The organism is Halorubrum orientale, assembly GCF_059623105.1.
The window spans coordinates 334,526-389,182 of the sequence record NZ_JBSPSR010000001.1 but is presented as its reverse complement, the minus strand read 5'-3'; the positions used below and the strand labels follow the sequence as shown (position 1 = coordinate 389,182).

Here is a 54,657-nt window from a genome sequence, read left to right as displayed (position 1 = left end):
GCTGGGTTCGACCCGATTGGAGAGTACGACTCGACCCCTAGCGCAGATGTCGAATTTACCGGAAGATTCGACGGAGATGGCCACGTGATTTCTGGGCTGTACATCGATCGGATCACAGAGAATTACGTTGGGCTCTTCGGAGTGGTCGAGGGAAGTGACGCAGTCATCGAAGACGTGGGCCTCGAAAATGCCGATGTTCGGGGGAGTTTGTACGTTGGTGGGCTGGTCGGTGTGAATGAGGGTGCAACGGTACGAAAGTCGTACGCCACCGGGAGTCTTGAGGGAGCAGATTCTAAAATTGGAGGGCTGGTGGGAGGTATTACCAACGGCGGCAGTATCGTCCGTTCGTACGCTACTAGTCGTGTTCTCGCAGAGGCTGAAGGAAATAAAGACGTTGGTGGATTAGTCGGTGACAATTTACGGGGAGATATTCACACGTCGTTCGCGACAGGTACCGTCATCGGGATTAACAATGTCGGTGGATTAGCTGGGAAGAACGAAGAAGGAAACATAACCAATTCATATGCCACCGGCAGTGCTGCTGGCAGTCGAAATATTGGGGGGGTTAGTTGGTGATCATAATGGTGGGAAGATCAACAACTCGTACGCCGCTACAGAGGTTAGTGGGACCACAAATAGCGGTGGATTAGTTGGTAAACAGCTCGGTGGCTTCGTGTCGAGGTCCTATTGGGACACAGACCGAAGTGGAGAATCGACGTCGAGTAACGGAACAGGACTGTCGACTGCGCAGATGCAAGGCGGGTTCTCGGCAGGGAATATGACTGGCTTCGATTTTGCCACCACGTGGACGACAGTCGCAGGAGACTACCCAGACCTCAAAGCTACTCCGCGCCAGACGTCAACACCGCACTTTGTTGCGCCAGATGACACAGAACAGGCACAGATTCTTGCCGACATGCAGCAACGCGACGGGGCGTATCTTATCACCAGCGACAAAGCACTTCAGGCGATCACACGGAATGAGACGACGCTCGGCCGAGACTACCGAATAGCGCTCGATATCGACGCGAGTGGAACAAATGAGTGGGATACACAAAGTGGTACGGCACGGGGCTTCGACCCAATCGCGAACGGGTCGGCGTTCACCGGTTCGTTCGACGGCGCTGGCTACTCCATCGCGAACCTGACGATCGATCGCCCCACTAGCTCGTCGGTTGGTCTGTTCAGCGAAGTCGGGCAGTCCGCGGGTATCAACCATCTCACTCTCTTCAACGTGGATGTCACAGGCAAAAACAAAGCTGGGGGAGTAGCTGGACGGAACAAGGGCGCAATTCGCAACACCACCGTAAGTGGGACTGTCACTGGAACACAACAAAACGATTTCACCAATGTCGGCGCGTTAGTCGGGAGACACGACGCCGCTGGGGAACTCGTGGACGTGAACGCGAGTGGGAGCGTCACCGGGCACGGACGTGTTGGTGGAATCGTAGGTATCAGTCGCGGGACTATCACTCGCGCTCACACCACCGTCGACGTCACCGCGAGTGGACAGTACGCAGGAGGAGTCGTCGGGTACGCTGAGCAAGACTCTGTAATCAATCGCTCGAATGCGACCGGGACAGTCTCCGGTGAGAACAGCGTCGGCGGCCTCGTCGGGTACCTGGTTGGCGAGGTCACAGCGTCGAGTGCATCGGGAAACACCTCGGCCACGTCGTCTGAGGTGGCCGGTGGACTCGTTGGGTTCGCTGACCAAGACTCTGTAATCAATTCCTCGAATGCGTCGGGAACCGTCTCGGGAGAAGGCTACGTTGGCGGCCTCGTCGGGTTCACCAACGGCACGGTCACAGCGTCGACCGCGTCGGGAGCTGTCTCGGGAGATAGAAGCGTCGGTGGACTCGTTGGATTCGCCGGCCAGTCCTCTATGATCAGCCGCTCGAGCGCGGTGGGAAACGTTTCAGCGGGAGAGAGCTCTGCTGGCGGCCTCGTCGGATACCTGAACAGTGCCGTCGAGCGGTCGACCGCCTCGGGTGATATCGAGGCAACCGAAACCGATGTCGGTGGGCTCGTTGGGCTCGCTAGCCCGCAATCTTCGATAACTCGGTCGAATGCGACCGGGACAGCCTCCGGCGAGACGAGGGTCGGGGGACTGGTCGGATGGAACAGAGGGGCGGTCAGTACATCGTACGCAACCGGAGGCGTCACCGGAGTCAAGAAGGTCGGGGGGCTCATCGGCGTTGTCGGCGGTACGGTCGACGACACCTATGCGGCACCGACAGCGGCGATCCGTGGCGAGAGACGCGTCGGCGGACTCGTTGGCTACATCGGAGACGATGGACGAGTCAACCGGTCGTTCGCGACAGGTCTCGTCAACGTCACCGGGAGCAAGTCTGGGGGTATTAGATTCGACTCACCGGGATCCGTCAGCGACAGCTACTGGAACGTCGAGACAACGAACCAGTCGTCCTCAGACGGCGGTACAGCACTCACCACGGCACAGATGACCGGCAGCGACGCGCTCGATCCGGGTAACATGGACGCGCTCAGCAACAGCGTATGGGCGACAAACCCGAATACCGACAGCGTCCGGTTCTACCCAACGCTCATCGTGAACCCGCAGACGCCAGCACCGAACGAACTACTGTATGCTGGTGGGAACGGCACTGAAACGGCTCCGTACGAGATCAAAACGTGGAACCACCTCGATGCGACACGAGAGAATCTCGGGGCGAATTTCACACTCGCGGCGGATCTCAGTCAGTCGACGCGAGGATATGAGACAGTGGTGACAAGCGCGAATGGATTCAAACCGATCGGCAACAGAAGTGCTCCGTTCAACGGCTCGTTCGACGGCGCAGATCGCGTCATCTCGAACCTGACGATCGACCGGCCGAAAGAGAGCTTCGTCGGGCTGTTCGGAGCCCTTGGAGAGAACGGATCGCTTGTCGAGGGATCGGTAACCGATCTGACTCTAGCTGCCGTCAACATCACAGGAAGTCAAGATGTTGGCGGACTCGCCGGGAAAGCATACTTTGGAAGTCAGGTGTCGAACGTCACGGTGACTGGGAGAGTCAATGCGATACGATACGTTGGCGGGAGCGTCGGGCACAATATTGGTACGTTGACGAACCTGACTGCGAACGTGACCGTAACTGCGACGGGTGACGACTTGGGGGGCACACGTGCGGGTGGACTGGCAGGCATCAACAGCGGAACAATCAACCGCGCAATTGCGACAGGAGCAGTTTCCGGGTCTACCCAGACAGGTGGCCTAGTCGGTGTGACCGACGACGGGACCGTCACCACCGCCTACGCGACCGGCAACGTCACCGGAAGCGACGAAGTCGGCGGGTTGATCGGGCACGGGAGTGGCTCGAAAGCGTCCGTAACCCAGTCGTACGCCACGGGATCGGTCACCGCGAACGACACTACTAGGGGTGTCTCCGGGGGGCTCGTCGGCAACGCGAGCGATGGGGTGAGCGTTGCTCAGTCGTACGCCGCAGGCGAGGTACGATCGACCGCAGGGAAGGCTGGAGGACTCATCGGTGTCAGCGATGGCGCCACCGTGGACACCGCGACCACGTACTGGGACGCGAACCGAACGACGCAGTCGTCGTCGGCTGGTGGGACCGCTCTCTCGACCGAAGCGATGATCGGAGGCAACGCACTCGAGTCGATGTCCGGGCTCGACAACAGGATATGGTCGACTGTCGACGTATCGACCATAGGCGCGAGTGATGACGGGTATCCTGTACTTGCGGCGCTTCCGTTGGACCCACAGATCCTCGTTCCGGCGCGTGAGACCAGCGCAGACGACCCGAGCGCGACTGAGCCGGATCCCGAAAGCGGTGGCGGTGAGAACGACTCCAACGACGAAGGCGGCACCAGCGATGCGAGTAACTCCGACGACGGAGGCGACTCCACTGACGAAGGCGACTCCAGTGATGCGAGTGGCTCCGACGACGGAGACGACTCCAGTGATGCGAGTAGCTCCAGCGGCGGGGGCGACTCCACTGACGAAGGCGACTCCAGTGATGCGAGTGGCTCCGACGACGGAGGCGACTCCAGTGATGCGAGTGGCTCCGACGACGGAGACGACTCCAGTGATGCGAGTAGCTCCAGCGGCGGGGGCAACTCCACTGACGAAGGCGACTCCAGTGATGCGAGTAGCTCCAGCGGCGGGGGCGACTCCACTGACGAAGGCGACTCCAGTGATGCGAGTAGCTCCAGCGGCGGGGGCGGTGGCGGCAGTGGCGGGAGTGGTAGCGGCACCTTCCTGCTCGGGGAGAGGGTCCACACACAGACGCTTGACCACTCGACCCTGAAGCAAATCACGATCGATTTCGCCGAGCCCGTTGATGGATTGATTCGGGTTGCGGTCGTCGAGACGCCAGACCGACCAACGATCGAGTCATCGGCAACCGTTGTCGGCGCCGTTTCGATCACCCCACCGCGGGAGTCGACCGAGACGAACGCAACGCTGGCGTTTTCACTCAACGCGACCGCCTTGGAGGCAAGCGAGATCGACCCCGCAGACATTGCCGTCTACCGCATCGATACAGCCGGGACGGTCCACGAGCCGGTCACCGTCAGTGTTACCGCAGAGACGAACCATATGGTCACCGTCGCTGCAGAGACACCCGGCTTTTCGACGTTCGTGCTTGCGACCACACAGCCGGAGGTCGAAACTGAACCGGAAGCGGTGCAGGGCGCATCGGTGCAGGGCGAATCAGTGACTGAGACCACCGACGGGTCGCTCGCCGAGGAATCACGCGATGAATCCGAGTCCACGACGGAGGACACCCCGGTGACGACCGAAGCGAGCAACGTTGCCACGCCCGGATTTGGGCCGCTAGGCGCGCTCGTTGCACTCGTGATGCTCGTACTTGTCGCGGTCGGGCGCAACTGGGACCACCCGTGATCGGAGGCCTCAACCCGAGCCACGGGTGACACGCGGTCGGCAGCGATCGAGCCCGGTTGATGCACTCACGGGGCTGGTGTGCCCAAAGGTATCGCGCTCAGGCGAACCGGTCGTCCGATCGCGTCGACTCGGGCGAGTTCGACGACGCCGCCACCCAGCCCCCGCTCGTCGATGCGGGCACGTCGAAGGCCGGAACGAACGGCTTGATGTCGAGCACCGGCGTGCCATCGACGATGTCGACGCCGCGGACGACGACCTCGGCGTCGCGGACCGTCTCGATCGCGACCACCGAGAGACCGATCGAGTTGGGTCGTCGCGGCGCTCGGGTCGCGAACAGTCCGCGCTCGCGGTCGTCGAGGAACGGCTCGACCGACAGCGGAGCCGACCCCTCGGCGGCGTGAAAGTGATACAGCACGTAGCAGTGTGAGAATCCCCCGAGGTCAGCGAGTGCGGGCGCGTACGTCTCCTCAAGCTCGACGACCCCTTCCGCGTCGGCCGCACCGACCGGTTGTATCGGCATTCCCTCCGGGTCGTCGAACGGCGACCTGACGACGCCGATCGGCTCGTACGTGACCGACTCCATCGTCGGAGCGTCCTCGCGCATGGGTTGGCTGGGAGTGTCGATAATAAAGACCCGTCGGGAGTGGTCCAGGCTTAAAAGTCCTCGATCGAGGCCTGTCCGTCCGTGGCCCGTGCTTCGGGTGGGACGTTCGTCGCGACGATCTCGTCGACGGTCCCGCGGGCGGTCTCGTCGCTGTTAATAGCGCGCGTGGCCGGTACCGTCTCGACGAAGAAGCCGGCGTCGTCGTACAAGTCGTACGTGACGCCGCTGTTGCTGAGGACGACGTGCACGCCCGCGTCGTCGAGGGTTTGGACGGTCTCGAGCAGTCGATGCTGGTCTTCTCGGTCGAAGCCCTCCGCGCTGTACTCGGCGAAATTCGCCGTCGCGCTCATCGGCTGGTACGGGGGGTCGGCGTAGACGAGGTCGCCGGGGTCTGCGGCGTCGGTGACGTACGCGAAATCCTCACCGTGGACGGTCGCTCCCTCGAGGACGCTGCTCGCGGCGCGGATGCGGTCGGCCATGACCCAGTCGGGGTCGGCGTACCGTCCGATCGGGACGTTGAACCCGCCGCGGCTGTTCTCGCGGTAGAGCCCGTTGTAACAGGTTCGGTTGAGATAGAGGAGGAGTGCCGCCTCCTCGATGCGGTCCTGTTCGGTCCGCGGCCACGGCTCGTCGGCGTACGGTCGGCGGTTGAACCGAGCGCGCTGCTGGTAGAAGTACTGGTCGACGGCCGTTCCGTTCCACGTCTCTTCGGTGAACGCTTGGGTGTCGTCGGGGCCGGCCGTCGGGTCGTCGAACGCGCGGAGGCGATCGATCAGTGCGTCCGGGTGGTCCCGAACCACCTCGTAGAAGGTGACGAGCCGCGGGTTCGTGTCGTTGATCGTGGCGTCGGCCGGTTCGAGGTCGAAAAAAACGGCACCGCCGCCAAAGAAGGGCTCGTGATAGCGGTCATACGTGGCGGGGAAGCGCGCGTATATCGCGTCTAGGAGCTGTCGCTTCCCGCCCACCCACTTGAGCACCGGGTCAGCCATCCACTCGCTCGTGGTTCGTGCGGTCATATAAGTACCTCGCCACGCGTGATGCGGATTGTCGAGGATTTGGTATGTGTGTGACGGTGATCGTGTGACACCTGGGCGCGAGTCGTGCCACATACCCCTCGGTTGATTCCGTATGTGTGTAGTGGCCATGTCAAGCTCCGTGGCATCCGCCTTGTTCTCTGTGAACCACATGACCGCACGACACCTAGACACTACTTCGCCACACCCTCCCCAGCCGATTCTGTACGGTTGTTGTAGTAGCTCTGTGACGAACACGACCGCGCGACACCCGAACACTACTTCGCCACACCCTCCCCAGCCGATTCACTCGTCGCCCACGGGCGACTCGTTCATCCCTCGCACGTGCTCGCGAGCACGCCGTCGGCGCGCTCACGATGCGCGCGCCACCGCTTGATGTGGGTGTCGTGAGGCGAGAAGTACGGTGTGAACGCGCTCGTATGCGGGGGAAGGGATTCGAACCCTCGAACCTCTACAGGAGCGGATCTTAAGTCCGCCGCTTTTGGCCAGGCTCAGCCACCCCCGCGCATCTGCTGGTTCCCCCGGCGCCATAAAACCCCTTTCGGATACGTTTCACCAATCAACCGAGAGCGTTCCGTCACCGTGTGGGTTGGGTGCGATCTCCTCGTCCGTTCGCCGGTCGATAACGTGGATCACACCGCGTTCTTTTTTCGCCGGACACACTTCGGCCGCCCGCACGTTTTCGGCGAGCTCGTCCTCGCCGATGTAGTACGTCTTCGGCTTTGCGATCCCGCTTATGACGTCCATCTCCCAGTTCTCGGCGACCTCCGCGCACTTGCCCGCGCCGAAGCACTTGTTGGCCTCAAAGATGATCTTGTACGGCTTCTCGTCAACCGGCGGCCCCGAGCCGCCGATATCGCTCGCCGTCAGCACCTCGTCGCTCATACCTCTCGATGCGTGGCCACGTGACTTTCGTCTGTCGGTCTCACGAGGCTGTCAGTCAGTAGTAAAGGGTTCCGTCATGCTTGACCGCCAGCAACTGGAAGCGACTGCCAGCGACCGCAAGGATCACCACACACCGCGAATCGGTCGCGCTCGGCCGTGAGAGCGGCTCGGCCGGAGTCGAACGGTTCAAGTATTCGCTGGGCGCTTGTACGCACATGAAAGACCAAGGACGCTCGACGCGCAAGCGAACAGGCGGTCGATTGAAACACGCCGCGAACAAGAAGCGCCACCAGCTCGGCCGCGAGCCGGCCGAGACGACCGTCGGTGAGACCCGAGTCCGCTACATCGACTCCCGCGGCACCGAACAGAAGGTCCGCGCGCTGTCGACGAACCTCGCCCAAGTCGCCGACGGCGGTGAGGTCGTCGAAGCCGAGATCGAAGACGTCGTCGAGAACCCTTCGAACGTCAACTACGTCCGCCGAAACATCGTGACGAAGGGCGCCATCGTCGAGACCAGCGAGGGCCGCGCTCGCGTCACCTCTCGACCGGGACAGACCGGCCACGTCAACGCCGTTCTCCTCAAGTAAACAACCACTCCCGTCCACGTCCGATACCCCACGTTTCTTGACGCGCCGTGTCCCACACACCCACCAACCAGCACGCGTACGTCGGGGTCGACGAAGCCGGTAAGGGACCGGTAATTGGGCCGATGGTCGTCGCGGCGGTACGCACCGAGCCGGCTCGGCTTCCAGCCGACGTTGACGACTCGAAACGGCTCACACCCGAGCGACGCACCGAGATCTCAGCCGCCCTCCGCGACGACGACGCCGTGACGCTCGCAGTCATCACCATCGACCCACCCGTGATCGACGCGCCAGCGTCGGACATGAACACGCTCACCGTTCAGGGTCACGCACGGGCCGTCGGTGGGGTCGTCTGTTCGGGCGACCGCGTCGTCGCCGATGCGGGCGACACCTCCGAGTCGCGGTTCGCGACACGACTTGCGTCGAATATGGACGACAGTGGTATCGCCGACTCGATCACCGTGGATGCGGCCCACGGCGCAGACGAGACCGACCCGGTCGTCGGCGCGGCCAGTATCGTCGCGAAGGTCGCCCGCGACGCACGGGTCACGGCGATCGACCGCACGTATCCGGCGTATGAGAGGATCGGCAGCGGCTACCCGAGTGACCCGACGACGCGCGCGTTCCTCCGGGCGTACGTCGGCGACCACGGCGACGTGCCGCCGCACGCCCGCCGGTCGTGGGCGACGTGTGCAGACGTGCTTGCGGCCGCCGAACAGTCAGCACTCGACGAGTTTTGAGTCGATAGCGGCGCTCGCTTCACACCGCGTCAAGTGCCAGCGTCGCCAACAGCGCCTCGAGTTGCACCTGCTCATTCGCGCCCTCGGCGATCCGGTAGTCCGCCTCGCCGATTCGTTCGAGGAGGCGGACGGCTTCGCGCTCTTCGAGGTCGAACGCCCAGACCGAGCGGTGGAGCTGGTCGATGATGTCACCGCCAGCCATCCCGACGTCGGTCAACAGCGTATCGAGTGTCGACCGCGCCCGAGTGAAATCGCCCGCAAGCGCGTCGGTAACCATCGACTCGATCTCTTCTGGGCGGGCCGTCGCGGTGATCGCGTACACCGTCTCCTCGTCGACGACCTCGCCGGTCGTCGCAGCTGCCTGCAGTGAGTTGATCGCGCGGCGCATATCCCCGTCGGCGGCGTACACAATCGCGTCGACGCCGTCGTCTGTCACTTCGATCGACTCTGTAGCGGCGATCTCACGAACTTGTGCGGCGACCGCCTCGTCACCGAGCGGCGAAAATCGGAACACCGCACACCGCGACTGGATCGGGTCGATGATCTTCGAGGAGTAGTTGCACGAGAGAATAAAGCGGGTGTTATCGGAGAACTGCTCCATCGTCCGGCGGAGCGCTGCCTGGGCCGCATCGGTGAGTGAGTCGGCCTCGTCGAGAAACACGATCCGGAAATCGCCACCGAACGAGGACCGCGCGAACCCCTTGATCCGATCTCGAACCACGTCGATACCGCGTTGATCGGAGGCGTTGAGCTCGAGGAAGTTACCGCGCCAATTGTCACCGTACACCTCGCGTGCGATTGCGGTGGCGGTGGTAGTCTTTCCAACACCGGCTGGTCCAGAAAACAAGAGGTGCGGCACGTCGTCTTGGTCGATGTAGCTCTGGATCCGCTCGACGATGGCCTCCTGGCCGTGGATGTCGTCGAGTCCTTGTGGGCGGTACTTTTCGATCCAGATCTCTCGGCCGGTTGCGGTCGCCGCCGGCTGCTCGTCGGCCTCACTCATTATTTCGTGTAACGACCGGCGGGGTCATAAACGACCCGAGAACGCGGTGAAACGCGTCCGGGGGACGGGCGCGGAGGAGTGCCACAGACAGGACCCCAGCCTCAGCGACGATCGATCGCTCGGGCGGCCGCAACCATCTGGTCGTGGAGGTGGCCGTTAGAGGCGACGAGCCCGGTGGCGTCGTGTCGCCACCGCTCGCCGTCAAGATCGGTTACCCGCCCGCCTGCCTGCCGAATCATGAAGACGCCGGCGACGGAGTCCCAGGGGTTCGCCCGGAGGTTCGAGACGACACCCTCCAGCCCGCCCGACGCGACGGTGGGGAGCGCGACCTGGGCGGCACCGAGACGCCGCATGTCGGCGAATCGCTCGACGATCGCCGCACAGGCGTTCGCGTACTCGTCGCGGGTCGAGTGGTCCCACCAGAGTGTCGGATTGACCGCTGCCCGGCGCGGCTCGGTGACGTCACTGACGTGCATCTCCTCGCCGTTTCGATACGCATCCGCAGCATCGGCGGTGTACGCGTCGCCGAGGGCGGGACACACCGTCGCTGCTGCGACCGGCTCGGCGTCGACGACGGCTGCCACCGCAGTTCCCCACGTACGCATCCCCCTGACGTAGTTGTGGGTCCCGTCGATCGGGTCGACAATCCACGCGGGGCCGTCCGCCGGGACGCGTTTGCTGACGTCGGCTTCCTCGCCGACAACCGCGTCGTCCGGGAATGAATCGCGGATTGTCTCGATGACCGTCCGTTGTGCGGCCCGGTCCGCCTCGGTCACCACGTCGTCTTCGCCTTTTGCCTCAACCGGGATGTCCGTCCGAAAGGCGTCGGCAGCGACACGAGCACCGGCTTGAGCCGCCCGTTCAGCGAGCGCAGCGCGCTCGGCGGTGTCACTCATATACGTGGTTTAGCCACGGAGGCGCGTATAGACGTCGATCCACAGACCGCACGTGTCGACTCACTAGTCCGGTTCCCTGACGTCGACGGACGATTGACCGCCACGTCAACACAGAATTAACTCAATTGTGAATTCGAGTAGCTTTAACAATGTGTAGACGTTGGACTATAGTATGCGCCCCCAAGAAGCGGTCCGTCAGCTGCAAAATGCCATCGACGCGTCACTCGACGAGGAAGGGTACCGAACCGCCGCCGGCTACCGGCCGACGTTCGAGCGTGTCGACGACCGAGCCGGCGGCCGAGCCGTCTACGCGCTCGCGGGTGAGCTCACCGAGACGGTCTTCTGTGGCGATTGCCCGACGCCAGCAGACGCAAACGAGACCGCAGAGCGCGTGATCGACGAGCGGCTCTACACCGACGGCGGCGAGTGACGCGCGAGACCGGTCAGCAACACACGCCTGGATCCCTTTTGTCGGTCGGTTGTTGAGTCAGCGGTGGTCGACGGCGAGTGTGTCGCTACACCGATACGACACACATCACGCCACAGTATCGACTCACACAGACACCGTCGCACCGAGCGTCGGCGCGCTCGCGTCGAGACCGGCTGCACGAAGCGACTCGGCAAAGCGCTTACAGCGGTCCCCATGGGTGACGAGCACCCTTGCATCCCGATAGTCCTCGAGGAATCCAAGTAGTCCGTCGCGGTCGGCGTGCGCCGAGAAGTCGTACTGTTCGACCTGGGCGCTGACTGACATCGGTCGTCCGTCGATCGTTGCGGTGCCGGTCTCGAGGAGCTGCCGTCCAGGCGTCCCCTCGACCTGGTAGCCGGTCATGGCCACCTTGTTCACCGGGTTGCCACGAACAGCCGGGATGTACGTCATCGCGGGGCCCCCAGACAGCATCCCGCTTGTGGTGATGACGACCGTCGGCTGGTCGGTGATCCGCCGACGCTGCCCGTCGCGTCCGGTGACAACGCGGGCGTGACCCGCCGCACGACGGAGCGCCTCAGCGTCACGGACGAACTCGGGCTGGTGTCGGAGCATCGTGGTCACCTGCGTTCCCATACCGTCGACATAACAGGGGAGATCGTGTGCCGCACAAACCAGCATCAGCTCCTGTGTCCGACCGATGGCAAACGCGGGAACGATAACCGTACCGCCCTCCAAGAGCGTCTCCTCGACGCTCGCGACGAACCCACGTTCGACGTCGCCGCGGTCGTCGTGAGCCACGTCGCTGTACGTGCTCTCACAGATCACCACGTCGGCGGTGGGACGCGCAGTCGTTCCCGCGACGAGCCGCTGGTTGTCGGTGTGAAAGTCACCGGTGTACAGCAGCCGTGTCTCACCGTCGTCGACGAGGACGTGTGCCGAGCCGGGAATGTGGCCCGCATCGAAGAGGGTCACCTCGTAGGTCGTCCCACCAGCCTCGATGACAACCGGCTCCTCGTATCCGTGTCGGTGTGCTACCTCACCGAGTCGCGCCACGTGCTCGTCGGTAAACGGACACCGTGGGCTGCCGCCGTAGAGTTTCAGCGTGTCGCTCGCGAGGATCCGGGTGAGCTCGCCGGTCGGAGGCGTCCAGTGGACATCCGGTCGGCGCTGCCCTTTTAAAAGCGCCGGCACAGCGCCAGCGTGATCCAGGTGGCCGTGAGAAATTACGACGGCGTCCGGGTCGGGAGTCTGCACGGGGTACTGTGGCGGGTCGCTCGCGAGCACGCCGTAATCGAGCAATAGCGAGTCGTCGACGAGCACCGCGCTCCGACCGACCTCTCCGGCTCCACCCAGGAACGACACCTCCATGACGCGGGACGATGGGTCGAAGACAGGAGAGGTCGTCGGTCTGTGAGTGTGTGAGGACGGCGGCTCATCCAATCTGCGTCAGGGTCACTCGATTCGTTCTGCGGCGTCGCGCTCGACGAGTGGCGTCGCGTTCGCCGCCGGGAGCGTGACGACGTCATCGCTTGCGAGCTCGTACTCACGATCGTCGACCCCGAGGATCGATCCCACATCGCGGGTGATCCGAACCGTCTCGCGGTCGGGATGGGTGTCGCGATCGGTGGTCGTGCTATCGTCGCCTGCAGACGCCACCGTCGCGCCCCCGTCTGTCTGGGTCGCACTTGGCTTCGGTGTCGACCCGTCAGTGTGATCTTCGGTAGCCGGGTCGCTTGCGGGCCGTGTCTCAGGCGTCGACGGCGATGTCGACGCCTCAGCATCCGCAGCACGTGAGGACGCTAGGTCGGGGTTGGGGTCGAGATCAGGGTCAGAGTCGAGATCGGGGTCGGGTGAGGTGGGGTCCTCGACAGAGGTGGTGGCTTCAGCAGCGTCCGACGGAGGATCGCTTGTAGCGGGTGCGTCCGAGGCGGCGGTTCCCATTGCTCCAGCGAGCAGGTCCAAACCGTCTTCTGTCGACGACGATGCCGTGCTTTGGTCCGACGACGTGGCCGCTGCGTCGGCGGAATTTGGCGTGTCTGAGCGGCTCGACTCGATCGTGTCGGCCGGTTCGTCCGTCTGCCCCGTCGTCGGTTCTGGGGGGTGAGTCGGCGCTGTCGCGTCGGGCACCTCGGCTGTGTCCGTCCCACCCGTATCCGACTCGTCTGCCGTGCCAGGCGGTGCGTCCCCAGCGAGGGTCGCGAGGACCGTCGACTTGTTCACCCGGATGCGCGAAACGAGGTCGTCGAACAACGCCCGCTCCTCGGACGTCATCCCGTCGGTGTCAACAGACATGTCCGCAGCCGCAAACGAGGCCAGTTTCACCACTTTCCCGACTCGTCGTTCGTAGAGTGCTTTTGCGACCTCCTCTGTGGTCTCGAGTTCATCTGACAGTCGCCGGACGTCGTCATCCGCGAACGGGTTCTCGACCTGTTCGGCCCGCCGGTCACGCGCGGCACGCAGGTCGGCCACATACGCTGCCACGTCGTCATAAAACGCGTCGCGCAGGTGCTGGAGACTGTCCTTTCGGCGCTCTTTCGCCTGGGCGGATCGAAGCTCGTCAAGATTCATCGTTCGGGTGCCTTCTGCGCCGCGCCGCGGGCCATCAAGAAGACGCCCACGAACTCGGGAACGGAATTGGTTCCAGGTCGAACACTCACACTCGTTCCGCTTAACTCTACCGTCGACGACTGCTCACACTCGATGCGGATATCACGCCCGACGAAGCGGTCCGGAACCGCATCACGGAGCGGGTCGAACTCGTCGAGCTCGTCGCGGTCGATCGGTGTGACGACGAGGCCGGTCCCGCCATGGAGCGTGCCAGGCAGCCTGATGAGGCGTCTAGTGTCTGTGGTCACGGGCTCGTCGATCGGTGCCGTCTCGGTGGCCGTCACCCGCGAGACGAGCGCGGCGACGAGTCGGCGGACACCCGGTCCCCCTGCCTCAACGTTACCCTCGCGCACCGCATCGGGATTTCGCTCGAACGCACCGAGAATCGTCTCGGCCCGGCCCTCACCAATCCCGTCGAGCTCCATCAGCTGATCTCGTGCCGCCGACTCGTCCATCGCACGGAGGTCGCGGGCGTACTCGACAAGCGCCTCGTGGACACGAACCCCCCACCCGCCTTCTGTCTGGAGGACCCGCTTTGTCGTGCCGCGGTCGGCGACCGTGCGTATCAGTCCGTCTACATCGAGGTCGATCGCCCGCACGTAGTCGACGACCTCACGGCGCGCCGTGCTGTCCAGTGTGTGCACGTCCTCGTCTCGCACGTGGACGTGATACCCGCGCCCCCCAGAGAAAACCACAGTGAGATCGTCGAAGCCGAAGTCGTCCTCGAGAAACGAGAGCAGCCGGACGAGTGCGTCTTTACACGCCGCAAGCATCTCCGCGTAGCTCGCCTCTGTAGGGTCGACCGACGGCAGGTGATCCGCGTCGAGATCGAAAACGAGGTCGGCTGATCGCCACCCTTTTTTCGACATCGTCGACGCTCCTGGGTCATCGTATCGGGCAGCAGAGAAGTAGGCGTGTCGAGGTGCCGTGTCGGCGAAGAACGTGTCGATGTCGCCGAGGTCGTACAGCGACCGGTGACGGACCATCGTCGTCCCCGACCCGGGCGTCCAGGGGATGTGACCCCACTCGCGGAGGTGTGCGTCCGGCGGCGGCGACAGCGAGACACCCCGGTAGTAGTCGCTGAACCGGCCGGAGAGGTACTCGCGCGTCCGTTCGTCCATCGTCTCTTGTAGTAGCGACGGTCGAAGTATAGGCGTGTCGTTCGTCGGCGGAAACACGGCCGTCTCCTTTCTCGACCGATGTCCACACGTGAGTCAGGTATCGAAATCGGCTGCCCTCGATGGGTTTATTTACCACATTGCTGTACACTATTACGACGCTTCGTCTGGAGGGCCGAAGCGTCAGCGGGGACCACAGTCGACGCGAGCCGCACGCGGCTTTTTTCCGCGTTCGGCTCGGGTCGTTCTCGACTCTATACCGACAACCTGAAGCGATATCTCAGGCTATCGAAGGAATCATCTCACACCGCCTTCGGCACTGACAGCATCAAGATAGCCACCAGCCGCACGTAACACGCTGACTACCGGCATTTCATAACACATATACCGATATATTTATGTGTCTCTATCAGATATGTCTAAATACACTCATGTACGATTTGACTGGATTCCAGCGGGATCTCCTCTACGTGATCGGCGGACTTGATGAACCGCACGGCTTGGCGGTCAAAGACGAGCTCGAAGAGTACTACGAGACGGAGATCCACCACGGTCGGCTCTATCCGAACCTCGACACACTCGTTGAGAAGGGACTCGTTGAGAAGGGACAGCTGGACCGGCGAACGAACTACTACACGCTCACTCGCCGAGGTCGCCGTGAAATAGACGCCCGGACTAACTGGGAGACGCAGTACGTCGACCGCTGAACCGGGCCACCGGGGTAGCTGAACTGAGGCGGTGAGCGACTGGGGTAGTTCACTGAATTCACCAGATCATCACTGATAAGCCGCACTCGCTCGGATTACTGTCATGACCGACGCAGACGAGGGCGTCTCTGATGGGCTCACCGGCACGGTGGTCACCGCTGACGCATCGGCGTCCTCGGCGGAGTTAGGAGCCGTCCGCGAAGCGCTCATCTCCTGGTACGAACGCGATCATCGGTCGTTTCCCTGGCGTGAGACGGACGACCCGTACGCAATCCTCGTGAGTGAGGTGATGAGCCAACAAACCCAAATCGACCGCGTCGTCTCAGCGTGGGAGTCGTTTCTCGACCGATGGCCGACTGTCGACGACTTAGCGGCCGCTGAGCGGAGCGACGTGGTCGCCTTCTGGTCGACGCACGCGCTCGGGTACAACAACCGGGCAACATACCTCCACGAGGCAGCGACACAGATCGTGGAAGCGTACGACGGTGTCTTTCCAAAGACGCCCGACGAGCTCCAATCGCTCATGGGCGTTGGTCCGTACACCGCCAACGCGGTGGCCTCGTTCGCGTTCAACAACGGCAACGCCGTCGTCGACACTAACGTGAAGCGCGTGCTCTACCGCGCGTTCGACGTCACGGACGGGGCCTATGAGCCGACTGCCGGAGCACTCATACCGGACGACGACTCCCGAACCTGGAATAACGCGATCATGGAACTCGGTGGGGTGGCTTGCGGAAAAAAACCACGGTGTGACGAGGCTGGCTGCCCGTGGCGCGAGTGGTGTCAGGCGTACCAGACCGGCGACTTTACCGCACCCGACGTACCCACACAGCCGAGCTTCGAGGGGAGTCGCCGGCAGTTCCGTGGGCGGATCGTCCGGCTCCTCGGCGACCACGATGAGATGGAGCTGGACGCGCTCGGCCATCGAATTCGTGTAGACTACACGCCCGACGGAGAGTACGGCCGCGAGTGGCTTCGAGATCTCCTCTCAGACCTCGCTGAAGACGGACTCGTCCAGATCGAAACCCGAGACGGCCAGATAACAGCTCGTCTCCAGTAGTCCGATTCAGGTGGACGACGTTATTGTGACGCAGCAACCGTGTTCCGGAGCGTGCCGATGTCCTCATACGTGATTTCGATCTCATCACCAGGCTCGATCAGGCCCGGGTTCGCCGGGCTTCCAAATGCGATGACGTCGTCCGGCTGGAGAGTGAACCGGGCAGAGAGAAACGAGATCACTTCGCGTGGTGAAAATAACATCAGCTCGGTATTGGAGTGTTGCCGCTGCTCACCGTTGATGATCGTCTGCATGTCTAGTCCCACCGGGTCCACGTCCGTCTCAATCCACGGGCCGAGCGGACCCGACCCGTCGAATGCTTTTCGTGCCGTCCGGCCGGGCTGGTCGAGCGCATCCAGGTCGTTCATGATCGTGTATCCTTTCAGCACCTCGTCGACGTCGTCTACGGCGACGTTCTCACACCGATCGCCGACGACTGCCGCGAGTTCACCAGCGTACGTGAGCTCGTCCGTGAACGATGGGTACGGAATCGGCGTGTCTGGTGGATGCGTCGAGACAGGGGGTTTGATAAAGAAGTCGGGCTCAGTTGGGCGCTCGTACTCCATTTGGTCGAGCGTCGTGGCATAGTTTCGACCGACACAGTACATCGTCGTCGGACAGACAGGAGCGAGAAGATCACCGTCAACGTCGTAGACGCCCGTCTCTGTGGTGAGGACGCCGTCTTCGTACCTGCCACTGACGATTCCTTGAGACGTCTGCGCACGAGCAAGTCGCATGCTCGCATCCACTGAACAGATCCTAAGAAGACTTCCCATCGAAGCGGAACGACGCCTGTTCACGAAAAACAGGTGAGTACCAGCTACGGCCATCGTCAACTCGGCACGAACGAGTTCGTTCACCAGTCTATCGTCGCTATCGTCCGGCATCGGGGACGGTTCCCGGAGAAGGCCGACCAACCGACCGCACGTAAATCGTCATCCGTTTAGCGGTAGAGCCGTTGCATCTCGTATGAGCGAGACCCTCGACTCGGACCTCTACGAGCGCACAAAGGCGCTGTTAGAGCCCGGCGACATCGACCTCGCCGGCTGTATCGTCCACACGACGTTGAGCGGGCGTGAAGACCTCGAGATGCACGAACTCACCGTCGCAGCGAACGACGTGATCGCCGAACACGCCGAGGCGGGCGAGACGTACATCGAGGCGGGGAACGACGACACCAACTTCGCCTCAAACCAGTTCCAAGGGCTCACACTCGACGACGAGTCGTTCGTCTGGGAGTGTCAACAGCTCCTGCGCGAGGGCACCTTCGACGTGGTGTTTTATTATGAAGCTGACGTCAAACAAGAAGTGCTGACCGACGCACTCGCCAATCTTGAGGACGTTGACCGAGTGACGCCGGTTCCGTGAGACACCCACCGTCTCTACAGCCGTGAGCGACACCGTTGTGATCCCCGGCGGTCGTGACGTTCGTGCGACGCGAGACGTCGCGAACAGAACGGATCCGTCCGAGACACTCGTCGTCGCCTGCCCGCCACACCCGCTGCAGGGCGGGTCGCGCCACGATCGGCGCCTGCAAGCGATCGCCGAGACGCTGACCGAGGTTGGCGTCGACTGTCTCAGACTCGACTACGGCGCCTACGACGCCGGCCGCGGAGAGTGCGTCGACGTCGAGCAGGCTGTTGAGTGGGCGAACGAGCGTGCCGAGTGCGTCGGACTCGTCGGGTACTCATTCGGCGCCGCGGTCGCACTCTGTGTGGCGGGCCGTGGCGTCGCCGACGATCCGGCCGTAGATGGAGTGGTCGCACTCGCACCACCGTCCCAACTCCCGATCGCAGGCGATGAGGAGCGCACTCTTGAGCGTAAGAGCCCGTCGACACTGGGAGCCAACAGCCATGGGATCGACCGCGAGAACACCGATTGGAGCGTCGTGGCGGCGCTCTCGGCGCTTGCTGGCTCGGACTGCGCCGTCGACATCGTGTACGGTACCCGCGACTCGACCGTCGAGACGAGTCCCGTCGTCGAAGCGGCACGAGCCGCCGGGGGTGCGGTCGTCGACGTCGACGCGGACCACGGCTTCACCGGTCGTCTCGATGAGGTGGCTGACGTCGTCGTCGACGCGGTCGGCCGGTGGCGGTGAGGAGACGAACGCAGACCGGCGAGGTGACGGGCGCAGGCGACCGAGGCGGTCAGTCGAGGGCATCGAGCAGTCGGCGGATCCGACGCTCTCCTTCGGCGGGGTCGTATCCGTCCATGCGGAGGTGTGCGAGCGGTGCCACGTACGGGTTGCGCTCCCAGTGGGCCCACACCTCGGTGGTGCCATCCGGGGCGGGGAAGAGCCGAACGTGGAGCTGTCCGTCCCCGAGGAGGCCGTCCGGGCGCCGGACGAAGCTACCGACCTCGTGGACGGTCTCGCCGTCTCGCTCGTACGCGTGGAAGTACGCCCGCACGAGCTCCTCGAAGCCGGCGCGCGGGAGATGCCGTCGGCGTACCGTCGCGGGCGACGCCCGGATCGTCCCGACGTACTCGTCTTGCGGCGGCGGCAGCACACGGACGTGTGTCGGCGCACGCTCCGGGAGCCTAGCGAGCAGGCGTCCGGCAGCGAGTCGCAGCCGCCACACGCCGAGCGGTCGGGAGCGCGAGAACAGCGCGGCAGCAAACCCGACGAGGACGACGATCCACATCGAGCGCTGACCCCCCCGACTTCTTTCGCGGCGCCAGCCCATGCAATTAGCGGGCCCCACAGAGGGTCGACCGGAGCCGTTCGATGCGGTCGCCCTCGGTCGGTTCACCCTGGTGTCTCTGTCCGCTCACAACGTATGACAGGACGAGCAGACACAAAACGATTGGCGGTGGCGTCGGCGGGTCGGCACGTGTGGCGTGGTTCGAAGTTCGAGCTCAGAGCCGAACTGCATATAGTGGCCGGTGGCGTACACCAACGCGCCGACGCGACAGCACCTCGACACACCTATGGACCTCAGATCGTCGCTCGGAACCGTTGCGACCGTTCTTGTGATCGGCTTCGTCGCTGCGATGCTCATCGGCCAGCAGCTCGGCCAGCCGATATTGCTCGGGTTCGTGCTCACTGGGAGTATGAACGCCGAGCCGGCCAATATGGCGCCGGGCGATGGGTTCGTTGCGATTCCGCCCGGGCTCGCCGGCGAGGTCGAGTCGGGAGACGTGGTGACGTTCAATGCACGCGAACTCCAGGGGGGAGGGTTAACCACACACCGCGTGGTCGGTGAGACGGACGAGGGCTACATCACGCGCGGTGACGCCAACCCGTTCACCGACCAAGACGGTCCAGAGCCACCCGTGCGGGAGGCGCAGATCGTCGCGGTCGCGTTCCAGCCCGGCGGAGACGTGCTCGTGATCCCCCGGATCGGACTCGCGGTGTTCGCGATGCAGGGCGCCTTCGAGGCGCTCGTTCCGGTGCTCGGGTCGCTGCCCGGACTCGGCGGACTCGCCGACGGCGACGCCGGCTCGATCATGACGGGCGCGGGGATCCTCCTGCTCGTGTACAGCGTCGTTCAGGAGGTGCGCGCGGGAGGCCGGCGCACCGGCTCCGAGGGACGTTCGCGCGACCGCCGCGGCAAGACGAGCGCCGTGCTCGTCCTCGGTGTGATCCTGTTGTTGATCCTCGTGCCGGCGACGGCAAGCATGGTGATCCCCTCCGAGACGACGGAGCTCACCATCGTGAGCTCACAGTCGCCGAGCGAGAGTCCGACCGTGATCGAACGCGGCGGGAGCGTCACCTACGACTACAACTTCACCAACGAGGGGTTCTTGCCGCGAGTGGGCGTCGTGGAGCCACAGAGTACCGGCGTCGCCGTCGCCGAACCGGTGCTCGTCGCCGGACGCGGCGAGAGCGTCGGCACGACCGTCACCATCTCTGCACCCGAGGCGACAGGTGCGTACATTCGCGCCGTCTCACAGCGGCAGTACCTCGGGATCCTCCCGCTGCCACTGCTTCTGGCGTTACACTCGCTGCACCCGTTCGTTGCGATTGCCGCCACCGACGCCGTGATTGGCACCCTCGTCACGGTCGTGTTCGTGCTCGCCGTCGGACTTGAGCCGTTCCGGTTCCGCTCTCGTGACCGTGACGTCTCACTCGTTGACCGAGCCCGTCGCGCGGTTCGAAAGTGGCTGTGAGCCGGGCTAGTGAGTTGCCGGTCACACGCTCACGATCAACCGGAGGTTCCACCCGGTGAGCAACAGGCCGAGGAGCGTCATCGCCACCGGGGGCCAGTAGTACGAGAAGCGCTCGTGGGTGCGGCCGCCCTGGACGCTCACCGAGATCAACACGAGAAACACGAGCAGCTTCAAGAGGACGAATCCGGGGAGTCCAGCGGTCGACAACAACGTGTTCACGACCGGGTTTCCCTCGATCAGTCCGGGCACGACGAGCACCGCGTACGTGGTCGAGAGAAGATCACCCACGCCGTAGGTGAGCGCCGCCGCGAGCCACAGCCCGACGAACTCGATGCGGTGGGTCCGGTACCGTGGCTCGGACGAGTCACGGAGTACCGGCAGAACGGAATCCCCCTCGACCGACTCCGGGGCGGTATCGGGTGCGTCCGTGTCGGCCTCGCTCGCGGCGAGTTGTGCGAACAACGAGTCGGCCTGGCGTCGTCGTGCGGCGAGTTCGCCGACCAGCTCGCGGTACCGGTCGTCGTCGGCTAGTTCGTCGGCGGGGCGACGCGCCTCCAGTCGGCGTTTGCGGGCGACGAGCCCGAGGTACGTCTCGACGACGTCCATGACCGCGTTGCGGTCGGAGAGGCGTTCGACGGTCTCACGGAGCGTATCGCGGGTCACGGGTCGCGGGATGTACTCGTCGAAGTCGAGTCGGAGGACGTCCGCACTCACGTGTTCTCCGGAGAGCAGTCCGATCTGGCAGTCGACGTGGCGGGCGCGGAGGCGGCCGAGCAGGTCAGCGCGGTCGGCCGTCGCGAGCGAGCCATCGAGCAGCACGATGTCAACGTCGTCGTCGAGACGGTCGAGAGCGCTTTCGGCGTCACCGGCGACCGCGACGGTGCAGTCGTCGAGCCAGGTCGCGTACTCGGTCGCCCGCTCGTCGTCGCCTTCGATCAACAAGACGGTGGCGTCGAGTGTGCGGGCCATCGAGGGTCTGATCGGGAGTACGTGGTTGGGAGAATAAAGCCGGTGGAAACGCCGGGCGAGACACAATCAGACGAGAGAGGGAGCCATGTTCGTGCCGATCAGCAGAGATTGGGTGGATCAACTGGCACGCGCTACGCTCAGCGGTGGCGCACGCCTCGTGAGTCGCCGAAGGCGTGCTCACGAGCGCGTGCGAGGGATGAGCGAGGGAGCGAAGCGACCGAGCGAATCGGCTGGGGAGGGTGTGGCTGAAAGTCGTGTCCGGATGTCACAGAATTGTGATCGTCACAGATATTCTATAGACGTACCTGAGCAAATCGGTTGAGAAGAGTGTGGCCGCGTGGTGTCGGAGGTCGCGCGGTCATCTCGTTCACACAACTATCGCACACATACTGAGTCGGTCCAGGGTGGGAGAACAAAGTGGTATCCAACTGTCGTGTATCGTGGTCGTCACATCAACGATGGTACCGTACGAGAGCAATCCGCTACAAAGCGTGTGGCTGTGGAATCGTGTGCACAACCGACGCAGTGTACAGTATTCAAACAGTTCGTTCTGTGCCTTTTGCGGTGCTTGAACCACCGGTGTTTCGTTACTACAATGATAACGAAAATAAGCGCCGAACGCCTGCGTTTTACATCGAGAACGTGTCCCACTGCTATTGACAACACGTTTTTACATCTCTCAGTCCAGCCATCACACGGTTCCTATGAACGCCAGCTCGGTGCGTGTGCTCCTCGTCGACGACGACCCCGACCTCGCAGACCTAGCAGCGACGTACCTCACGCAGACTGAAGACCGACTGACCATCGACACGGCACCTGGCGTCGACGATGCGCTGACACAGCTTTCACACACGGAGTACCAGTGTATCGTCTCCGATTACGAGATGCCGGGGCAAGACGGGCTCGCGTTCCTCCGGCAGGTACGCGAACAGGACCCAGAGCTCCCGTTTATTTTGTTTACCGGCCGAGGAAGCGAAGCGGTCGCCAGCGAGGCGATCTCTGCTGGCGTCACCGATTATCTACAGAAGAACACCGGCACAGAGCAGTACAAACTTCTCGCGAACCGAATCACCAACGCGGTCGACCAACGACACGCAGAAAAACGCGCCCGAAGAGAGCAGAGACGCTTTGAGACGTTGTTCACCCAGCTGTCACAGCCGACCGTCGAAGTCGAGTACGAGGGCGACGAGCCGATCATCCAGCGGGTAAACGAGGCGTTCGAAGAGACGTTCGGGTACGATGCCGGTGCCCTCGTCGGGCGGTCACTCGATAGCTACGTCGTACCACCGGATCGAACGGCTGAGGCGACGGCGATCAACGAGCACGTTCGAGACGGCGGGTCGATCAAAGCCACAGAGGTTACGAGAGAGACCGAAGACGGCCAGCGAGAGTTCTTGTTACAAAACGCTGTCTACGAGGATGGGTCGGGAGGATTTGCCATCTACACAGACATTACCGCACGCACCGAGCGCAGAGAGGAACTGACCCGCAGCCAGGAACTGCTACGACACACAGAACGGTTGGCGAACGTCGGTGGGTGGGAAGTAGACGTCGCATCCGAGCAGATGCAGTGGACGACAGGCACGTACGAGATTCTGGAGAAGCCCGCCGAGAGCAGCTTCACACCGACGATTCAGGAGTCGCTCGAGTATTACCACCCCGCAGACCGACCAGTGATCGAAACGGCCGTACGGAACTGCCAGAACAACGGAGAGCCATTCACGTGTGAGCTCAGAGTGCAGACGGAGACGGGAGACGAACGATGGGTCACCGCCCGTGGCGAACCCGTCTACGAGGGGGACGAAGTCGTCGCGATGCGAGGTGCGATCCACGACGTGACGGCCGACAAAGAGCACCAACAGCAGCTCACCCGCTCTGAACACCTCCTTCGATACGCTCCGGAACAGCTGCTCGTCATCAACGAGGAGATGACCGTCACGTACCAGAGTCCGCCATCACCGCAGTGTGGGTGGGCACAGCGAGAGTTCACCGACAACAATCCCCTCGAACACGTGCATCCGGACGACCGATCACGCGTCGCTGCCCAGCTAAACACGGTGATGCGACAGCCCGGCACGGTGTCGACGGTGGAGTTTCGCGTGCGAGATGCTGACGACGACTGGCGGTGGGTCGAGAGCCGTCTACAGAACGTCGCCGACACCGACGCAATCGACGGCATTCTCGCCGCGATGCGGGACGTGAGCGCACGAAAGCGTCAAGAACAACAGCTGACGCAGTACACGAGCTTCTTCGAACAACTCCAGGAGACGATACAGACCCTGCTCCAGTCGACCGACGCGGCGTCGGCAGCTGCTCACGCCATCGAGAGCTTCGAATCGATTCTCGAGTTCGACGTCGCGGATATCTGGTTGAGTACGGACGATCAGCGTGCGCTCGAACCGGTCGCCACCTCGGAACAAGGATCTGATATCGTGTCGGATCCGCCGACGTACACCCCAGATACGTCGTCGATCTTGTGGACGGCGTATCAGAACCAGGAGCTGGAGTACGTCAGCAACGTGCACGAGCGGGACGACAGAGCAGCTGCAGACACTCCGATTCACAGCGAGGTGATCGTGCCGCTGGGTAGACACGGGCTGGTGAACATCGGGTCGACCGAACCGGATGCGTTCAGTGCGATAGAGATCGATCTCCTCTCGGTGTGGTGTGATACGTTGACGCTCATCTTCGCTCGAATCGCTCAGCTACAGGTGTTACAAGAGCGAGAGACGGCACTGGCTGACGAGCGTGATCGGCTCGAAGAGTTCACCGCGACCGTCTCACACGATCTTCGTAACCCACTCAACGTCGCGATGGGCCGTGCCGAACTCGCAGCGGATGAGTGTGAGAGCAGCCATCTCGAGACGGTCGTCCGCGCACTCGACCGAATGGACGACCTCATCGACGACTCGCTGTCGCTCGCTCGACAGGGGACGGTCGTTGGGGACACGAGCGCCGTCGAACTCGAAGCGATGGCCAGAGAGTGCTGGCAGAACGCCAACGTCGGTGCGGCGACGCTCGTCGTCGAAGAGACGACCGCGATCTACGCGGACGCCGATCGAGTCCCACGGGTCTTCGAAAACCTGTTTCGTAATGCCGTGGTTCACGGCGGAGAGACGGTAACCGTACGCGTCGGGTGTACCCCGGAGGGGTTGTACGTCGCAGACGATGGCGCGGGGATGACCGCTGAGGTGAAAGACCACCTGTTCGAGACCGGATACACGACGCGGGACGAAGGAAGAGGGTACGGACTGGCCATCGTGGAGCGAATCTGTGAGGCACACGGGTGGACGGTGCACGTGAGCGAGAGCGACGCGGGCGGCGCTCGGTTCGATATCACGGGAGTCGAGTTCGTGTAGGGCGAACCGTATACCGACGCAGATCGAGCACGCGAGCCTCGAGCGCGAAGCGGAGGGCGGTGACAGCGGGGGTACCGTTGTTGTGGACGTTCACGAGGTCGGCGAAGGTCGTCGTCGAGACGATCGAGGGAGGTCTCACCGTCACTGTCGACCGCGACGGTGCAGTCGTCGAGCCAGGCCGCGTACTCGGTCGGCCGCGCCTCATCGACGTCAACCGGGAAGACAGCGGCGTCGAGTGTGCGGGTCACTGAAGGCCTGATGCGGACTACAGCGGTGAGAGAATGGAGCCAGTGGAAACGCGGGACGAGATGCGAGTGAACGCGAGGTAGGAGCCACACTCTTCCCGATCAGTAGAGATTGGGTGGATCAGTGTGCACGCGCACCTCGGCGGTGGCGCGCGCCTCGTGAGTCGCCGAAGGCGTGCTCACGAGCGCGTGCGAGGGATGAGCGAGGGAGCGAAGCGACCGAGCGAATCGGCTGGGGAGGGTGTGGCTGAAAATTGTGTCCGGGTGTCAAAGCGTCGTGATCGTCACAGACGTTCCATAGACGTATGCGAGCGAATCGGCCCGAGAGGGTGTAGGTAAAATCGTGCCCGGGTGTCACAGCGTCGTGATCGTCACAGCTGTCCTATAGACGTATGCGAGCGAATCGGCCCGGGAGGGTGCAGGTAAAATCGTGTCTGGGTCGATCAGATCGAGGTGCTGAACGCGCCGGTCCCAAGGAGGGTTCCGCCACCGGCGAGCAGCCCGCCGAGTGCGATCACGGTGGTGCGTCTGTTGGCCATCTGTTCGAACGGCCGCTTCGGGATGCCGGGCGAGGCGGACGTCTCTCCGATCAGTTATTCTCGGTGGTCTCCGCGGTGATAGTGAGCGTGTATGACCCGCTATCCGGCAGGTCGTTTTCGTCACCGCCGTCGATGAGGTCGACTTCGATTCCGAAGTTGACCGACTCACCGGAACCGAGACTGCCGGATATGTCGTTGTCGGTCAAGATGTCACTTCCGTTCGGGACGGTTTCCTGTGATTCGCCCTCATCCACTTGGAAGCGGAACGTGTCGCCCGCCGCGACGTCGTCGGGCGTCTCAGTGAACTCAAGCGTCAGGGAGGTGACCTCCTCGGTTCCGTTGTTGCTCACCGTCACCAGGTTGCGGAAGGTCGTTATCCCGTTCTGGTTGAGACCCTCTGCGTCGGCGTCTGTCCCGTCGAGGTTGATATCGATCGTTCCGTTCTCTTGCGTGACGAACTCCTCGTCGTCCCGCGCAGGCGCGAGTCCGAGGAACGCGCTGCCGTCGCCCGCAGTCTCGACGCTGACCGTCCGCTCCGCAGTCACGGTGGTAAACGCGCCTGTGCCGAGGGCCGCGCCACCAGCTGCAACCAATCCGCCCATGCCGATGAGTACGCTTCGTCTGTTGGGCATACCTACATCATGTATCGGTAGCCACTTTGTATCGAGTTGCTTGAACCAGAGAAAGCATCCCGAGCAGATCGGTATCGGGGCTCTTGAACCGGGTAGGACACCTCACACTTGTCGCCTACGTGTTACAACATCCACCAACACGCCCAGCGTCACCCTCACGATGCCGTGTCAGGTATGTGCATGGAAGCACACCCGCGTGGGGAGGTGCACGCGTTGGGCGGTAGTGTATCAGTGACGCGTATTTAGATGGGTTCGATGCCGTTCTAACGGCACAGTATATAGACGCGAGACTCGGACGAAGCGTTGCAGGTGCCACTCCAGATCCGTGACTGTCCTGTCGCTAGCCTGCGCTACACGGTGTTTGAAAAGCTGATATACGAGACTGAGTACGACGGCTCGTCGTGCGATGAGATCGCGTGTCGTTAGTTGCTGTTCGCTGTCTGCGCTTCGATCGTGAGGATGTAGTTGAGACCGCCGGGGAGGTTACCGCCGTTGTTCCCGCCCGCGAGCAGGTCTACGACCAGTCCAAAGTTGATCGAACTCCCCGAGTTGAGCGTATCGGAAATATTATTGTTTCCGGTCAAGATGTCGTTTCCGTTCGCCACCGGACCTTCGCTGCTGTTTCCGCCTGCTGGTGAGACAGTGAACTCGAACGTGTCGTTTGCATCCACTCCAGCGTTGCCGTTGCCGTTGCCAGTAGACACGCTCATCGTGAGCGTCAGCGACTCGACGGCTTGGGTGCCGTTGTTCGTGACTGTGATCAGGTTGCGGAACGTCGTCCGAGCGTTCTGATTCAATCCGCTCGCACCAGTGTTGCTTCCATTGAGCGCGATTTCGACCGTACCGTCTCCTGGGTCGGCGACGTACGCGTTGTTTCCGTTACCGTCGCGGTCGGCTGGTCCGAGTGCGAGAAACGCGTTTGCATCTCCTGCGGTCTGGACATTGACCGTACGCTCAGCTGTCACGGTGGTGAATGCGCCCGTACCGATGAGTGCGCCGCCGCCTGCGACCAATCCGCCCAGACCGATGAGTGTACCTCGTCTGTTGACCATACCTACTCTCACGATACGTATCAACTTTGTAGAGCGGTACTTGAAACAGAGAAAGCTCACCGATTCGTTACGTCACGTATCGTATGGCCCTGCTTGCGGGTCAACTCGCAGGGTATCGAGAAGCTTGAATCGACACACGCTACGTGCGTGTTGTACGGTTGAGACGTCTGTCAAGACAGGTGAGGCCAGATAGCAACCCAGCAATCACTGTCGACTACGTCTATCGATCGCGACTGTTAATTAATCAAATGAGAGTTTGTCCAGCGTCTGTTGTCGGCGTAGGTTAGTTGCTGTTCGCCGTCTGCGCTTCGATCGTGAGGGTGTAGTCGCCCGTGCCGGGCAAGTCACCGTCACTCGTCTCCCGAAGATCGACGCTCATGCCAAACTGGACCGAGTTGCCGGCATCCAGCCCATCGTCCTGTAGCACGTCGTCACTGTTTGCCAGGTCGACGCTCGGATCGACCGACGTGGTGAACGAGAACACATTCGTGAAGGTGTCACCATTGGAGTCCGCAATACTCAGCGAGAGCGAGGTGAGCGACTGTGTCCCATTGTTAGTTACCTTGACGATGTCGCGGATCACCGTTTCAGCGTTTTTGTTTAGTCCCTGCGCTCCGCTTTCTGCGTCGGCATCTGCGTTGAGCGTTATCTGAATCTGATCGTTGCTGCCGTCTGCGTACTCACCGTTGTCGGTGTCGTCGTCGGTTGCCGGCTCGAGTGCGAGGAACGCACTGGCGTCCCCCGTCGTCTGAACGTTGACGGTTCGCTCTGCAGTCACCGTGGTGAACGCGCCCGTACCGAGAACCGCACCGCCAGTCGCGACCAATCCACCCAGACCGATGAGTGCACCTCGTCTGTTGACCATGGATACAGTACGAACACCCACAGACTTTGTATCGACCCCCTGTGCCGCTTCAAGCCCGCCGTACCCGCTCGTATGGCACCGCTTGAACACCTCAGCCACTGTCAGGTCATCACAATCGACGGGCACTACATACCTACGTTGCGGGAAAGCTCGCCAATACAAAACCCTCAACAAGGCTAGGAAACAAGCGTACCAGCAGTAGACGGACTCACACGATGCCAACTCGACGACAGACCACGATCGGCTTGCTCTCGCTCGCGCTCGGGAGCGCCGCGATCAGCTCCGCGGCGTTCTCTTCGAGCACCGCGGCCGGAGCCGACCTGCGCGTCGTCGTCAGTTCTGAACTCACGCTCACGCCTGCGCGTCCGGAAGGCCCCGACTCCGAGTACCAGAACGGCCAGCACGTCGTCACCGACGAGGACGGCGAGGTCACCGAGATCGTCTTAGAGCACCTGAACCAGCGGTCGAAGTCGACGTTCGCCAACCTGATCACGGCAACCAACAACGGCAACGTGGGGTACGACCAGCTCGCTTTCGAGTTCGTCGCGACAGGCGACTCACCGAGCGAGGCGAGCCTCGCGGCGGCCGACAGTCTCGACGTGATCGCCTCCGGCCTTGAAACGACGACCGACGAGGGTCAGACGGTGCTGCTCGCCGAGCCGGGCGCGTCACTGGAGCCCGGCGACTCGGTGACGTTCGGGATTACGGTGGATCTGCTCCCATCCTCGTCGGACGACATACAGGCGTTACCCACCAGTCCGAACGTCGACCTGGAAATTACCGCCGAGCGCGACGCGAACTGAGTCTCGGCCGGAGTCGTCGATCAGGTGCGAGAACACGGACATATCAGGTTTCAAGGAGTGCTTTCAGGGCGGAAAGCTGCGCCAATTTATATGTAATCCCGTACATGTGAGTAGTACGATAATCATGAGGTCAACACGGCGCAAGACGTTACTCGGCATGGGTGCACTGGCGACTGGCAGCGGCGCGCTGTTCTCGAACGCAGCGTTCTCGACGTCGACGACCTCGGCGGCTGACCTGCGCGTGCTCGTCGAAGAGCGTGGCCTCGTGTTCCGAGGAAACCCAGATGCCCCAGACGAGCAAGACAACATCGTCGACACCGACGACTTCGAGAACTTCTTCGACGGCGAAGATATCGACGATAGTAATGAAGGAGCGTTCGGCGACGGGAACGCACCCCCGCTGGCGGCGACGAACGGAGCAGCTAATGAGGAACTCGATATTTTCGCCGTTGCGGGACTGGGCGAATCTGCTAGGTTCAGCGACTTATTTATCCTGGAAAACAATAGGGATTCAGAGGTCAATGTGGGTATCGCCTACGACCGGAATAATGAGGAATTTGGAACAACTGCAGGACAGTATGGCGAAGATGTACTTGGAACCGGCGAACTGTCGCCGGCTGTCTCCAGATACTCGTACCGATTTGAAGTGAGCGATACGGCAACCTTCTTCAATGGTGATACTGACGGACTGATTTCTCCTGCGGAAAATAGTGATGGAGATGGTGAATTAACTCAGAATAGTGCAAGCAATGCAGGAGGAGTAAATGAAACTATTTCAGATGCCCGTGATCGTCCAGCAGACGGCGTCACGCTCGGACCTGGAGAGTCAGTAAGTGTCGATCTCGTCGTCAACACCATAAAGTATAAAACAGAAATCACTGAGCAGGCTGACATCAATGAGGACGACGGTTTCAGCGTCCAGCGTGATACGGTGGACCTGCTCGACGCGATCACCGTGGGGACGCTGGAATAATCTACCTAGTCTACTAACCAAGTCAGTAGACGACCTACCTACTCGATCGCCACCCAAAATTTCGAATACTATATACCAGGCGCAGGTGACATAAAATCTAATATATGAGGGAATCCCGTGTACAGCAGCGACGACTACCTGACATAGAGTGTCTCTATAGCGAGGAGTCACCGCTGTAGTATCTCATCTACGATGTCACTCACCGACCAACGCAAGTACACGCCCCCCGAGAAGGACGAGCTCTACGACCTCCTGAGCAACCACCGCAGACGGTACGTCATCCACTTCTGCAAGCGCGCGGACGGCCCGCTCACCCTCTCTGATCTCGCCGAGAAGGTCGCCGCCCGCGAACAGGACAAGACCGTCGCCGAACTCACCTCCGCCGAGCGCAAGCGCGTCTACACCTCCCTCCAACAGACCCACCTCAAGCGACTCGCCGACGCGGGGATGATCGACTACGACGGCGACGAGATCGAACTCACCGACGAGGCCACCCAACTCGACGTCTACTTAGACGTCGTCCCCGAGGGCTCGATCCCCTGGGGCGTCTACTACCTCGGCCTCTCCGGCCTCTCGGCGGTCGTCCTCGCCGGCGTCTGGGTCGACGTCGTCCCGACCGAGTTCATTCCGGATCTCGGGTGGGCCGCGCTGATCCTCGCGGCGTTCTCGATCTCGGCTGTGGTCCAGGTGGTCCAGAGCCGGCGGTACCGCCTCGGCGAGATGGACGAACCGCCGTGAGCGACGACCCACAAGCGCGGCGATACCGTCGTCAGGCTCGCCAATACTAAAGCGCCGAGGACCGAACATACGATAGGAAGCGACGAGTACAGTCCTCGATCACCACGATAGCATCCACATGGGACGAAAACGATCGCGAAGCCGAGACCGGTCCGGAAACAGCGGCGTGAGCCGCCGGGCCGTTCTGGGGCTCGTCCTCGCCGGTGGCGCTGGACTCGCCGGAGCCCAACAGACCGGCGCGTTCTCGTCGGTGACGGGCGATCGAGGGTTCGACGTACAGACCGCGTCGGACCAGAACGCGTTGTTGGGGATACGGCCGCTTGATCCAACAGGGAGCGACGGCGACGAGGTTGAGATATTTAAACTGACTAATCGTTTTAGTGATGTCTTAGAAGTAACATATGACATAGAAGTTGTTTCGTCTGGACCGCTTGAATTAGATGGGAACTCTCCTCCAAATGTCGCAATTTCACCGGGTGGAAATGTTAACGTGACAGACAAACTATCGTGTGATACAGCAGTGACAGGAGATGTAAAAATAAATCTAACAGCCTCTACTGACAACGAGTCTGTCCAACTCTCTCGGAAAACTACAGTTACCTGTCAGCCAGCCACCTGTCTCAGCGGGCCTAAAATTACCGAGCATTGTAATGAGATACCCTGTATTGGTATTGATGAAAGTGGCAATACCGACGTTACGGTTGATCTGATAGATGTTACCGTTAATGGCGGTATTAGCGTTGTCTCAAAGGGCGGTGGAAAAAGCGAGATACATATTATAAGTAGTACTATCGAAGAGGATGTGACAATTGATATTAGGGGTAAAGGTAAGAAGCCTGCTAATGTTACTATAGAAAACACGACAATCAAGGGGAAACTTACAATCGACATAAGCGGTAAGAGTAATTTATTGCTAGATGATAATGATATAAACACCGTCGAGGTGTCTGGAAAAGACGACGCAGAAATTGGGAAAGGAAACGGAGACAGTAGTGACGACTGTAGCAACGACAGCGACGACAGCGACGACGATGATGACGACAGCGACGACAGCGACGACGATGATGACGACAGCAACGACGACGGTGACGACAGCGACGACGATGATGACGACAGCGACGACGACTAAAACGAGAGAGGAGGCCCCTCTGACGGAACACCACCAGGCGGAGACCGCGACTAACTGATTCCGGCTATTGAGCCGGCACACGCGTCACGAACCCGTTCTACGGTACGATTCACCACTAGTCGCTACGGATGTGCCCGCGACGAGAGCGACAGCGGGCAGCCCGAGCCACACACGCGAGCACGCTCACATCTCGAAGCGGTCGAACTCGTCCATCGTCATGTCGGCGTAGTTGACGAGCCAGTCGCCGGCGGGTGAGTCCGGCCGGACGTACACGTAGATGTACTCGCCGTCGAGGACGGTGCTCACACCGAGTTCCTCGTCTTGGATCACCCGTCGGTTGCTGTCGATGGCGACGTCGACGAGCCCCTCGAGGTCGTCGACCAGGATGGTCGCCTCGTAGTCCCGCTCGGAGGGGAACGTCCCGCGGGTGATCCACTCCGCGAACTCCTGTTCCTGCTGGTGTAACTCCAACAGCTCGCGCTCGTCGGGCGTCAACCGAATGCGTCCCTGTCGACGCGCCACGGCGGCCCCGAGCAGGCCGAGGATTGAGAACACGACGGTCGCGATCGACCCAGCCGACGCGGCGAGGTCCGGCTCGACGGTCCGCTCGACTGTGTCTGTCCGCTGTGTCGTCTCGTCGACGGTCTGTAACTCGAGCACCCGAAGCGTCTGCTGGGTGACCGTAATGGGCATGACGCTCTCGTAGGTCGCGTTCACGGGTTGCCCGCCGAGGGTGCCGTCGACGGTCGAACTCGAGACGACACGTATCTGGATGCTTCCTGCGCTCCCGAGCTCCTGTTGGATCCGCTGGATGGTTGCGAACACCGACTCAATGTCGATAGTCGCATCGACGGTGTGTGTCTCACCACCGGTCACGTTCGTCTCGTCGGCGGTCGCAAGCGGCTCCGCGTACTGCCAGAGGACGGTCTCGCCTTCCGTCCCACGGTACTCTAGTCGGACGTCGGTTCGGACGTCAACGCCGCCCGACGGGGCGGTGTGGCTGAACGCGTAGGCGACGTCGAGTTCCTCGACGAGGTTCACGTAGTACACCGGCCGGTCTCGGACACGCTCGCCCTCCTCGAAGACGAGCGAGTCGTTTGCGATCACCGCGCTGTGGTCGTACCCCGTCGTCGTCGACCACTGGCTGACAGTGACCTCCTCGCGTTCGACGTCCGGCGCCGCGTGCACCTGGTACGCCCACCAACCGCCGGTGGCCGCGAGCACGACGAGGAGGAGCACGACGATCGGAAACCACTGGTCGAGCAGCGCGCGGATCCGCACCGAGCGGTCGACGGTGCTCATGGCTCGGTAGAACACATGGCCGACGAGGAACGCGGCGTGTCGCGTGCCGTCGTCGGCGACGCTCGAGTACTCACTCGAGATCGACCCCCATCGAATCGATAGATACTACCTCGTCGAATAACGGCTTCAGGGTGTTGATATTCTGTGGTGAACCCGCGATCGGGTCCGCGTGGAAGTGAGCAATTGCATCCGCGCTCTCGAGTGTGCCCAAGAAGACGTGGAGGAACCGGAACGTGCTCTGGGCGTCTTTGTACTCCAAGAGGACGTTCACCGAGTCGTAACACACCATGGTCGTCGCGTCGTGGTCGGCCCAGTCGTCAAGCGTCCCCGAGACGAGGATGCCGAGCCGCGTGATGTCGCTCGGGTTGTTGATCTCGATCGTCTCGACGCTGTCGGTGACCGACTCCGGGACCGGCTGTGAGTACCCGACGGCGACCACGGTCGTTCGCGCGGCGTGTTCAGCGATGTGTTCGAGTCGATTGGGAGCGAGCCGGCGGTACTGTATCAGTAGAACGTTCCGGTCCTCACCGGCTCGTTCGAGCCCAAGCAGATCGTGACACGCGGCGTCCTCGCGGGCGTCCTGGGAGCCACACTGGAGGAGGATGCTGGTTCCTGGGGTCGGGTCGAGACCTGCAATCGGCGACTCGGCGTCCGCGTCGTCGCCGGCGCCCTCGGAGGAGAACGCCGAGCCGACATCGGTGTCGGCGGGTGCCGCCTCGTCTGAGGTGGCGTGGCTCTCGTCTGGGGCGTCAGGGCTTGCGTCCGGAGCAGCGTCGCTCGCGTCTGGTGCGTCGGTGTGCGGTGTCGAGTCGCCGTGGTTCGGTGTCGGGCCTTCGGTCGGCGTCGAGGCGGACTCGTTCGGCTCCGAGGTCGACGCTCCCGCGTCGGGTTTCGTGGGAGCCGCTGCTGAGGAGGCCTCGGTCGGCTCGGCGTCCTCCTGGTTCGGCGGCGACCGGTTCCAGATGCGGCTACCAGTTCGTCGGGGGCGGGAGTCGGGCGTCGACGCCGACTCACCGGCCGACCGGTCGTGGGGCTGAGTGTCGCTGGCGTCGCCCTCGGGAGTGTCAGCAGAACTCGTGTCCGCACTCGGCGCGGCCGTGGTCGCACGCGTCGTGTCGGCGTCGTCGTGCTCGCGTTCCGCGCCGTTGGAGTCGGGGGGACGTGTTTCGGCGTGGTCGGTCTCCGGTGGACTGCTGGACCCGGACGCGGCCGCCGGAGTGGATTCTGGGTCGCTCCACTCCCACGCGCCGATGTCTTCGTCCGGGTCGCTGGCCTCGGTCGTGACAGACAGCTCGTCGAACCGGCGGTCGTGATCCGGCGAGTCGTCGTCTGCGTCACCACCGCTCATACGTCCGAATCCAAGTAGTCGGTGTGAGACGCTGGTCGCCGCGGTCGGTTGACGCGAACCGTCGGACTACGATCACGCCACCACGCACGCCTGGCCGGTGATTCGAGTGAGCGTGGCGCAGGCTGAAGGCGACCCATGGCTGTTCTATCTATGAGTAGTCAATCCGGTTTAATAACCATACCGGATACGGGCGAGAAGGCCCGACGAGCCGGACCCCGGCAGACGGAGTCGACCACACGTATGATATGTCGTCTGACAGTACCGTGGCTTCGACCCCGTGCGTCGAGGCGTTGGGCGTCGGCGCTCCGTGCGTTGTGGGAGGCGAGAATCGCTGTGGCCAACGGTGTACAGGAATGTCGGGTTCTGATCGTAGCTGCCGTGTGCTGCCCACGGCGGCAGCACACAGAAGGGAATACTTAACTTTTCGCTTCGCGTAGGATAGTAGAGAATGTCTGACTCCTGGGACCGAGCCGGTGGCCCCCCGGTCGATGCCGACGCCTTCCAGGAGTGGGTGACACACACAGCCGAGTCGCGCGGTGTCGACGAGCGCGAGTTGATCAACCAACTCGTCTCGGCGTACTGGATACTCGACGAAATGAACGACGTGGGGGGAGACGTAGACGGCCCCTCGACGGCGGGTTCGCGAAGAGAGGAGGACGCCGACACCGGTAGGTCCGGCGACGATGAAATTGGAGACGACGTCACTGGAGACGACGATGTCGTTGCAGGCAGCGACGCCCGTGCTGGTGGAGAGCGCGGCGGGGCTGGGCCCGAGTCGTCGGGCGTCGACGAGGGCGATCGCTCGGCGGCAGACGACGCGATATCACACGAGCTCAACGCGCTCAGGTCGTCGATACAGGCGCAGTTCGATGTGAGTCAGGCGGTGACCGAGCTGCGGCGCGAGGTGAGTGAGCTCTCGCTCGAAGTAGAGACCCAACGGTCGCGTCGGGAGGAGTTTACCGACCGAATCACCGACGAGTTGACGCGGCTCCACGGCCGAGTCGAATCGATCGACACTGACGATGACGCCGAGCTTCGAGATCATGTCGACGAGGTTGAACGTGAGCTTGAGACGGTGACGAAGCGAGTGGCCGGTCTCGAACGAGCTATCGACGACATCCAAACGGACCAGCAGGAGCTCGACGCGTGGATCGACGAGGAGTTCGATGGCATCGAGTCGCTCTTTCGTGACCTCATTGGCCGCAGTGACACCCACGCGGCCCGGATGGACGACTTCGACGAGCGCTTGGTAGCTCTAGAAGATCAGCTTGGCGAGACGGAAACGGACCTCCAACCGGCGCTTGAGGCGGTAGCTGACCGCGAGGCGATCGCTGACCTCCGCCGTGAGGCGCTCGACACCGGGGTCGACGCCGCTGCGTGTGCGCGCTGTGGAACCACGGTCGACCTCTCGATGCTCGACGAGCCGGCGTGTCCCGACTGTGGGGCCACATTCCACGGAATCGACACCGACACCCCGATCTGGAACCCGTTCGCCTCCCCCACACTCACGACTGCGCCGGCCCGGTTTGACGCCGAGTGACCGGGCAGGGCGCTTTTTATTTCGTGACCGATACTACATCGTATGCGCACCCTCGATGAGACGGATCGGGAGATCCTTCGGCTACTGCTCGAGGACGCCAGGCGGCCCTACAGCGACATCGCTGAACGCGTCGACCTGTCTGCGCCCGCTGTCTCCGACCGGGTCGACCGGCTCAAGGAGACGGGTGTCATCGAGGGGTTCACCGTTCGGGTCGACACCGACGCGCTCGCCGGTGGCATCCAAGCGCTCCTCTCGCTCACCGTCGCCCCAGGCGACGCTGATGCCGTTTACGACTCGCTCGCGGGTCGGGATCGGGTCGAGCATGCGGTCGTGACGGCCGACGCGGACGTGCTCGCGCTGGTGCGGGTGCCCGACCGCGACGTCCGGGGATTCGTCGATCGGACCGCCGGGCTTGAGCACGTTGAGAGCGTGTCTGTCCGACTCGTCGACCGACACGAGTGGTCGCCGGGTGTCGGTGAGACCGACCTCGCCGTCGACTGCGTCGAGTGCGACAATACGGTCACAGCAGAGGGCGAGTCGGCGCGGGTTGACGGGACGTTGTATCATTTCTGTTGTGCGTCCTGTCGGCGGAACTTCGAGGAGCGGTACGAACGGCTCGAGGAGGGTGCGTGAGTCAGGAAGGTAACCTACTTGAGGCCGGGTCGGATACTGGTTAGTGTAGTCCCGTGGTGTAGTGGCCAATCATAATGGCCTTTGGAGCCATTGACGGCGGTTCGAATCCGCCCGGGACTACTGCTAATGCTTTCATAGTCCTTGGTTTCGACACCTGAGTCATGGTCGACACCGACGACATCCAACAGTACGGAGTCAAATTCGAGAACCAACTCGAGAAACTCCGCACCGCGGACATCGACGAGCGCGACCGCAAGGCAATCCTGAAACTCATCACCGAATGGGACGGCACTGGCAGCATCAACCAGGGGACGATCGTCTCGTATCTCAACCGACTCCGGCTCACCTCCGAGCGCGCCGCGGTCTCGCTCGTCGAGATGGACAAAGACGACGTCGACACGTTCATCTTCAGTCTCAAACACGACTACGAGCTCGGCGCGGGGACACTCCGCAACTACCGCAAAGCGCTGCGGAAGTTCTTCAAGGCTCGCGACGAGCCGTGGGCGACCGACATCACGGTCGGTGCCGCTCCGGACCGCTCGGTCGACCCGAACGACCTGCTGACCGAATCGGAGCTTCGAGACCTGCTCGATGCGACCACGAACCCCCGTGATAAGGCACTGGTGGCGCTGCTCGCTGACACCGGCCTGCGTATCGGCGCGGTGTGTGCACTTCGCCTGCGAGATCTCGACCTCTCGGACGATATCGCGACCGTCTCGATCAACACTGAGGGCAACGTGAAAGGCGCGGCTGGGACGGTCCCGCTCACATGGAGCGAGGGCTACGTCGGGAGTTGGCTCAACACCCACCCCCGACGTAACGAGTCTGATGCCGCACTCATCCACAAAGTCGAACACGTTGCTGACGACGACGACGGGGCACTGACATATCAATATGCCGCACGCCGTATCAAGTTCATCGCCGATGACGCTGGTGTCGACCGCGACCGAGTCAACACCCACAACTTCCGGAAGACCGCGATTTCGCGCTGGATTCGTGAGGGGCTCTCCGAGCAGGCGATCAAACACCGCGCCTGCTGGGATGTCGACTCGGATATGATTCGCACCTATTCGGGCGTTCGTGACGAAGAGTTGAACGACCAGATCCTCAGCCACTACGGCATCGACACTGATGACGATGAGACGACGGCCGTGCTTGAGGCGTGTCCGCGCTGTCAGACAACGCTTGCGCCCGGCGATGACTTTTGTTCGGGGTGTGGTGCGGCGCTCTCGGACATCGCCGCCCATCAGAAGACGACTGTGACGGACAGTCTCACCGACGACCTGGTCGAACTTGATGACCAGGACAAGCGCACGATCGCCAGTGATGCACTTGCTGGCGTTGAGTCCGATCCCGAGCTTGTCCGCGAGGTCGCCGACGCCGTGTTGCGACGCCTCAACTGACGCACTCATGGTTCTTCCCCGTACTCGCGGCGGAACAGTTCGGCATACACGGGCGCAGTCGCCCGGCTACTGTGTGCGAGCTCTTGCAGCTTTCGTTTCCGTGTTGGCTCATCAAGCCGGTCGCCACTCGCGGTCTGGCTCACGACTCGACACCTCGCTCAAAGCGTTTGATCCACGCGAGCGCTTCGGTCGCGCGGTCTGTGCCGTCACCCTGCTGGCGACGTGTGACGAGCTCGTCGATTGCATCGTCGACGCCGTGTTCAGCGACGAGTAGCTCGGCCGCAGCGACGAGATCGGCGTTGAACTCGCGGGCGGGCTCGACGCTCATGCGTCCACCTCTGGTGGATTCGTGTCGACGAGTCTGTCGGCCCACTCTGCGATCACTTCAGCGTGACAGGCCGGCCCGTCTTCAACAAGACGCTGACACCAACACCCGAGGGTTTTCGCTGCGAGTTCGCGGATCGCTTCGCGGAAGTCTTCATCGCCGCGTAGCCGCGCTTCAAAATCATCACGGAACCGGTCGATGGACTCCGCCCGGCTGTACGCAGTAAGCGTGTAGGGGTTTCCGAGCCACCCGCGGACTCTGATCGACGTGTCGTTCATGCTTCGGCCGCCAGTCGCTCGCCCGGCGTAGACGTCAGTCTTGTCGGCTTTACAGTGACCGACGTGTGTTTCACTCATGCGTCCACCTCGAGGCTACCGCCGCACTTCCAGCAACACGGCGCTTCAGCCGGGTTCGACCGCCCGCAGTCGGTACAGTCGCTGCGAAGGCCAAAGAGGCCGTTCCAGCTGCGGTACGTCGTGTCAACGCTCATGCGGCCACCTCACGCTGGTGTGCCCAGCTCGCACAGAGCCCGGCGAGTTGCTCGAGTGCTTCACGCTTGTGAATCTGTGAGCGCACGCCGGCAAGCTCGACGACGAGCCCGGCCGTCGCCGACAGGTCTGCACGCTCGAGCGCTCCGACAGCGAGTTGCAACTGTTCGCGCGCGTCGGTGTCGGACCCGGTTCGGTACGCATCACAGGCGGCTTCGAGTCGGGCGGCCGCGGTCACAAGTAGCTGACTCACAGCTTCTCACCACCGTTGTACCACGAGTTCCCGCTTCCGGCACCCACTGGTAGTGACTCTGAGCGTTCAGGACAGCCGTAGCGGTGGCCGTACTCGACGCCGTCCGGGCCGCGCGTACACCGTGCCTTACAGGTGTCACAGCGCAGCTCGTGGTCGCGTTCGACCATCGGCGCAAGTCGCCGGCGACGGCGTAACTGTTCGGTCGTAACGGGGGTTTTATTCCCGCTGGATGTATTCGTTGACATGCTTCTGGTAGTGCTGCCGGTCTGGGCTCTATCCCTGGCCGGGTCATTTCCGACCGTTGAGACCGACAGAGTCACTACCATATCTGGGTCATAGGCGGCATCCTACTTAGTTGTTCCGTGGACACGTTTTTGCGTGGCTCTTAATCGGATCAAAACTTAATTCCCCCCGCCAAGAGCATTAGGTCACACTATGGGTGCACCGCGAGAGGTGACTGACGACGAGTTGTTGGCGGCGGTGCGCATGCACAAAGACCCTGCAGTCACCTCAAGAGACATCGCCGACTGGGTCGATCTCACCCCCCAAGCGGTAAACAAGCGACTGCCAAAACTCGTCGACGAAGGGTACATACAGAAGAAGGAAGTCGGTGCCGCGGCAGTCGTTTACTGGTTGACTGATTCAGGCGAAGAGCGCGTCTTTTCGTCGAAATCAGTTTGAGGCCACCAGACGACAGCTGCAGATCCAACGCGCTTTTTCACGACTACACCATCATCTTTGAGCGAGTTGAGTCGTTTGTTCACAGCGGCTGAGGTCACGTCGAAGTTAGCCGCGATTTCCTTTGCGGTCAGCACTGGCTGTTCGTCGTTCCGCATAAACTGGATGATCTCGTTATCTTCCATTATCGGATCCCGACCGATCGAACTTGTACCCATTGCCCGCCTGTTCGTTGTTCCGCAACAAAAGGTTTATGACCGTTGCTCCGCATGTATTAATTGGGTAAACCCGACTCTTCGGGGCGTTATGGAGCCGATGTAAGAACGCCCGCCTGTTGCACCAGGCGAGCCGGGTTCCCTGGATGAACCCATGGTAATCGACACACCACCCGCCAAAGAACGTATCGACGCAATCCCACCGAGTGCTCGCGTGCTCGGCATCGACGCCGACGGCCGGCCGCACCTGTACGACCTCGAGCACCCACTCGAGATCTGGGTGCTCACGGCCGACCACGACAGCTGTGTCCACTACGTCGCCGTCCCCGACCGCTCGCTCGTCGACTGGGCGCTGTTCGTCGACGACCGCTGCGGCTGGAATCGTCGCCACCGCATCGAAGAGCCAGCCTTCGCGGGCCTCTTCGATGGCGAACCCGTGCCGCCGACGCGTGTTGAGGTGATCGGGTAGATGATCGCCCCGCGTCCCGGGAGCCGATGTCCAGTCTGTGGCGTCGAGCTGCTGGTGCGAGAAGGCCCACGCTGTGACGGGTGTCGTGATGACCGCCCCAACTGAGCGCGCCCGGATGCAGCTCGCCCAAGCACTCACCCGCGCCGACTCACCGGCGGCCCGCGAACACATCCGCGCCGCACTCGCCGAACTCGACACGCCCGATCGGCTGATCGAGTGCCGAGCATGTGGCCGCGTCGGGCTTCCTGAGCGGCTGATATGTACGCACTGTGCGGAGGGCTGAGGTACCATACCACCGCCGACGGGATCCGATTATAAAAGAGACGGCCAAAAGCGCGGTGGAAGTGAAATTGAACGGATAGCTATTTTTTGATTGGGTCATATTGACATCTCATGGCACACCAGCGGGAAGCCACCGATGCCGAGCATCACTCAACGACTTGAACCCCTCACACACGAAGAAACGCTCACCACATCGCCAGGCAGGCCGAGAGAGGCCGACTATACGCGCATGCCAGCCATAGTAGTCTGAGGTCCTCCTCACCTCCGTTCCAGACGAACCGTTTGAGCTTGACTTTCGAAGCGACTCGTGTTAGAAGCCATAGCGTTTGTGCGCGTCGTCAATGGGGACGATCTCCAGCACGCGCACTTCGCTCTCATCCTCTAAGATCGTGTAGATAGCCGTGTAGGTCCGAGAGATGTGCATCCGGTAGCGGTCACGGCGGCCGTCGATGGGGAGTTTCTCCTTGTCCCCACGACCACGCCCTGGATATGGGCTCTCCACTAAGTATCCGAGTTTCTCCTTGCAGACCCGCTCGGTCTTCTCGTTGGCGACGTCAAGAAACTCGCGGGCGTCATCCGCGAGCAGGACGTCATACTCAGACATCTGAGAGTGGTGTTAACTCGTCGCGATCCGCGTCCTCCAGTTCTTCGAAGCGCTGCTCTAGGTCCTGTCGCCGGCGCTGCTGTGCTAGCTCCTTCAGCAGGTCGTCATAGGACTGGCCGGGCTCCTTCAGGTCGTGGAGTTCCTTCCGCGTCTCTTCGGTTACTGGGAGGCGCTTGTCGGCGGACATGACTGTGCAGACGTACAGGGCTGACAGTCTTAAGACTTCGGAGGTGTATATGGGAAGAGGGTGAATCGTGCCCACGGACGGTCATCTCAGCACGTGATCGATAGGTGCGTCGAGTGACCCAGTCCGCACCGATCGCGAGCAGCACGGCGAGCACGACGACGCCGGCCGGTATAAAACCAATACGAAGCGTCTTCAGGCCGGCCTCAAGCCAAGCGAGGATACGCTGGCCCCGCCAGACGAGCAGACGCCCGTCGCGAGGTACGCCAGCGTTCATCGACACCAACCGACTGCTGTCTAGCGATTCTTTTTTCACACTTGGCCAAGGAGCTAGTCTGAGACAAGAATCTTATCGCCTGCATATTCCATTTGCTCGATCCACCGGTCAAAGATGACGCTGTCGAGTCCTGAGTATGACTCTTTGTAACTCTCAGCGTCCTCTTGATAGATCTCTATATCGGCCATGTAATCGGCTTCGTTGGCGATCGTGTACACCGCAAGGACGATACACGCGTTCGTTCTCGCCTCGGAGTTACGACAGTGGACGGCAAGCGCATTCATATCTTCACCACAGATCCGATGAACGTCGTCGCTCACTTCGTCGGAGAAGATATCAGTCGACCGCGTTTGAAATGCCTCGATAGAATTCCGGATCGATCCCTCGACCCCATCGTCGATATGGCGTAGTGTTTCGGTCGCGTTTTCAGAGTATAGAATCAGCCGATCGCGACCAAACACCATTCGTTATCTATAGTTGCTAGACTCGCTCACTCCACCGAAAACAGTTCTTTCGCGGAGGAACGCATATTGTGGCCCTCTTTTGGTCCAGGCCCAATAAACTTCGTCTCGCCGTGCTTGCTCCCGGGTTCGAGGAACTGAGACCGACTATCAGGATCATGAAGCCGGTCTGTGTCGAGCTCGGTTTCCGTAGTGAGGCCTGGGTATTTGGTATACACGTAATCGAGCAGGTCTTTCATCCGTCGATCGCCGAATTCGTCCTTGATATTGACCGCGATGTCGAGGAAGGGTTTGATATCTTCGGATTCAACCATCTTCTTCCCGACACGGATACCGACATCGGTGAGGCTGTAGACCGTCTTTTCGTTCCCGACTTCATTCGTGATGTGGTTGATATCTACTACGTCCTTCCCGGCTAATTGGTCGAGAGCACGCTCTAGTTCCCACGAATAGGGACCGTACGGCCCCGCCTCATATTCGAATGCTTCGGGGAGTTCAGTCTCTTCCTGAGCGATGAACACCAGCTTCTGCATCCGGGTCGCACCTTCCACACCAGTGCCTTCGACGTACATTAACGCGACCGGAAACAGGCGGCTGTTCTTCATGCGTACTCTCCTCTTGGGTGTAAATCATCGGTCATATACATATATCTGGTGTAGGGATCTATCGATGAGGAGCTGAGACGCCACTATTCACTTGGCAGTGGATCGCAGGCAGCCACGTCGGCTATCGAGCGATAGGTTCACCAGCGGGCCGATCTCTCGACTTCGACCACCTGATAGCTCCCCTGCAGCGCGTTGGGACACCGCGACCGATCGCTGTGGCTCAGTCGTTCACAGCGGTAGCGGCAACGACGGCACGACCGGCAACGAGCTGATTGAGATCCAGTTAGCGCCGATCGCGAGCAACACGACGAGCACGACGACGCCGGCCGCGATAAACCCGATACGAAGCGTCTTCAGGCCGGCCTCGAGCCAGGCGAGGATGCGCTGGCCCCGCCAGACGAGCAGGATGCCGGTCGCGATCACCCCGGTCTCGAGACTGTTGGCCCCAAGCAGGCCGGCGACGGCGTCGATCCCACTGGCGATCGGGTCGATCAGCATCGTCGGGTCACTCGGAGTCTCCGCCGATGATGATCTGTGGGCGATCCGACTGGCGAGCGCGGTACCAGAGATACAGGCCGCCCGCTACGACGAGAATCAACAGCGGCGCGACGGTCTCGCTCGTCAGCTGCTCGATCGCCGTCTGGACGGTCCCGGGCGCGACGAACTCTAAGCCGAGAATCACGGCGGCGATCGTCGAGCCGAGCCAGACGCGCGTTGAGGCGGCGTTGTTCTGTCTGAGAATCAACCACGTCGCGACCGGCACGCCGGCGACGACGATCAGGATGCCGGTCCCCTCAGGCAGTGAGACGAGCCCAACCCGCGCAGCGGCGATTGCGGCCACCACCCCAGCGGTGATCGACGCCCGGCGGTTCCCCAGTATCAGGGTCGCCACCTGGCCGAAGTACGCGAGCAGGCGTCGCAGCGCGGCGAGTAGCCCCGATCCTGTGGTCTGTGCGGCGCGTGACCCAACCGCGCCAGCAGTCGATGCGAGCCCCGTCAGCCGGCTCACAGCCGACCCGGATGCGGACCCAGTCGACGTGCTCGAGGTGACGGCCGCCGAGTCTGAGTCTGAGCCACCGAACGGGTTGATTCGTCGCAACACGAGCAGGCCACCGAGTCCGAGCACGCCGACGAGTGCGAACTGGCCAAGCCCGGAGCCGTCGATCGGCAGCGAGACCGACCCGACCGCGCCCGATGCGCGCTCGGTAAACTGACCGACCGCCCCGCTTGATGAGCGCGTGCCGCTCGGGCCGGTGTCGGTGAGAATCGCCCAGGTGTCCTCGCTGTCGTCATCCTCGAAGATCGCAGGCGACTCGGCGACATCGCTGTCGACGACGATCGAGCGCGTCAGCGAGTTGAGCAGGTATTTCACCCCGGTTTCGGTGTTGTAGTATTCGACCGTCACGGGATCACCAGCGCCGCCGGGACCGGGTGAGACGTCGAGTTCGGGGTTCTCGCCGGCTTCGACGACGTCGATCCGGACGTCACCCCGCTCGGCGACGACACGCGTGTCGAGATGCGAGACCCGGAAGGTGTCGCCGACCTTCGAGTTCGGTAGATAGAGCTTCTGTGAGCCATCCGCCCGAATGACGACGTAGTCCTCAGTCGGGAAGCCGCCGGCGTACGCGTAGTGGACACGGTCGCCTTGTGCGGTTGCCCCAACGTCGACGTTGAACTCCTGTCCCCGAGTGTCGATATAAAGCTGCGTGTCGAGTTCCTCGCCCGGCGCGGTCGGGTCGGTGACGGTGACCGCGCCGTCATTCACCGAGATCTTCCGCGCCGTCACCCGAAGCTCAATCTTCATGCCACTCGGCAGTGCTGAACCATAGGCATCGGCGAGAAACGCTATCATAGTCGTATCCTCAAGCCGGTAGTTCTCAGCGGTAAGCGTCTGCCAGTTGCCACCGTTGACCCGGTACTCGGCGTTCTTGATCCCGACGACGCGGCTACTTGAGAATGGGATCGTCACCTGGGCGGTCGCGGTCGCGTCGGCGTACGTGTGTGAGATATTGTAGCTTTCCTCGAACGTTGAGGCTGTATACGTTGTCGAGACTTGATTTTGTGCGGAATGTGAGTAATTTAGATCAAACTGAGTCTTTGGGCCGGAGTTCGACGGGTCGGCAACAGCGGTCAACGTGACGTGACCGCCGATAAGTGACTCATCGACTTCGCCACTCAGGTTGACCGTTTCCCCGTCAGTGAGTGTTCCAGTGTAATTGATGCGTTGTGTCCCGTCGTCGCTGGAAAGTACCACGCCGGGATCACTCGTCATCGTCGTTTCTTGCCAATTAATGTCGTAACTGACGGATCCGCCACCGGCTGTCGTTATATCGACGCTCGACGTATCTTTGGTTATATCGATGGCTCTTGCCTCGGAGCCAGCTCCCAGAGACGTTACCGTGGTCGAGTCGCCAGTCGACGTGCTGACAGTTACGTCTCCCGGTGATGAGATTACGTCCGCCTCTGCTCGACGGTTCCATACACTACCATCAAATGATCCACCGTTGATCACGTTCCGGTCGCCGGTCATAACCGATCCCCGCGAATATCCGTCATTACCAGTCACATGAAAGATAAATGTGATTTCTCCACTATTACTTACAGATATTGTTTTGCCGAAGTCAATTCGGTACGCGTTTCTCATGTTTCCGGTATTTAATTGTAAGTCCTCAACCACATATCCCGTTGAGTATGACCCATCTGCCTGTCCATTTGTAACGCCAATATCTACGGATATATCGCTATATCCGTCATTCTTCATATTGTGTATGATAATTCCACTTATTTCAGAGGGACCACCAGTATTGTCGATGGTTAATTCAGACTCACGACCACTCATAAATAAATCATGCTCGTACTCGTCGCTTGAGTAGGTTTGACCGTTACGAGACTCTGAGCCGGAGAGCGTGACTGACCCCTCAGTAATCGGCTGAGTACCACCGGGATCGACCGATACGGTATCGTCCGATCCACCAGTCAGCGATCCCGACCGGGTTTTGATTTTAGTGTTGGACACACCTGTCAAAGTTAGCGACGCGTCAGAAACGTCGCCACCACCCGAGACGTCATACTCAAACTGTGTCCCGTTCGTTGCGCCCGTCGCGTCGATCGTCACCTTGCCGGAAAACGTCACCGTGTTACTGGAGAAGTGCGGCACGTCGAACACGAGGTAGCCATCGACGTATTCGGCGGTCGACGTCCACTGCTCGTCGTTCTCGTGGGTGCCGTAGATCGCTTTGGGCCGGTAGCCGAGCGCCTGCTGGAGCAGGCCGGCGTCGAGTGCGACCTCACGCCCGGCCGAGTTGACATCATCACGCAGGACCACGGCCATGCCGTCGCCCGAGACGGCCGCACTGTCGGCGTCCATCACGCTCGCAGCGTGGTCGGCGGTCGTCAACACGACGTCGAGTGAGTCGGCGTGTTGTGAGGCCATAACGCCGCCTTCGAGCTCTGAGGCGGACAGCGGGATCGTCTCGCCCGCCGGCACGTCGTCGGCGACGTTCTGATCGGGGATCGTCGCCATCCCGGCGGGCGCGGCGGCCGCGCCGCCGACCACTGCGAACGGCACCACGAGCGCGAGCAGCAGCAGGGTCGCGAGCAGGAGTGCGAGCCCGCGTGCGGGCCGGTTCACGAGCGCTCACCCCCGGGTGGTCGCGGGCGAACCCCACGCGCGGGCTGGCCCGCGATTGCCGCGCGAGCGCCCACGCCGGCGGGGTTCGCGTACGCGATCACACTAATCATTAGCCATCCCCTTGGCAGTTTGCTGCTGGTCTGAGCTATGCGCACGCGTGTGACCCTCGTCGAGCGAGATCTTCAGCCACCGGTCGGCGTCGACCGTATCGACCGGAATATCGTCCCATGTGAACCGAGTGAACCGCTGTCCAGTCCATAACAGCCCGCGACCGATGTTTCTTGAGGAGAGCTGATCCTTTTTCATTGGGATGTTGTTAAAGCCGAGCGGCGCACGATCACCGTTCGACTGACAGGGGTTTGCGGTCCCATCAGCCAGGGATACACGCCACTGAACGGTTCTACGTATCTTCGAGTGCAGGTTCACCTCGTGGTGAGCGAAGAAAAACAGCGAGAAATTGAACTTCCGGCTGTCTGCCATGACGCGCCGCAGCGCCTGGACCTTCTCGTACGTCTCGTCGCTGTCAGCTTTCGCGTCATCGGGTGCGAGATCAGCCGCCTCGTCGAAGATGAGCGACGTCCAGTCGTACGGCCCGTATTCGAGCTTGGCGACCATCCACGCGAACCACCAGTGCACGATCGGCGTCGTATCGGCAGCGTCCTCAGCCTCACTCGGCGGCGTGAACGGCACCGGCTTCGGGCAGAAGTCCGACTCAGCCATGACGCGCTCACACCCCGAGAACGAGGGATCCGGGTAGACGACGTGGAACTTCCCGGGCTCGAGCCGGTCGTTCAGGTCGACCGGGTCCTCGTAGTATTCGACTTCGCGAACGATGTCCTCGAGGTCGGCCGGCTCGCCTTCGTTCTGGACGCGGATGTCTCGCGGCTTCCACGTCGCCGCGATCTCGGCGTTCGCCGGCAGCAACAGCTTCGTCCAGTGTTTGAACGGCAACCACTCTGACCGGCTCGACGAGCCACGCCAGACGACCGCCTCATCGTTCACGTCCATCAGCCGGTTCGACCACTTCAGGCCAAACGTCGACTTTCCAGACCCCTTCTCGGCGACACACAAGAAGTTCGTCCCGCCGACGTGTCCCCACTCAGATTCGCCGGGCGGCTCGTGGACGAGACAGTTTGGATACGGCTTCTCGTAGCTCTTGAAGACGTCTGGATCCCAGGGACTGATCCCGAACTTCCGACGCATCTCTTCAGCGTCGGTGTGTTTGTTATGCCAGCCGCGCGGTATCGGATCCGGGTCTGGGTACTCTGGATGCGTCTGCTTACTATTCGACCCCCACTTGCGTCCGTAGTCGTCTGTCCGTTGTCTGTTGGAACTCATATCAACCTCTGTCCTCGAAGGGACTCGGTTCAGCTTCTTCGCGTGGCGTTGCCTCACCGCCCTGCAGTCGCTTCGCCGCCGTCGCGAACGCCGGTAGCAGCTCTTTGATCGCGAGCTTCACGCGATACACGGCCGCGACCTGCGTCTCGCGCTCGAGCAGGTATCGCACGGCCACTCGGTCGCGTGTGAGCTGCCCGGCGAACTCGCGGTTGATTTCGCCAAACGTCGCGCCGTTCAGCGTCGCGAGCCAGCTGGACAGCTGTTCTCGGCGCTCGAACCCACCCCATAGCGACCGTAAACAGGTGTGTTGCCGCGTGTCGAGCACCGAAAACGCCGGTCGCATCGCCGGGTCGTCGATAGCGCTCACCGAGATCTCGGCGAGCGGGTCCTCGTCATCTTCCGGCAGTCGCTCGACAGCGGCCGTCTTCAGATGATTGTACGCATCGTTGCACGCGGGTTCAAGCCAGTTCTCGCGATGCTTCCGTCGGACGGCCTGCGAGACGTCGTCGCGACCGACAAGATGGTTCAGCAGCGTCCGGTCTTGGATCAGGCTCGAGGCCGGCCACTCGCCTTCGATGTTTCCGAACGTCATCACGGCGGCTCGCTGCCACCACTCGACGATGTCGCGTCGGTCGCCGAAGCCGTCGATCAGCTCGGCGCGTAGTGCGTCCTGGTTATCGTCTAGGACGTCGAGCGCGACCTTCGGGAACGGCTGATCAGCGTGTCTAGTCGTCATCGTCGGCTGTCACCTCCGTATCTCGCGAGTCCGGCGCGGCCGCACCATGCACCTCGCTGACGTAGTCGTTCCCGAGCTCGTCGTGGATCAGCCGCCGGGTCTGTGACTCGTCGAAGTCAGACGAGACTCGCAGCGCGTCGAGCGGCGTCTTCATGCGTTCTTTCCAGGCGACATCCCGGTAGTCATCGATCAGCTTCGCGTCGCTGTAGCGCTCGGTCTCGAACGCGAGACTCGCTTCAGCCTGCGTGAAGTGATACGGCGCGGGCTCGGACTCGGCACCACCGTTCTCGACGCGATAGATCATCGGTAGGCCGACGATGCCGCCGACGACCGCGCCGAAGCCGGGGATCCCGAGCATTGCATCGGCGATGAACCATCCGGCCGCCGCGCCGCCGCCGACCGGCAGCACAACCCCCGGGTTCGGGAGTTCAGTTCGGCCGACGCCCGGCACGTCGACGTCGCTCGTCAGCGGCAGTCGCACGAGCTCGGGCGGCTTGTGCACGAGTGCGTCCTGCAGGTCCCACTCGGGATCCAGCTCGATCTCGAGTTCGTACGGCGACTCTTTGCCCTTCTTGTGCGTCTGGATGTCCGCGATGTCCAGCGTCGCCAGCGAGCCTCGCAGCCGGGCAATAAACGCCGGCAGTCCCTTCCGGATCAGGACGAGCTCTTGATCGGCTTCCCGACGCAGGCCGGTCTTCACGACGTGATCAACATACCGCGAGTCGTGGGTGTCCTCGCCGCGTGGCGAGGTCGCGTGCTCGAGATCTTGGCGTCTGAACAGGAACTTCTGCAGATCGGCCGGGCCGCTGCCCTCGAGCACGAGTGCGTAACTCAGCACACCAAACACGAGCGCGATCCCGGCCGGGATGCGCGTCGCGAGCACCGCGCCCTGGAAGGCGAAGAAGCTCGCGAGCAGCGCGATCGGTACGGCGACGGCGATCCCCCACTTGGCGAGCCCCCACTGCGGGCCGACGATCGCCCGGTCGGCGTGTCGTTTGCCGAGCGAGCCGCCGAGCAGCATCGCTGGGAGTGCAAAGACGCCGATCTCCCAGAAGAGCGTGCTCAGGAAGTCGCCCCACGAGTCGATGTCGATGCTGCGAGCGGTCGCGATCGTTCGATGCTGGAAGGTCCAGCGTGCGTCCGGATACTCGTCGACCCACATGGTCACGCGCTGATCCTCGCCAAAGCTCGACGGGATCGGGATCTCGGCGCTGTCGTAGCCGCGACCGAGTCGCGCGTTCACCACGGTCGCCGTCACGTTCTCCGCGACCGGCTCAGTCGTGGTCCCGTTCTCGGTCTGAACCGTCCGGGTGCCACGCTGCCAGGCGACGACGTTCAGCGTTAGTCGCTCGTCTGGCTCGCCGAGTCGAATCGTCCGCAGAGTGACTTTGTCCTGCTGCACCCGGGTGTCACGGGTCAGATACTCCCAGTCACTCGAGCCAAACCCCACAGGTTCATGCCGGACGGTGGCACTTCCGTACTGGCCCAGGAACCGCATCGACGGTGGCGCGCCCTCTTGGGTCGTGCCGCCGCCCTGCAGCTCCTCAAGCGAGTAGTCGGCGTCGGTCGTCTCGACGGTCGCGTTCGTCGCCGTGGCTGTCGCGTTCTGGCCGGCGACTGGTGCCGCCAGCACTGGTGCGAGCACGAGCAGCGCGACCAACAGGCCGGCGAGTATCCGGCGGTGCATCACCGAGCCACCCCCAGGATCGCCTCTTTGAGACCGACGACCGTCTCGGTCGCGTGCTCCGGCGCGGCCATGAACCAGACGCCAATAAGCACGGCTGCGAGTACCAGGACGCCCGCCGTCTCGTCGATTTTGATGAATGTCGCCATGTTACTCTCGCTCTTCTTTTTCGACGATCCAGTGTGCGAGCACGATCCCGCCGAGTCCGAGCAGCACCGGCTCAGTCGCGTCGACTACCGGGCCGCCCGCGACCGGCGACAGCAGCATCGCGCCGGCGACTCCGGCGACGGCTGCGACCGCCATCGACCCAGACACGAGCACCGACGCGGTGCCGGTGTCCGTCGAGCTCGACGAGCGTAACACTGGGTCGGCACCCTGGCCGGCGAGCCGTTCGTAGGTCCAGTAGAGCAGGACCACGATCGCGAGCACGCCCCCGACCGCTCGGATGTCGGCGATCGGCAGTGCGTCGACGGGCGGGACCATCAGAGCCCCCGGCCCCGCGTGATCGAGGCGCGCCAGATCAGCGCGACAACCGTCACGACGCCGAACGCGAGTAGGAACTCGCGCGGCGTGATCGTTCCCTGTAGGCCGAGCCAGCCCAGCACCCCGCCGATGACGTGGCCGATCACGACCGGCGCGTCGATCAGGCCGACGAGATCGGCGGCGAGTTGCACCAGCTGGTCGCCGATCGTCAGCAGGACGCCCGCCGTCACGACGATCGCCGAGCCCGAGCGCTCGCCGACGCCTTCGACGACCTCCTCGAGCTCGTCTGCGTCACGCCACTCGTCGATGATCCAGTAGGCGAGCGCCATGACGCCGATGACGCCGACGAAGACGCCCAGGCCCCACAGCGAGACCGCTCCGAGAATGTTCACGAGGCTTCACCTCGTCTGTACCACCGTCGTACCGCGTTAGTTCGTGTCATCGTCCATTCGCTGCTGAATCTTGTCTATCAGGCTGTCCACCAACTTGAGCACGTAGAGCCCGGCTGCGACGAGCGTCAGCGTCTTGAGCGTCCCTTCGGGTAGCCACGCAAGCTCCGGTGCAATCGCCGCACTGCTGATCGACAGCGCCGTAAAGACGGTGCCGATGTTCGCGAACACAACGGTCACGAATGGATCGACCCATGGCAGCACCCCCAAAAGTTGTAGCAGCGTCGCTCCGACCGCTGTCGCGACCGCGACCGGCTGCGTCAGTATCTCTGTCAGGTCCATTCGTTGATCACCCGTAAAGGAACGTCTCGACGCCGCTCAGAATCGGGATCGCATCAGCGAGCGCCCGAGCCAGGCGGATCGAGACGACGATGACGCCGTATCCGACGAGAATCGCCACCGCGCCCACGGCGAACGGCTGCAGTGGGCCGAGTGGGCTCGTCAGCGAGACGACGAAGTTAGCAGACAGTGCGAGTGCGTCGCCGATCGGCCGCGTCACCGCCTGTGTGGCGTTCGTCAGCGACGCCGAGAGCGTCGCGAGTGCGCCGATGACGGCCTGAAACGGCCGGGAGATGATCGCCGCGAGGTCGAAGACGAACCCGAAGATCGCCCCCCAAAACTGGGGGGATAACGCGCCCGCGAAGGAATCGCAGCGGGTTCGTCGCGAAGTCTCGCAGCGTCGAGATGACGTCGGAGCCGCCGAAGATGCTCCGAACCACGCCACGGGCGATGCGCCGGGCGACGCCGGCACTGATCCCACCACCGCCCTCGGAACTACTCACCGCGAACCACCCCGACAGCCCATGCGAGTAGGAACCCGCCGGCCGCGAGCAACACGACCGAGCCGAGCAGCCCCGTCTCGGCGGCGAACGAGGTCGCGCTCGAGGTGTCGATCCCGAGCACGGCCTGGACGAAGGTGCCCTGAACGTAGCCCGTGTACGCATCGGCGACGGCGTTCACGCGGTCGATGACGACCACGTCCCACAGCGTCGCGACGAGGTCCGCCACGCTCTCGAAGAAGCTCGTCAGCACCGTCCCGAGCCCGAGAAGCCCGACGTCAGTCCAGTCGACGCGCCGGTCAGCACTGTCGCTGATGAACGGCAGCCCGCTGTCCCAGAAGTCCTCGCGGGCTGACATCGCTTAGTCCTCCTCGGGAGTCTCTTGGACCCCGATGAACGGGATGTCCGTGAAGCTGAACGGGATCAGGTCGCTCGTCTCGTCGTTCTGCAGGTAGTTCGCTAGGATGAACGCCGTCCCGAGCACGATCAGGAAGCTCACCGGCAGCGACGCGATCCCGAAGATCGAGATGTCCGCCTGCGTCGCCTGCGCCCCGGCAGTGATGACGTCGGCTGCCCCGTCTCCGAGAATCGCGCCGACGAGCGAGGTCAGTCCGTTCGCGAACGCGCCGAGCGGGCTGATGACGACGTCTGAGATCGCTTCGACGGCGTTCGCCGCCTGGACGAAGAACGCCGCGATCGGCAGAAACAGCAGCCGAGTCAGCGCCCCGTCGATGTCTTGGACGCGGCTCACGTCGTTGAGCCGGTCGATCCAGTCCGTGCCGCCGGACGCGCTCATCTAGATCAACCCCCGGATGCGGGCGAGTAGAGCGCCGCCAGCAGCGGCGAGCGCGCCGAGTGGCGACAGCAGCATACTCAGCAGGCCGCCGTCCCCGGACGCCGCGAACTGACCCGCGCCGCCGAGCTGCTGCAGCTCGCTCTTCTCGTCGTCAGTCACGAGCACGGTCGTATGGAAGGCGATCTCCTGGCCCGGCTGGATTGTATCGTCGAGCGTCACCGTGTCGCCCTGTGAGCTGACCGAGCCGAGCACGTCGACCCAGCCACTGATGTCGTCGAAGTCGGTGTCGCTCGCGCCTTCGGCGACTTCAACCGTCTGATACCGCGAGTTCGGCAGCGTGACGTCCTGTTTGAGCGCCGCGTTCGCGTAGCTCAAATCGTACGCCCCGGGGAGTTCGAGCCGGTAGTACGCTTCCATCCGGTTCTCGAAGGACGGGTAACTCGACGCTTCAGCGAATGTGATGTTCACGTCCTGCTCGTCTTGCTCGAGGTCGCTCGCTCGGAACTCCATCGGGATCTCGAGGCCGTTGATCTCGGCGTTATCGAACGCTGGCCCCATCGTGTCCAGGTTGTAGACGCCGATCGGGCCGGGCGTCGAGACGTCGTAGATGCTCTCGGTCTCGAAGTCATCTTCGTCGTCAGTGTTGACCCGCTCGTCGCCGAGCTTCCACTCGCTCGTCTTGTCAGCGTTCAGCGCCGACACGCGGATGTCCGCATCGCCGTCCATGACCGCGATCTCGATCGACTGGATCTCGGCGATCGTGCCGTCACCGTTGCCGGCGACGGTCAGCGCGCCGACCTGCTCTTGGATGACGTAGCCTTCGCCCGTTCCCGTGGCGATCACGTCGTCATCAGACGCGGTCGCGCTCGTGTTGATCGTCGTCGCGACGTAGTCGCCGTCACTGTCGACGGCCCGCAGTTCGACGGTCGCACCCGTGTCGAGCGCGTTCACGTCGAGCATCGCCTGCAGGTAGCGCTTCTCGGCGTCGGAGGAGACCGAGACGGCCGAGAACGTGGTCACGGCGGTGTCGCCGCTCGTCTGCGAGCTCGTCGAGACCTCGAGCGCTTCGACGCCCGGCGCGGTCGTCGAGTCGAGCACGGCCATGCTGCCGGCCGTCGAACTCTCGTCGATGCTCCATCGGGTCTCGTTATCGACAGCGCTGACGTTTGCTTCAGCGTGTGGGAAGCCAGACCCGTCGCTGAAGTCGATGTCAGTTGCCACGAAGTGATACGGATTCACCGAGCCGCTACCGACGTCGTCGATGTCGTCACTCTGGTTTACCGTCGCCGGGAGCGTCGCGATCTCGCCGGAGTCGTCTTCGTACTGGCCCGGCTCCATCGTGCTCCGGTCGAAGTTATCGACCGTCACGTCAGCCGATATGTAGGGGTTCTGTGCCGCTGACGCCGATTCGTTGAAGTCTGAGACCGCCAGTGCCGCCGGCGCGACCGCCGACGTCGCTAGGAGTGCGGCGAGTAGGCCGGCCACAATCGTGTGCGCGTTCATTGTACGGTGCCTCCGAAGGTCGCGAATGTCGTCTGTGTCTGTCTCATTTGCTCAAAACGCCCGTGTCCGGTGGGCAGCCCGTGTTTTCGTGCGAGCGTTTCGTCGAACGGGAATCGCTCGCGAAAGCGCTCGAGATACTCAGCAAAGCGGTCTGAAACGGCGATATCGGGCGCGTCGGTCACAGTGTGACGCCCCGAAATATCGACGTCCAGGCACTTACGCGACGGTTCTGC

Annotated in this window: 62 protein-coding genes and 2 tRNA genes (1 of these 64 running past the window's edge); 23 read left to right on the top strand and 41 right to left on the bottom strand. The window is 62.3% G+C overall.

Annotated features, from left to right (window positions below; all coding sequences use genetic code 11):
- Positions 1-576 carry the 3' portion of a GLUG motif-containing protein gene (locus ACWUI7_RS02035; protein ID WP_496640498.1) on the top strand. It extends 240 nt beyond the left edge of the window, so 576 of the gene's 816 nt are visible here — the last part of the coding sequence; the start codon falls outside the window, past its left edge; its stop codon occupies positions 574-576.
- Positions 577-778: 202 nt separating this feature from the next.
- On the top strand, positions 779-4,879 hold the full coding sequence (locus tag ACWUI7_RS02030) for a beta strand repeat-containing protein (protein WP_496640497.1): 4,101 nt from the start codon (positions 779-781) through the stop codon (positions 4,877-4,879).
- A gap of 97 nt (positions 4,880-4,976) precedes the next feature.
- Here the strand turns inward: ACWUI7_RS02030 and tsaA are convergent, their stop codons facing one another.
- The 4 genes from tsaA to ACWUI7_RS02010 all read right to left on the bottom strand — a co-directional run bounded on the left by tsaA (position 4,977) and on the right by ACWUI7_RS02010 (position 7,402).
- On the bottom strand, positions 4,977-5,483 hold the full coding sequence (gene tsaA / locus ACWUI7_RS02025) for a tRNA (N6-threonylcarbamoyladenosine(37)-N6)-methyltransferase TrmO (protein WP_496640496.1): 507 nt from the start codon (positions 5,481-5,483) through the stop codon (positions 4,977-4,979).
- Between the two features lie 50 nt (positions 5,484-5,533).
- Complete coding sequence (locus ACWUI7_RS02020; RefSeq protein ID WP_496640589.1) at positions 5,534-6,472, bottom strand: DNA adenine methylase; 939 nt, start codon at positions 6,470-6,472, stop codon at positions 5,534-5,536.
- A gap of 465 nt (positions 6,473-6,937) precedes the next feature.
- A tRNA-Leu gene (locus ACWUI7_RS02015) sits at positions 6,938-7,022 on the bottom strand.
- Between the two features lie 47 nt (positions 7,023-7,069).
- Positions 7,070-7,402 carry a ferredoxin gene (locus tag ACWUI7_RS02010; RefSeq protein WP_496640495.1) on the bottom strand — a complete coding sequence of 111 codons (333 nt, stop codon included), beginning with the start codon at positions 7,400-7,402 and terminating at the stop codon, positions 7,070-7,072.
- A 215-nt stretch (positions 7,403-7,617) separates the two neighbouring features.
- Here ACWUI7_RS02010 and ACWUI7_RS02005 point away from each other — a divergent pair, with 215 nt between their 5' ends.
- Both ACWUI7_RS02005 and rnhB read left to right on the top strand, forming a co-directional pair.
- Entirely contained in the window at positions 7,618-7,989 is a 372-nt protein-coding gene (locus ACWUI7_RS02005; protein ID WP_496640494.1) for a 30S ribosomal protein S8e, read from the top strand.
- Between the two features lie 47 nt (positions 7,990-8,036).
- Positions 8,037-8,726 (top strand): ribonuclease HII, encoded by a 690-nt coding sequence (gene rnhB, locus ACWUI7_RS02000; protein WP_496640493.1) that lies wholly within the window; start codon positions 8,037-8,039, stop codon positions 8,724-8,726.
- 19 nt (positions 8,727-8,745) lie between these two features.
- Here the strand turns inward: rnhB and ACWUI7_RS01995 are convergent, their stop codons facing one another.
- The gene (locus ACWUI7_RS01995) at positions 8,746-9,729 is read right to left on the bottom strand and encodes a replication factor C small subunit (protein ID WP_496640492.1); all 984 of its coding nucleotides are present in this window, start codon (positions 9,727-9,729) and stop codon (positions 8,746-8,748) included.
- Between the two features lie 101 nt (positions 9,730-9,830).
- Positions 9,831-10,625 (bottom strand): inositol monophosphatase family protein, encoded by a 795-nt coding sequence (locus ACWUI7_RS01990; protein WP_496640491.1) that lies wholly within the window; start codon positions 10,623-10,625, stop codon positions 9,831-9,833.
- Between the two features lie 172 nt (positions 10,626-10,797).
- Between ACWUI7_RS01990 and ACWUI7_RS01985 the strand changes: the two genes are divergently transcribed.
- Complete coding sequence (locus ACWUI7_RS01985; RefSeq protein ID WP_496640489.1) at positions 10,798-11,055, top strand: hypothetical protein; 258 nt, start codon at positions 10,798-10,800, stop codon at positions 11,053-11,055.
- Between the two features lie 123 nt (positions 11,056-11,178).
- Here the strand turns inward: ACWUI7_RS01985 and ACWUI7_RS01980 are convergent, their stop codons facing one another.
- The 3 genes from ACWUI7_RS01980 to priS all read right to left on the bottom strand — a co-directional run bounded on the left by ACWUI7_RS01980 (position 11,179) and on the right by priS (position 14,783).
- Complete coding sequence (locus ACWUI7_RS01980; protein ID WP_496640488.1) at positions 11,179-12,423, bottom strand: MBL fold metallo-hydrolase; 1,245 nt, start codon at positions 12,421-12,423, stop codon at positions 11,179-11,181.
- Positions 12,424-12,507: 84 nt separating this feature from the next.
- A complete protein-coding gene (locus tag ACWUI7_RS01975; protein WP_496640487.1) occupies positions 12,508-13,623 on the bottom strand; it encodes a hypothetical protein in 1,116 nt (371 codons plus the stop codon).
- Positions 13,620-14,783: a DNA primase small subunit PriS gene (gene priS, locus ACWUI7_RS01970; protein ID WP_496640486.1), complete on the bottom strand. Its 1,164-nt coding sequence runs from the start codon at positions 14,781-14,783 to the stop codon at positions 13,620-13,622. Before priS ends, ACWUI7_RS01975 begins: the two co-directional genes overlap by 4 nt.
- A 428-nt stretch (positions 14,784-15,211) precedes the next feature.
- Here priS and ACWUI7_RS01965 point away from each other — a divergent pair, with 428 nt between their 5' ends.
- On the top strand, positions 15,212-15,487 hold the full coding sequence (locus tag ACWUI7_RS01965; RefSeq protein WP_496640485.1) for a PadR family transcriptional regulator: 276 nt from the start codon (positions 15,212-15,214) through the stop codon (positions 15,485-15,487).
- A 103-nt stretch (positions 15,488-15,590) separates the two neighbouring features.
- Positions 15,591-16,547, top strand: coding sequence for an HhH-GPD family protein (locus tag ACWUI7_RS01960; RefSeq protein ID WP_496640484.1), 957 nt, complete (start codon positions 15,591-15,593; stop codon positions 16,545-16,547).
- 20 nt (positions 16,548-16,567) lie between these two features.
- On the opposite strand, the gene ACWUI7_RS01955 is transcribed toward ACWUI7_RS01960, so the two are convergent.
- Entirely contained in the window at positions 16,568-17,281 is a 714-nt protein-coding gene (locus tag ACWUI7_RS01955; RefSeq protein WP_496640483.1) for a fumarylacetoacetate hydrolase family protein, read from the bottom strand.
- A 232-nt stretch (positions 17,282-17,513) separates the two neighbouring features.
- Here ACWUI7_RS01955 and ACWUI7_RS01950 point away from each other — a divergent pair, with 232 nt between their 5' ends.
- Entirely contained in the window at positions 17,514-17,912 is a 399-nt protein-coding gene (locus tag ACWUI7_RS01950) for a DUF5778 family protein (protein WP_496640482.1), read from the top strand.
- Positions 17,913-17,934: 22 nt separating this feature from the next.
- Positions 17,935-18,642: an alpha/beta hydrolase gene (locus ACWUI7_RS01945; RefSeq protein WP_496640481.1), complete on the top strand. Its 708-nt coding sequence runs from the start codon at positions 17,935-17,937 to the stop codon at positions 18,640-18,642.
- Positions 18,643-18,691: 49 nt separating this feature from the next.
- On the opposite strand, the gene ACWUI7_RS01940 is transcribed toward ACWUI7_RS01945, so the two are convergent.
- Positions 18,692-19,186: a hypothetical protein gene (locus ACWUI7_RS01940; protein WP_496640480.1), complete on the bottom strand. Its 495-nt coding sequence runs from the start codon at positions 19,184-19,186 to the stop codon at positions 18,692-18,694.
- A gap of 286 nt (positions 19,187-19,472) precedes the next feature.
- On the opposite strand from ACWUI7_RS01940, the gene ACWUI7_RS01935 reads away from it, so the two are divergent.
- On the top strand, positions 19,473-20,654 hold the full coding sequence (locus tag ACWUI7_RS01935; RefSeq protein ID WP_496640479.1) for a S24/S26 family peptidase: 1,182 nt from the start codon (positions 19,473-19,475) through the stop codon (positions 20,652-20,654).
- A 21-nt stretch (positions 20,655-20,675) separates the two neighbouring features.
- Here the strand turns inward: ACWUI7_RS01935 and ACWUI7_RS01930 are convergent, their stop codons facing one another.
- The gene (locus ACWUI7_RS01930) at positions 20,676-21,623 is read right to left on the bottom strand and encodes a DUF5658 family protein (RefSeq protein WP_496640478.1); all 948 of its coding nucleotides are present in this window, start codon (positions 21,621-21,623) and stop codon (positions 20,676-20,678) included.
- A 704-nt stretch (positions 21,624-22,327) separates the two neighbouring features.
- Between ACWUI7_RS01930 and ACWUI7_RS01925 the strand changes: the two genes are divergently transcribed.
- Together ACWUI7_RS01925 and ACWUI7_RS01920 are read left to right on the top strand one after the other, a co-directional pair.
- Entirely contained in the window at positions 22,328-24,982 is a 2,655-nt protein-coding gene (locus tag ACWUI7_RS01925) for a PAS domain-containing sensor histidine kinase (RefSeq protein ID WP_496640477.1), read from the top strand.
- A 59-nt stretch (positions 24,983-25,041) separates the two neighbouring features.
- A complete protein-coding gene (locus ACWUI7_RS01920) occupies positions 25,042-25,233 on the top strand; it encodes a hypothetical protein (protein WP_496640476.1) in 192 nt (63 codons plus the stop codon).
- Between the two features lie 583 nt (positions 25,234-25,816).
- Here the strand turns inward: ACWUI7_RS01920 and ACWUI7_RS01915 are convergent.
- The 3 genes from ACWUI7_RS01915 to ACWUI7_RS01905 form a co-directional block, all read right to left on the bottom strand.
- Complete coding sequence (locus ACWUI7_RS01915) at positions 25,817-26,398, bottom strand: hypothetical protein (RefSeq protein ID WP_496640475.1); 582 nt, start codon at positions 26,396-26,398, stop codon at positions 25,817-25,819.
- Between the two features lie 422 nt (positions 26,399-26,820).
- On the bottom strand, positions 26,821-27,450 hold the full coding sequence (locus tag ACWUI7_RS01910) for a hypothetical protein (RefSeq protein WP_496640474.1): 630 nt from the start codon (positions 27,448-27,450) through the stop codon (positions 26,821-26,823).
- A gap of 283 nt (positions 27,451-27,733) precedes the next feature.
- On the bottom strand, positions 27,734-28,315 hold the full coding sequence (locus tag ACWUI7_RS01905) for a hypothetical protein (RefSeq protein ID WP_496640473.1): 582 nt from the start codon (positions 28,313-28,315) through the stop codon (positions 27,734-27,736).
- A gap of 215 nt (positions 28,316-28,530) precedes the next feature.
- Here ACWUI7_RS01905 and ACWUI7_RS01900 point away from each other — a divergent pair, with 215 nt between their 5' ends.
- From ACWUI7_RS01900 to ACWUI7_RS01885, 4 genes are all read left to right on the top strand, one after another.
- Positions 28,531-29,118 carry a hypothetical protein gene (locus tag ACWUI7_RS01900; RefSeq protein WP_496640472.1) on the top strand — a complete coding sequence of 196 codons (588 nt, stop codon included), beginning with the start codon at positions 28,531-28,533 and terminating at the stop codon, positions 29,116-29,118.
- 157 nt (positions 29,119-29,275) lie between these two features.
- Positions 29,276-30,091 carry a hypothetical protein gene (locus ACWUI7_RS01895; protein WP_496640471.1) on the top strand — a complete coding sequence of 272 codons (816 nt, stop codon included), beginning with the start codon at positions 29,276-29,278 and terminating at the stop codon, positions 30,089-30,091.
- Between the two features lie 192 nt (positions 30,092-30,283).
- The gene (locus ACWUI7_RS01890) at positions 30,284-30,829 is read left to right on the top strand and encodes a DUF7344 domain-containing protein (RefSeq protein ID WP_496640470.1); all 546 of its coding nucleotides are present in this window, start codon (positions 30,284-30,286) and stop codon (positions 30,827-30,829) included.
- A 166-nt stretch (positions 30,830-30,995) separates the two neighbouring features.
- The gene (locus ACWUI7_RS01885; RefSeq protein WP_496640469.1) at positions 30,996-31,958 is read left to right on the top strand and encodes a hypothetical protein; all 963 of its coding nucleotides are present in this window, start codon (positions 30,996-30,998) and stop codon (positions 31,956-31,958) included.
- Between the two features lie 183 nt (positions 31,959-32,141).
- On the opposite strand, the gene ACWUI7_RS01880 is transcribed toward ACWUI7_RS01885, so the two are convergent.
- Positions 32,142-33,260 (bottom strand): DUF5305 domain-containing protein, encoded by a 1,119-nt coding sequence (locus tag ACWUI7_RS01880; protein WP_496640468.1) that lies wholly within the window; start codon positions 33,258-33,260, stop codon positions 32,142-32,144.
- 70 nt (positions 33,261-33,330) lie between these two features.
- Positions 33,331-34,608, bottom strand: a complete 1,278-nt coding sequence (locus ACWUI7_RS01875; protein ID WP_496640467.1) for a DUF7504 family protein — start codon at positions 34,606-34,608, stop codon at positions 33,331-33,333.
- A gap of 448 nt (positions 34,609-35,056) precedes the next feature.
- Between ACWUI7_RS01875 and ACWUI7_RS01870 the strand changes: the two genes are divergently transcribed.
- From ACWUI7_RS01870 to ACWUI7_RS01855, 4 genes are all read left to right on the top strand, one after another.
- Positions 35,057-36,148, top strand: coding sequence for an Rpo12/RPC10 RNA polymerase subunit family protein (locus ACWUI7_RS01870; protein ID WP_496640466.1), 1,092 nt, complete (start codon positions 35,057-35,059; stop codon positions 36,146-36,148).
- Between the two features lie 42 nt (positions 36,149-36,190).
- Positions 36,191-36,781 carry a winged helix-turn-helix transcriptional regulator gene (locus tag ACWUI7_RS01865; RefSeq protein WP_496640465.1) on the top strand — a complete coding sequence of 197 codons (591 nt, stop codon included), beginning with the start codon at positions 36,191-36,193 and terminating at the stop codon, positions 36,779-36,781.
- Between the two features lie 47 nt (positions 36,782-36,828).
- Positions 36,829-36,901: transfer RNA gene (locus ACWUI7_RS01860), tRNA-Gln, on the top strand.
- Positions 36,902-36,942: 41 nt separating this feature from the next.
- Positions 36,943-38,184: a site-specific integrase gene (locus ACWUI7_RS01855; RefSeq protein ID WP_496640464.1), complete on the top strand. Its 1,242-nt coding sequence runs from the start codon at positions 36,943-36,945 to the stop codon at positions 38,182-38,184.
- Positions 38,185-38,189: 5 nt separating this feature from the next.
- On the opposite strand, the gene ACWUI7_RS01850 is transcribed toward ACWUI7_RS01855, so the two are convergent.
- Genes ACWUI7_RS01850 through ACWUI7_RS01825 form a run of 6 tightly spaced genes read right to left on the bottom strand, consistent with a single transcriptional unit; the run spans position 38,190 to position 39,417 of the window.
- The gene (locus tag ACWUI7_RS01850) at positions 38,190-38,327 is read right to left on the bottom strand and encodes a hypothetical protein (RefSeq protein ID WP_496640463.1); all 138 of its coding nucleotides are present in this window, start codon (positions 38,325-38,327) and stop codon (positions 38,190-38,192) included.
- A complete protein-coding gene (locus tag ACWUI7_RS01845) occupies positions 38,324-38,512 on the bottom strand; it encodes a hypothetical protein (RefSeq protein WP_496640462.1) in 189 nt (62 codons plus the stop codon). The genes ACWUI7_RS01850 and ACWUI7_RS01845 overlap by 4 nt, the downstream gene beginning before the upstream one ends.
- A complete protein-coding gene (locus ACWUI7_RS01840; RefSeq protein ID WP_496640461.1) occupies positions 38,509-38,865 on the bottom strand; it encodes a DUF4326 domain-containing protein in 357 nt (118 codons plus the stop codon). The genes ACWUI7_RS01845 and ACWUI7_RS01840 overlap by 4 nt, the downstream gene beginning before the upstream one ends.
- Positions 38,862-38,999, bottom strand: a complete 138-nt coding sequence (locus tag ACWUI7_RS01835) for a hypothetical protein (RefSeq protein WP_496640460.1) — start codon at positions 38,997-38,999, stop codon at positions 38,862-38,864. Before ACWUI7_RS01835 ends, ACWUI7_RS01840 begins: the two co-directional genes overlap by 4 nt.
- Positions 38,996-39,250, bottom strand: a complete 255-nt coding sequence (locus ACWUI7_RS01830) for a hypothetical protein (protein ID WP_496640459.1) — start codon at positions 39,248-39,250, stop codon at positions 38,996-38,998. The genes ACWUI7_RS01835 and ACWUI7_RS01830 overlap by 4 nt, the downstream gene beginning before the upstream one ends.
- On the bottom strand, positions 39,247-39,417 hold the full coding sequence (locus ACWUI7_RS01825; protein WP_496640458.1) for a hypothetical protein: 171 nt from the start codon (positions 39,415-39,417) through the stop codon (positions 39,247-39,249). Before ACWUI7_RS01825 ends, ACWUI7_RS01830 begins: the two co-directional genes overlap by 4 nt.
- 268 nt (positions 39,418-39,685) lie before the next feature.
- Between ACWUI7_RS01825 and ACWUI7_RS01820 the strand changes: the two genes are divergently transcribed.
- Positions 39,686-39,931, top strand: a complete 246-nt coding sequence (locus ACWUI7_RS01820; protein ID WP_496640457.1) for a winged helix-turn-helix transcriptional regulator — start codon at positions 39,686-39,688, stop codon at positions 39,929-39,931.
- Here the strand turns inward: ACWUI7_RS01820 and ACWUI7_RS01815 are convergent.
- On the bottom strand, positions 39,877-40,113 hold the full coding sequence (locus tag ACWUI7_RS01815) for a helix-turn-helix domain-containing protein (RefSeq protein ID WP_496640456.1): 237 nt from the start codon (positions 40,111-40,113) through the stop codon (positions 39,877-39,879). The genes ACWUI7_RS01820 and ACWUI7_RS01815 overlap by 55 nt on opposite strands.
- A 184-nt stretch (positions 40,114-40,297) precedes the next feature.
- Between ACWUI7_RS01815 and ACWUI7_RS01810 the strand changes: the two genes are divergently transcribed.
- Positions 40,298-40,612, top strand: a complete 315-nt coding sequence (locus tag ACWUI7_RS01810) for a hypothetical protein (protein ID WP_496640455.1) — start codon at positions 40,298-40,300, stop codon at positions 40,610-40,612.
- Between the two features lie 88 nt (positions 40,613-40,700).
- Positions 40,701-40,895, top strand: coding sequence for a hypothetical protein (locus ACWUI7_RS01805; protein ID WP_496640454.1), 195 nt, complete (start codon positions 40,701-40,703; stop codon positions 40,893-40,895).
- A 309-nt stretch (positions 40,896-41,204) separates the two neighbouring features.
- Here ACWUI7_RS01805 and ACWUI7_RS01800 read toward each other — a convergent pair whose 3' ends face one another.
- The 17 genes from ACWUI7_RS01800 to ACWUI7_RS01720 form a co-directional block, all read right to left on the bottom strand.
- Positions 41,205-41,498, bottom strand: coding sequence for a type II toxin-antitoxin system RelE family toxin (locus tag ACWUI7_RS01800; protein ID WP_496640453.1), 294 nt, complete (start codon positions 41,496-41,498; stop codon positions 41,205-41,207).
- On the bottom strand, positions 41,491-41,685 hold the full coding sequence (locus tag ACWUI7_RS01795) for a hypothetical protein (protein WP_496640452.1): 195 nt from the start codon (positions 41,683-41,685) through the stop codon (positions 41,491-41,493). The genes ACWUI7_RS01800 and ACWUI7_RS01795 overlap by 8 nt, the downstream gene beginning before the upstream one ends.
- Positions 41,686-42,012: 327 nt before the next feature.
- Positions 42,013-42,243 carry a hypothetical protein gene (locus ACWUI7_RS01790; RefSeq protein ID WP_496640451.1) on the bottom strand — a complete coding sequence of 77 codons (231 nt, stop codon included), beginning with the start codon at positions 42,241-42,243 and terminating at the stop codon, positions 42,013-42,015.
- Positions 42,244-42,449: 206 nt separating this feature from the next.
- Positions 42,450-43,025 (bottom strand): PadR family transcriptional regulator, encoded by a 576-nt coding sequence (locus ACWUI7_RS01785; RefSeq protein WP_496640450.1) that lies wholly within the window; start codon positions 43,023-43,025, stop codon positions 42,450-42,452.
- Between the two features lie 228 nt (positions 43,026-43,253).
- Entirely contained in the window at positions 43,254-43,523 is a 270-nt protein-coding gene (locus ACWUI7_RS01780) for a hypothetical protein (RefSeq protein WP_496640449.1), read from the bottom strand.
- A 7-nt stretch (positions 43,524-43,530) separates the two neighbouring features.
- A complete protein-coding gene (locus ACWUI7_RS01775) occupies positions 43,531-46,656 on the bottom strand; it encodes an autotransporter outer membrane beta-barrel domain-containing protein (protein ID WP_496640448.1) in 3,126 nt (1,041 codons plus the stop codon).
- 102 nt (positions 46,657-46,758) lie between these two features.
- Positions 46,759-47,994 (bottom strand): hypothetical protein, encoded by a 1,236-nt coding sequence (locus ACWUI7_RS01770; protein ID WP_496640447.1) that lies wholly within the window; start codon positions 47,992-47,994, stop codon positions 46,759-46,761.
- A gap of 1 nt (position 47,995) precedes the next feature.
- Positions 47,996-48,730 (bottom strand): hypothetical protein, encoded by a 735-nt coding sequence (locus ACWUI7_RS01765; RefSeq protein WP_496640446.1) that lies wholly within the window; start codon positions 48,728-48,730, stop codon positions 47,996-47,998.
- Positions 48,720-50,417, bottom strand: coding sequence for a hypothetical protein (locus ACWUI7_RS01760; RefSeq protein ID WP_496640445.1), 1,698 nt, complete (start codon positions 50,415-50,417; stop codon positions 48,720-48,722). The genes ACWUI7_RS01765 and ACWUI7_RS01760 overlap by 11 nt, the downstream gene beginning before the upstream one ends.
- Positions 50,417-50,563, bottom strand: a complete 147-nt coding sequence (locus ACWUI7_RS01755) for a hypothetical protein (RefSeq protein WP_496640444.1) — start codon at positions 50,561-50,563, stop codon at positions 50,417-50,419. Before ACWUI7_RS01755 ends, ACWUI7_RS01760 begins: the two co-directional genes overlap by 1 nt.
- A gap of 1 nt (position 50,564) precedes the next feature.
- Positions 50,565-50,897 carry a hypothetical protein gene (locus tag ACWUI7_RS01750; RefSeq protein WP_496640443.1) on the bottom strand — a complete coding sequence of 111 codons (333 nt, stop codon included), beginning with the start codon at positions 50,895-50,897 and terminating at the stop codon, positions 50,565-50,567.
- The gene (locus ACWUI7_RS01745; protein ID WP_496640442.1) at positions 50,897-51,289 is read right to left on the bottom strand and encodes a hypothetical protein; all 393 of its coding nucleotides are present in this window, start codon (positions 51,287-51,289) and stop codon (positions 50,897-50,899) included. Before ACWUI7_RS01745 ends, ACWUI7_RS01750 begins: the two co-directional genes overlap by 1 nt.
- Positions 51,290-51,325: 36 nt before the next feature.
- Complete coding sequence (locus ACWUI7_RS01740; protein ID WP_496640441.1) at positions 51,326-51,628, bottom strand: hypothetical protein; 303 nt, start codon at positions 51,626-51,628, stop codon at positions 51,326-51,328.
- A 7-nt stretch (positions 51,629-51,635) separates the two neighbouring features.
- Entirely contained in the window at positions 51,636-52,106 is a 471-nt protein-coding gene (locus tag ACWUI7_RS01735; RefSeq protein WP_496640440.1) for a hypothetical protein, read from the bottom strand.
- Between the two features lie 14 nt (positions 52,107-52,120).
- Positions 52,121-52,483 (bottom strand): hypothetical protein, encoded by a 363-nt coding sequence (locus ACWUI7_RS01730; RefSeq protein WP_496640439.1) that lies wholly within the window; start codon positions 52,481-52,483, stop codon positions 52,121-52,123.
- A 3-nt stretch (positions 52,484-52,486) separates the two neighbouring features.
- Positions 52,487-52,921, bottom strand: coding sequence for a hypothetical protein (locus tag ACWUI7_RS01725; protein WP_496640438.1), 435 nt, complete (start codon positions 52,919-52,921; stop codon positions 52,487-52,489).
- On the bottom strand, positions 52,922-54,424 hold the full coding sequence (locus ACWUI7_RS01720) for a hypothetical protein (protein ID WP_496640436.1): 1,503 nt from the start codon (positions 54,422-54,424) through the stop codon (positions 52,922-52,924).
- Positions 54,425-54,657: the final 233 nt, after the last annotated feature.

Excerpts from the sequence above, each read along its gene's own strand:
- ACWUI7_RS01820 (WP_496640457.1), top strand. The coding sequence starts at position 39,686 with ATGGGTGCACCGCGAGAGGTGACTGACGACGAGTTGTTGGCGGCGGTG.
- ACWUI7_RS01810 (WP_496640455.1), top strand. The coding sequence starts at position 40,298 with ATGGTAATCGACACACCACCCGCCAAAGAACGTATCGACGCAATCCCA.
- ACWUI7_RS01825 (WP_496640458.1), bottom strand. The coding sequence starts at position 39,417 with ATGGTCGAACGCGACCACGAGCTGCGCTGTGACACCTGTAAGGCACGG.
- ACWUI7_RS02030 (WP_496640497.1), top strand. The coding sequence starts at position 779 with ATGACTGGCTTCGATTTTGCCACCACGTGGACGACAGTCGCAGGAGAC.
- ACWUI7_RS01915 (WP_496640475.1), bottom strand. The coding sequence starts at position 26,398 with ATGCCCAACAGACGAAGCGTACTCATCGGCATGGGCGGATTGGTTGCA.
- ACWUI7_RS01800 (WP_496640453.1), bottom strand. The coding sequence starts at position 41,498 with ATGTCTGAGTATGACGTCCTGCTCGCGGATGACGCCCGCGAGTTTCTT.
- ACWUI7_RS01950 (WP_496640482.1), top strand. The coding sequence starts at position 17,514 with ATGAGCGAGACCCTCGACTCGGACCTCTACGAGCGCACAAAGGCGCTG.
- ACWUI7_RS01765 (WP_496640446.1), bottom strand. The coding sequence starts at position 48,730 with ATGACGACTAGACACGCTGATCAGCCGTTCCCGAAGGTCGCGCTCGAC.
- ACWUI7_RS01890 (WP_496640470.1), top strand. The coding sequence starts at position 30,284 with ATGTCACTCACCGACCAACGCAAGTACACGCCCCCCGAGAAGGACGAG.
- ACWUI7_RS01965 (WP_496640485.1), top strand. The coding sequence starts at position 15,212 with ATGTACGATTTGACTGGATTCCAGCGGGATCTCCTCTACGTGATCGGC.
- ACWUI7_RS01930 (WP_496640478.1), bottom strand. The coding sequence starts at position 21,623 with ATGGCCCGCACACTCGACGCCACCGTCTTGTTGATCGAAGGCGACGAC.
- ACWUI7_RS01755 (WP_496640444.1), bottom strand. The coding sequence starts at position 50,563 with ATGGCGACATTCATCAAAATCGACGAGACGGCGGGCGTCCTGGTACTC.
- ACWUI7_RS01770 (WP_496640447.1), bottom strand. The coding sequence starts at position 47,994 with ATGAGTTCCAACAGACAACGGACAGACGACTACGGACGCAAGTGGGGG.
- ACWUI7_RS01910 (WP_496640474.1), bottom strand. The coding sequence starts at position 27,450 with ATGGTCAACAGACGAGGTACACTCATCGGTCTGGGCGGATTGGTCGCA.
- ACWUI7_RS01845 (WP_496640462.1), bottom strand. The coding sequence starts at position 38,512 with ATGAGCGTCGAGCCCGCCCGCGAGTTCAACGCCGATCTCGTCGCTGCG.
- ACWUI7_RS01905 (WP_496640473.1), bottom strand. The coding sequence starts at position 28,315 with ATGGTCAACAGACGAGGTGCACTCATCGGTCTGGGTGGATTGGTCGCG.
- ACWUI7_RS01760 (WP_496640445.1), bottom strand. The coding sequence starts at position 50,417 with ATGCACCGCCGGATACTCGCCGGCCTGTTGGTCGCGCTGCTCGTGCTC.
- ACWUI7_RS01725 (WP_496640438.1), bottom strand. The coding sequence starts at position 52,921 with ATGAGCGCGTCCGGCGGCACGGACTGGATCGACCGGCTCAACGACGTG.
- ACWUI7_RS01995 (WP_496640492.1), bottom strand. The coding sequence starts at position 9,729 with ATGAGTGAGGCCGACGAGCAGCCGGCGGCGACCGCAACCGGCCGAGAG.
- ACWUI7_RS01815 (WP_496640456.1), bottom strand. The coding sequence starts at position 40,113 with ATGGAAGATAACGAGATCATCCAGTTTATGCGGAACGACGAACAGCCA.
- tsaA (WP_496640496.1), bottom strand. The coding sequence starts at position 5,483 with ATGCGCGAGGACGCTCCGACGATGGAGTCGGTCACGTACGAGCCGATC.
- ACWUI7_RS01875 (WP_496640467.1), bottom strand. The coding sequence starts at position 34,608 with ATGAGCGGTGGTGACGCAGACGACGACTCGCCGGATCACGACCGCCGG.
- ACWUI7_RS01895 (WP_496640471.1), top strand. The coding sequence starts at position 29,276 with ATGGGTGCACTGGCGACTGGCAGCGGCGCGCTGTTCTCGAACGCAGCG.
- ACWUI7_RS01795 (WP_496640452.1), bottom strand. The coding sequence starts at position 41,685 with ATGTCCGCCGACAAGCGCCTCCCAGTAACCGAAGAGACGCGGAAGGAA.
- ACWUI7_RS01840 (WP_496640461.1), bottom strand. The coding sequence starts at position 38,865 with ATGAGTGAAACACACGTCGGTCACTGTAAAGCCGACAAGACTGACGTC.
- ACWUI7_RS01990 (WP_496640491.1), bottom strand. The coding sequence starts at position 10,625 with ATGAGTGACACCGCCGAGCGCGCTGCGCTCGCTGAACGGGCGGCTCAA.
- ACWUI7_RS01730 (WP_496640439.1), bottom strand. The coding sequence starts at position 52,483 with ATGTCAGCCCGCGAGGACTTCTGGGACAGCGGGCTGCCGTTCATCAGC.
- ACWUI7_RS01960 (WP_496640484.1), top strand. The coding sequence starts at position 15,591 with ATGACCGACGCAGACGAGGGCGTCTCTGATGGGCTCACCGGCACGGTG.
- priS (WP_496640486.1), bottom strand. The coding sequence starts at position 14,783 with ATGGACGAACGGACGCGCGAGTACCTCTCCGGCCGGTTCAGCGACTAC.
- ACWUI7_RS01805 (WP_496640454.1), top strand. The coding sequence starts at position 40,701 with ATGACCGCCCCAACTGAGCGCGCCCGGATGCAGCTCGCCCAAGCACTC.
- ACWUI7_RS01900 (WP_496640472.1), top strand. The coding sequence starts at position 28,531 with ATGCCAACTCGACGACAGACCACGATCGGCTTGCTCTCGCTCGCGCTC.
- ACWUI7_RS01925 (WP_496640477.1), top strand. The coding sequence starts at position 22,328 with ATGAACGCCAGCTCGGTGCGTGTGCTCCTCGTCGACGACGACCCCGAC.
- ACWUI7_RS01975 (WP_496640487.1), bottom strand. The coding sequence starts at position 13,623 with ATGAATCTTGACGAGCTTCGATCCGCCCAGGCGAAAGAGCGCCGAAAG.
- ACWUI7_RS02020 (WP_496640589.1), bottom strand. The coding sequence starts at position 6,472 with ATGGCTGACCCGGTGCTCAAGTGGGTGGGCGGGAAGCGACAGCTCCTA.
- ACWUI7_RS02005 (WP_496640494.1), top strand. The coding sequence starts at position 7,618 with ATGAAAGACCAAGGACGCTCGACGCGCAAGCGAACAGGCGGTCGATTG.
- ACWUI7_RS02010 (WP_496640495.1), bottom strand. The coding sequence starts at position 7,402 with ATGAGCGACGAGGTGCTGACGGCGAGCGATATCGGCGGCTCGGGGCCG.
- ACWUI7_RS01835 (WP_496640460.1), bottom strand. The coding sequence starts at position 38,999 with ATGAGCGTTGACACGACGTACCGCAGCTGGAACGGCCTCTTTGGCCTT.
- ACWUI7_RS01780 (WP_496640449.1), bottom strand. The coding sequence starts at position 43,523 with ATGCTGATCGACCCGATCGCCAGTGGGATCGACGCCGTCGCCGGCCTG.
- ACWUI7_RS01940 (WP_496640480.1), bottom strand. The coding sequence starts at position 19,186 with ATGTGGATCGTCGTCCTCGTCGGGTTTGCTGCCGCGCTGTTCTCGCGC.
- ACWUI7_RS01750 (WP_496640443.1), bottom strand. The coding sequence starts at position 50,897 with ATGGTCCCGCCCGTCGACGCACTGCCGATCGCCGACATCCGAGCGGTC.
- ACWUI7_RS01980 (WP_496640488.1), bottom strand. The coding sequence starts at position 12,423 with ATGGAGGTGTCGTTCCTGGGTGGAGCCGGAGAGGTCGGTCGGAGCGCG.
- ACWUI7_RS01880 (WP_496640468.1), bottom strand. The coding sequence starts at position 33,260 with ATGAGCACCGTCGACCGCTCGGTGCGGATCCGCGCGCTGCTCGACCAG.
- ACWUI7_RS01740 (WP_496640441.1), bottom strand. The coding sequence starts at position 51,628 with ATGGACCTGACAGAGATACTGACGCAGCCGGTCGCGGTCGCGACAGCG.
- ACWUI7_RS01785 (WP_496640450.1), bottom strand. The coding sequence starts at position 43,025 with ATGAAGAACAGCCGCCTGTTTCCGGTCGCGTTAATGTACGTCGAAGGC.
- ACWUI7_RS01955 (WP_496640483.1), bottom strand. The coding sequence starts at position 17,281 with ATGCGACTTGCTCGTGCGCAGACGTCTCAAGGAATCGTCAGTGGCAGG.
- ACWUI7_RS01855 (WP_496640464.1), top strand. The coding sequence starts at position 36,943 with ATGGTCGACACCGACGACATCCAACAGTACGGAGTCAAATTCGAGAAC.
- ACWUI7_RS01865 (WP_496640465.1), top strand. The coding sequence starts at position 36,191 with ATGCGCACCCTCGATGAGACGGATCGGGAGATCCTTCGGCTACTGCTC.
- ACWUI7_RS01935 (WP_496640479.1), top strand. The coding sequence starts at position 19,473 with ATGGACCTCAGATCGTCGCTCGGAACCGTTGCGACCGTTCTTGTGATC.
- ACWUI7_RS01720 (WP_496640436.1), bottom strand. The coding sequence starts at position 54,424 with ATGAACGCGCACACGATTGTGGCCGGCCTACTCGCCGCACTCCTAGCG.
- ACWUI7_RS01985 (WP_496640489.1), top strand. The coding sequence starts at position 10,798 with ATGCGCCCCCAAGAAGCGGTCCGTCAGCTGCAAAATGCCATCGACGCG.
- ACWUI7_RS01790 (WP_496640451.1), bottom strand. The coding sequence starts at position 42,243 with ATGAATGCGCTTGCCGTCCACTGTCGTAACTCCGAGGCGAGAACGAAC.
- ACWUI7_RS01870 (WP_496640466.1), top strand. The coding sequence starts at position 35,057 with ATGTCTGACTCCTGGGACCGAGCCGGTGGCCCCCCGGTCGATGCCGAC.